Below are 57,167 nucleotides of genomic sequence, written 5' to 3'. Positions count from 1 at the left end.
CCGGCAGCGTGCTACGCGAGAGGAACGTGCCCTGATGCGCCGACCACGAACCTTGCGTCGAATGCACACCGCCGTTGTCCGCCACCGGGCCCGAGAACACCCACTGCGGCAGCGGCGCGTTCGACAGCGCCTTGCCGGCCTCGATGTCTTCCTTCACCCACTCGGCCACCTGCTTCCAGCCGGCCTCTTGCCAGTCTTCGAACGGGCCGCTGTTCCAGCCGAAGCCCCAGCGGATCGCCAGATCGACTTCCGCAGCCGAATCGGCAATCTGCTCCAGGTACACCGCGATGTAATGGAATACGTCGCGGAACACCGCCCACAGGAATTGCGCCTGCGGGTTGGTCGATTCACGCAGCAGCTTCAGGCGCTCAGCCGGCTCCTTCTTCAGGATGCGCACGACGATGTCATCGGCCTTCTTGCCGCTCGGGCCGTACTGGCCGCTTTGCGGATCCAGCACCTTGATTTCCTTGCCTTCCTTCTTGTAGAAACCGGCGCCGGTCTTCTGGCCCAGGGCGCCTGCTTCCACCAGCTTGGCCAGCACGGGCGGCGTGGCGTAGACCGGAGCGAACGGATCGTCCTTCAGGTTGTCCTGCATTGTCTTGATGACGTGCGCCATCGTATCCAGGCCCACCACGTCGGCCGTACGGAACGTCGCCGACTTCGCGCGGCCCAGCTTCGAACCCGTCAGGTCGTCCACCACGTCAAACGGAATGCCGTACTTGGCTGATTCTGCAAACACCGCCAGGATCGAGAAGATGCCGACGCGGTTGGCGATAAAGTTGGGCGTGTCCTTCGCACGCACCACGCCCTTGCCGAGCGCGGAGGTCAGGAACGTTTCCAGCTTGTCGAGGATGTCGCCGCGCGTATGTGCGGTCGGGATCAGCTCGACCAGGTGCATGTAGCGCGGCGGATTGAAGAAGTGCACGCCGCAGAAGCGCGACTTCAGCTCGGCATCAAAGCCGTCCGACAGTTCGGTGATCGACAGACCCGACGTATTCGACGCGAAGATCGCATGCGGGGCGATGTGCGGCGCGACCTTCTTGTACAGGTCGTGCTTCCAGTCCATGCGCTCGGCAATCGCTTCGATGACGAGATCGCAATCGCGCAGGCGCTCGATGTCGTCTTCGTAGTTGGCAGCCTGGATGAGGTTGGCGTCCTCTTTGATGCCCAGCGGCGCCGGCGACAGCTTCTTCAGGTTTTCAATGGCCTTGAGCGCGATGCCGCTCTTGGGGCCTTCCTTGGCCGGCAGGTCGAATAGCGTGACAGGAACCTTGGCGTTGATCAGGTGCGCGGCAATCTGCGCACCCATCACGCCGGCGCCCAGCACGGCAACGCGCCGGACGAGGAAGTTGGAACGCTGGCCGGCCTGCGGCTGCGCGCTGGTGGGGAGTTCAGTGCGGGTCATGGTGTCCTCGCGAAAGGTGAGGAAGAGACGAGCGAGGCGACGTTTGTGCACGTCGCCTCAAGAGGATGCGTCTGTTTAGAACAGATCGGCTTCGAGTGCCATCAGCGTCGCACCGCCGGCACGTGCCATGCGGATCTGCGAAGCCGTCTCAGGCAGCAGCTTGGCGAAGTAGAAGCGCGCCGTTGCGAGCTTGACCTTGTAGAAGGAGTCGCCGCTGTCTTGCTTTTCCAGGGCGATCTTGGCCATGCGGGCCCAGAAGTACGAAAACACCAAGTGGCCGACCACACGCAGATACGGCACAGCGGCGGCGCCGACTTCGTCCGGGTTGGCCATGGCCTTCATGCCGATTTCCATGGTCAGCTTCTGGACCTTGTCGCCAATGTCGGCCAGCGGGTTGATGAATTCCTGCATGGCTTCGTTGGTGCCTTCGGCTTCCACGAAGTCCTGGACCAGCTTGCCGAACTTCTTCATCTTGGCGCCCATGTCGCCCAGGATCTTGCGACCCAGCAGGTCCAGCGACTGTACGGTATTCGTACCTTCGTAGATCATGTTGATGCGGGCATCGCGCACGTATTGCTCCATGCCCCACTCGGCGATGTAGCCGTGGCCACCGAACACCTGCATGCCTTCGTTGGTGGCGATGAATGCGTTGTCGCTCAGGAAGGCCTTGGCGATCGGGGTGAGCAGCGCGACCAGATCCGCCGCGTCCTTGCGCACGGACTCGTCTTTGTGCGACAGCTCGCGGTCGATCTGCAGGGCAATCCAGTAGCTGAATGCTCGGCCGCCTTCGGCGAAGGCGCGCTGGGTCAGCAGCATGCGACGTACGTCCGGGTGCACGATGATCGGGTCGGCCGGCTTGTCCGGTGCCTTCGGGCCCGAGAGGCTACGCATCTGCAGGCGTTCCTTGGCGTAGGCAGCCGAGTTTTGGTAAGCGACTTCGGTCAGGCCCAGGCTCTGCATGCCGACGCCCAGGCGCGCAGCGTTCATCATCACGAACATGGCGTTCAGGCCCTTGTTCGGCTCGCCGACCATCCAGCCTTTTGCGCCATCCAGGTTGATCACACAGGTGGCGTTGCCGTGGATGCCCATCTTGTGTTCGATGGAACCGCATTTCACGCCGTTGCGCTCGCCCGGATTGCCGCTGGCATCGGGGATGAACTTCGGCACCACGAACAGCGAGATGCCCTTCGTGCCGCCCGGCGCGTCCGGCAGACGTGCCAGCACCAGGTGAATGATGTTCTCGGCCAGGTCGTGCTCGCCCGCCGAGATGAAGATCTTGGTGCCGGTGATGGCGTACGAGCCATCGGCCAGCGGTTCAGCCTTGGTGCGCAGAATGCCCAGGTCGGTGCCGCAATGCGGCTCGGTCAGACACATCGTGCCAGTCCACACGCCCGACACCAGCTTCGGCAGATAACGCTGCTTGAGCTCGTCGGTGCCGTGTGCGTGCAAGGCTTCGTAGGCGCCATGCGACAGGCCCGGATACATCGTCCAGGCCTGGTTGGCGGAGTTCAGCATCTCGTACAGCGCGTTGTTGATCAGGATGGGCAGACCCTGACCGCCGTACTCGGGATCGCAGCCCAGCGAGGGCCAGCCGGCCTCGACGTACTGTTGATAGGCTTCCTTGAAACCCTTGGGTGCAGTGACCACGCCGTCGCCGTGGTACGTGCAGCCCTCGCGATCGCCAGATTGATTGAGCGGGAAGATGACTTCAGAGCAGAACTTGCCAGCTTCTTCGATCACCTGGTTGATGGTGTCGGCATCGATCTCCGCGTGCTGCGGCATCTCCTTCAGGTGGTTCTCGACGCCGAGAAGCTCATGGAGAACAAACTGCATGTCACGCAGCGGTGCGGTGTATTGACCCATCTTGCAACTCCTTGGTGTGTACTGCGCGACCGCTAGGTGTGCGATGCCGCGTCAGGTTCGGTAAGACTGAATGAGTTTGTTGAGCGCCACCATGGCCAGTTCGGCGCTGTTCGGCAACCGCAGGAAACGCGCATCGTGATGCAGCCCTAACTCCAGGCTGTACATCTCGAAGAGCATCAATTGCGGGTCCGCTTCTGCACGCAGGTGGCCCTCTTCCTTTGCCTGAGCGATCGCACGGGCCAATGCCGCACGCCAGATCGTCACGCTCTTGACGAGTTCGTCACGCACCGGGCTTTCGGCACGATCGTCGTACTCCACCGCGCCGCTGATGTAGATGCAGCCCGTGGTCACTTCCTGAATGCGGCGCTCCATCCAGCGTCGCACCATGCTCCACAGGCGCGGCAGACCGCGCGGTTCCGTCAAGCTCGGGTAGAAGACTTCCTGCTCGAACCGTTTGTGATACTCGCGAACCACTTCCACCTGCAGATCCTCACGCGAGCCGAAGTGCGCAAACACCCCGCTCTTGCTCATCTGCATGCGCTCCGCGAGCACACCGATCGTCAATCCTTCCAGTCCGTCGCGCGAGGCCAGTTCCAGCGCGGCATCGAGAATCGCTGCACGTGTCAGCTCGCCCTTGCGCATCGGCGTAGCTGCTGCGTGATTCGATTCGAGACGAGCGGTCGGGTGACGCATGATGATTTCTCTCCGTTCTTTTCTGGGGCGTGACACGCGAGAAAATTGGCTTGCTGCAGGGCGCCTTTTGCGTGCCGGGCAGGACTGTAAACCAGCCTGCGCAAACACTCTAGCCCAAAATCGAACGGTCGTTCAATTATTTACAGGTGGCCTTTGAGCGGCAAGTGTTTTATTAGAAAGCGCCATCTAAATGGCGATATTGAATCGTCACCTTGCGCGGCGCAGCGCGAATCCTGCAAACCCTTTCAGGTAAAGGATCTGCGCGGTGTGCGCCGCACCCATATGAGGGGCTTGGCACAGCATTTCTGACGGATTTTCTAGTGCTACCCATCAGTAAATAAACAGCCAGAAAAATCAAACCGGCGTGATGCCGGTATGCATGGCGCCACGGCGAAAGATGCGTGCATCCATTTCACGCAGGTCCGCTGCCACGGCAACGTCTGCGGCGCATTGATCCAGTACGTCCCGCTGTAGGTCGATGCCGGGCGCGATTTCTGTGAGAGTGAGACGCCGGGCGCCGCGGCCATCGTCACGCATCTCAAAGACGGCGCGCTCGGTCACGTAGCGCACAGGAATGCCCGACCGGGCCGCATATTCCCCGTTGAAGGTGAGGTGCGATACCGCTGGCACGATCTTCTTGAGCCGCCCTTCGCGCACGATGCGCAGCTTGCCGTCTTCGGCTTCGACCTGGAGGCCGCCGGCGGTGAGTGTGCCCATGAACACGACGGAGCGCGCGCTCTGCGTGATGTTGATGAATCCCCCCACGCCCGCAACGATGGTGTCGCCGCCCTCGCCGAACAGGCTGACGTTGACGTTGCCGGCGCCGTCCAATTCCGCCAGTCCGAGGATGGCGAGATCGATGCCGCCCCCTTCGTAGAAGTCGAATTGCGCGGGCTGATCCACGACCGCTTCGGGATAGGCCGACGCGCCGAAACTGAGGCCATCTGCCGGTGTACCGCCGATGGGGCCGGCCTCCACAGTCAGTGTGAAACCGCGCGCCCCCTCCTGTTCAGCCAGGGCGCCGACGGCCGCGGGCATGCCCACGCCGAGGTTGACGACCCGAGGTTGCTGCGCGATCAGTTCCAGCACAGCGCGGCGTTGCACGAGCGTACGGGCATCCAGCGCGCCGTGCTGGCTCGCCTCCAGCGCCTCGCTCGCTTCGATGGCGTCTTCCTTGAGCTGGATTGCCTCGCCTTGCCAAGGGCGGATATAGGTCGGATTGAACGCTTCGCCGAAGGTCATCTGGTGTTCGGTTTCATCGTCAGCAACGACCACGTAGTCGACGAGGATGCCCGGCACGTGGATCGCCTGCAGGTTGTCATGCCGATCGACGAGCCGACGCACCTGCGCGATGACGATGCCGCCGGAGTTGCGCGCAGCTTGCGCCATGGCCAGCAGTTCGTGGTGAAAGGCTTCTTCGTGCGTGCTGATGTTGCCGCGTGGGTCGGCAGCCGTACCGCGCAGGAAGACGCAGTGCAACGGGAAGCTCGGGTAAAAGAGATAGTCTTCGCCCCGAAAGCGCTCGTACTCGACCCACGACGCCTTACCCGCAGCTCGCGCTGCCTTGGCGCGGTTGTTGATAGCTCCACCGTGATAGCGCGCGTCAAGCTCCGTGCGTGGGTCGACAAAGGTGTGCAGGCCCATCTTCGTCAGCACACCGGGCTTGCCGCCCGCGATGGCGCGGTAGAGATGCGTGAGCACGCCTTGAGGCAGGTTGAAAGCATCGCATTGCTCGGCGAGCGCCAGGTCCGCCAATCGTGTGGCGGAGCGCCAATGCCCGCCCACCACGCAGCGTGTCATTCCGGGATTGCCGAAGTGGTTGACGCCGCGCGTGGCGCGATCGCCCTGCCCGGCGGAGTAGACGAGCGTAAGGTCCCGCGGTTCGCCGGTGGTCAGGAACCGGCGCTCGAGCGCGTGCGTGACCGCCTCTGCATGGCCCGCGCCGACAAACCCCGCGCAGGCCACCGTCCACCCCGGCTCCACCAAGCGCGCGGCCGCATCCGTTGTGATGACTTGCATGTCTCCTCCGTCTTGTTGTGTTTTGTAGGTATGTGACTGCTAGTAGTGCGCCGCGCGCCCGCTGATGACCACGCCAAGGCGCACGAGCCGATAGGCGCACCAATCTGCGAAGCGCCACCACCAGCGGCGCGCGGCATGCTCATCCGCCAAGATGCGGCGTGCGTGACGGGCGATGGCATCTTCGAGTGCCGCGCGCAGTTCGTTGGCGACGGTCGCATCCCACACCACTACGTTCGCTTCGCGTGCAAGCAGCAGGCTGAATGGGTCGATGTTGCTGGAGCCCACCGTCGCCCAGCGGTCATCCACCACGGCCACCTTGGCGTGCAGGAAGCTCGCGGTGTATTCGTGGATCTCGACGTTATCGCGCAGCAGCATGTGATACAGCGAACGCGTTGCATAGTGCTGCAGCCGGTATTCGACCTGCCCTTGCAGCAACAGGCGCACGCGCACACCGCGCCGTCGGCATGCAGACAGCGCCCGCATGAAACGCACGCCCGGCAAGAAGTACGCGTTGGCGATGAGCACCTCTTGTCGTGCGGCGCCCAGCGCGCGCAGATATTCGCGTTCGATCGCCCGCCGGTTGCGGACGTTGTCGCGCAGCACCAGCGAGGCCAATACGTTGCCCGGTGCGCGCTCGCTTTCCTGGCCGGATGCGCCTCGATGCCGTGGCCGTGGCGTATCGGTGATCACCGGAAATTCTGCGGCGACGCCCGTGACGCCCACCTCGCGCATGCCGGCGCGCACGCCCATCTGCCACCAGAGCCGGTCAACGGTCAGCGCAATCTGCGCGACCAGTGGCCCCTGCACCCGCACCGCAAAGTCGTAACGCGGCCCCAGCGCGGTGTCGTTGAATGGCGCGTGGTTCAGGTCGTCGATGATGTTGATGCCGCCCACGAACGCCACGTCATCATCGATGACGGCGATCTTGCGATGCAGCCGTCGCAGGTGGCGGCGTTGCAGGCGGAAACCGCGCAGCGGTCGATAGATGCGCAACCGCACGCCCGCCTCTTTCAGCATCGTGGCGATGGTCGCGGGCAGCAGGCCGGTGCCGAAGCCGTCGAGGGTCAGGTGGACATCCACGCCGCGCCGCGCCGCGCGGGCGAGCGCCTCGGTCACGCTGTGGGCGGTGGCATCGTCGGTGTAGATGTAGGTCTCGAGTGCGACGCGGCGCTGCGCAGCATCGATGGCTTGGATCAGTGCGGGGAAGAATTCAGCGCCGCCGCGCAGGAGGTCGACGTGGTTGCCCGGCAGGGGCTTACCCCGCCGCCATTCGGAGCGCAGCGGACCCGCATCGCGCACGACCTTCATGGATGCGCCAGTTCAGCCAGCAGGGGCACGTGATCGGAGCGTTGTGCCCACTCGCGGCCCGTCAGCGCGTGCGCACGTTCAATATCGAAACCGCGCACATAGATGCGGTCCAGCCGCAGCCATGGCATCTGGCTGGGGAAGGTGCGGACCGGGCGCGCATCGGCGGCCTTGTCGGCCACTTCGGTCGCACCCAGCGCCTGGCAAATCATGCGATCGAGCCGGTTGTTCCAATCGTTGAAATCGCCCGCCACCACGAGCGGCGCATCGGGTGGCACGACCGAACGCACGCGATCGACCAGTGCCTCCGCCTGCCGCTGCCGGCTGCGGGCAAACAAGCCGAAGTGCGCGCACAGCAAATGCACCTCGCCGAAGCCGAGATCGGTGACGGCATGCAGCAGGCCGCGCTGCTCGAAACGGTGATCGGAGATATCCAGGTTTTCCGACAGCAGGATCGGAAATCGCGACAGGATGGCGTTGCCGTGATGCCCGTGCTCGTAGACAGCGTTGCGGCCATAGACCGTGTGCGGATAGACATCGGTCGCAAGGTAGCGCAGTTGCGTGTAGTTCGGGTCGAACAACTCGGCGGCGACCAGGCGGTCGTTGCGGTCCTGCACCTCTTGCAGAAAAACGATGTCGGCGTCCATGGTGTGCAGGCCCTGCCGAACGTCATGCACGCGCACGCGCCGCGCGATGCCCGTCACGCCCTTGTGGATGTTGTAGGTGGCAACGCGCAAACGCAGCATGTCAGGCTTGGTCCTTTGTCAGTGCCGCTTGACGGGCATGATAAGCAGCCAGGCGTTCGGGCAACTGCAAGATGGCTTCGGCATTGCTGCGCGAGAAGCACCGCGCGGCGGCATCTTCGTAAGGCAGCCATTCGGCCTGCACATGCTCGCGCGGCGACATGCGCACGGGCACCTTGCCGCTTACCAGCAGGCCGAACCAATGCTCGGTGTTGCGCGTCACGCCTGGCGCGTACCGGTGCCGCCAGCGCGGGTAGATTTCGTATTCGATCTGGTGACCCCAGTCGACCAGATGATGCTGGGCCGCATCGATGCCGGTTTCTTCGAGCACCTCCCGACGGGCGGTGTCGGCCAGCGGTTCGTCGAGGGCGTCGCAGCTGCCTGTCACGGATTGCCAGAAGCCCGGATGATCTGCCCGCTCCATCACCAACACATGCAAGTCGGGCGTGTGAATGACGACCAGAACGGAGACGGGGATCTTGTGCGGCATGGGGGCGTGCTTCGATGGAGGGCGCGATCGCGCTGCAAGGCAATAGCTTACCGCAGCCAGAAGCGTGCCACCGTGACGTTCGGCGGGCCGCCATGCCGCGGCAGCCATCAGACCGCGCGCAGGGGCCCTTGGCCGGTACGCGTGCGGGCGAGCCACAGTGCCGTCTCGTCCGTCGAAGTTTCGTGACCAAGCTCCCGGCGCGCGACGGCCAGCAGCGGATCGAGCATCGCAGCATAGTCATCGGCCGCGCGCTGCGATTGCGCCCACAACGCCTCTGTACGCTCGGCGAGTTGTTGGCGCAGCGCTGCGAGCTGCGTGGTCAACTCGCGTTCGCGATTGCCAAGCGTATTGAATTTCTGAATGAGAAAGCGCTGTACATCGGTCTGCTCGGATTGCGCGTTGGCCTGGTCGAAGCGCTCAACAATGGCCGAGGTCTCACGCTCGATGCGATGCAATTCGCTGGTGCCCTCCCGCTCGGCAGTTTCCAGCGCTTGGAGCGCGCGGCGTTCCGCCTGCAGAACGCGCGCGTGATCGGCGAACCGGCGTTCTGCCGCCAAATGGGCTTCGGCCAACGGGCGCGGCGTGTCGTAGACGAGCGGATGCACCGGCATGCCCGGTGCGGCTGGCGGCAGCGCCGCTTCGGGCAGACGCAGGTTCGCGACGGCGTGAAGCCAGTGCATCCGTTCCGCAGCAAGGTCGCCCAGTGCGCGCATCGCCTCGGCCAAGCAGGGTGACGTTGCCGATGCAGGCACGCCAGGATGTGCACTCTGCGCCGCTGCGGCAATTTCTGGCACGCAGGCCGCAACCGTGGTGGCCACGGCCTCGGTCATGGCGATGGCGGCACGCCGCGTGGCACGGCGAATCTCGATCCACGCCAGCAGTATCACCACCAGCGCGGCAATCAACCACGTCAACAGGAACTCGGCGTGTGCGACGACCCATGTGCGCGCAAAGTCGATGTAGTCCATCTAAGCACTCCTCCTTCGTTGTCACCCAACGTGACAGAAACGAAAGATTCGGTTTAGCACGCAATGTTCCCAATGCAAGCGCCCAAAAACAAGCCGCGCCGCCCTTATCAGGCGGCGCGGTTTGTCGTGGAGCGCGATGACGGGCGTTTAGGCGGTCGTTGCAGCCGTGGGTGCAGCGACCTTTGCCTCGGCAGCGCGCAGACGGATATGCAGTTCGCGCAACTGCTTTTCGTCGACCGGGCTCGGTGCCTGCGTCAGCAGATCCTGCGCACGCTGCGTCTTCGGGAAAGCGATCACGTCGCGGATCGAATCGGCACCGGCCATCATCGTGACGACGCGGTCAAGACCGAACGCGATACCGCCGTGCGGGGGCGCGCCGTACTGCAGTGCGTCGAGCAGGAAGCCGAACTTGGCACGCGCTTCCTCATCGTTGATTTTCAACGCGCGGAACACCTTGCTCTGCACTTCTTCGCGGTAGATCCGCACCGAGCCGCCGCCGATTTCCCAGCCGTTGAGCACCATGTCGTAAGCCTTGGCGATGCACTTGCCCGGATCGGTTTCCAGGTATTCCAGGTGCTCGTCCTTCGGGCTCGTGAACGGGTGGTGCATGGCCACCCAGCGCGCGTCTTCCTCGTCGTACTCGAACATCGGGAAGTCGATCACCCACAGCGGCTTCCAGGCGTCTTCGAACAGGCCGGTGCTCTTGGCGAAGTCCGAGTGGCCGACCTTCAGACGCAGCGCGCCCATCGCATCGTTGACGACCTTGGCACGGTCGGCACCGAAGAACAGGATGTCGCCATCCTGCGCGCCGCTGCGCTTCAAGATCTCGGCGATAGCCGCGTCGTGCAGGTTCTTCACGATCGGCGATTGCAGGCCGTCGCGGCCCTTGGCCACTTCGTTGACCTTGATCCAGGCCAGGCCCTTGGCACCGTAGATTTCGACGAACTTTGTGTAGGCGTCGATATCCCCACGCGACAGGGACGCCCCGCCCGGCACGCGCAGTGCCACGACACGGCCGCCCTCTGCGTTGGCCGGGCCCGAGAACACCTTGAAGTCGACGTCCTTCATGGCATCGGTCAGCTCGGTGAACTCCAGCTTGACGCGCAGGTCCGGCTTGTCCGAACCGAAGCGGGCCATCGCCTCGCGGAACTCCATCACCGGGAACTTAGCGTCCAGCTCGACCGACATGGTGTTCTTGAACACCGTGCGGATCATTTCTTCAAACAGGTCGCGGATTTCCTGCTCGCTCAGGAACGACGTTTCGCAGTCGATCTGGGTGAATTCGGGCTGGCGGTCAGCACGCAGGTCTTCGTCGCGGAAGCACTTGGTGATCTGGTAGTAACGGTCGAAGCCCGACACCATCAGCATCTGCTTGAAGAGCTGCGGCGACTGCGGCAGCGCGAAGAACTGGCCGGCGTTCACGCGTGACGGCACCAGGTAGTCGCGCGCGCCTTCCGGCGTGCTCTTGGTGAGCATCGGCGTTTCGATGTCGATGAAGCCCTTGTCGTCCAGGTACTTGCGCACCTCCATCGCGACCTTGTAGCGCAGGCGCAGGTTGTACTGCATCTGCGGGCGGCGCAGGTCCAGCACGCGGTGCGTCAGGCGCGTGGTTTCCGACAGGTTGTCATCGTCCAGCTGGAACGGCGGCGTGACCGAAGCGTTGAGCACCGTCAGCTCGTGGCACAGCACTTCAACCTTGCCGCTGGTGAGATTGGCGTTGGTCGTGCCTTCCGGGCGGGCGCGCACGACGCCCTTCACCTGCAGGCAGAACTCGTTACGCACACCTTCGGCCACCTTGAACATCTCCGGGCGGTCCGGGTCACACACCACCTGTACCAGACCTTCACGGTCGCGCAGGTCGATGAAGATCACGCCACCGTGGTCACGACGGCGATGGGCCCAGCCCGACAGCGTGACGCTCTGGCCGAGCAGTTGTTCGGTGACCTGACCGCAGTATTGAGTACGCATTTGCATGTTGTGGTTTTCCGCGAAGCGCGCCGCCACTACAGCGTCGCGCGTGAAAGTTGATTGGGGAGCCTGCGTCGATTCGACTTCGTTCTGTCGCCGGCTCAGGGTGCCGCGATGGCGCCGCCTTCTGCAGGCAGCGCGGTCGGATTCGAAGAGTCGCGCGGCCCTTGAGCCGGCGACCGGTCCTCCGTCTGTTGAGAGGCATCGGGCGGGTCCATGCGGCGCGGCAGCGCTTCAGGCGCCACCACACCCATCGACACGATGTACTTGAGCGCCGCGTCCACCGTCATGTCCAGCTCGATGGTGTCGGCCTTGGGCATCATGAGGAAGAAGCCCGACGTCGGGTTGGGCGTGGTCGGCACGTAAACGCTGACGTACTCGCCCTGCAGGTGGTTCTCGACATCACCACCGGGGCGGCCGGTCAGGAAGGCGATCGTCCAGGAGCCCTCACGCGGGTACTGCACCAGCAGCGCCTTGCGGAATGCATTGCCGTTGGACGACAGCAGCGTGTCCGACACCTGCTTCACGCTCGAATAGATCGGGCCGACCACGGGAATGCGGCCGACAAGCGCTTCCCACCAGAGCACCAGCTTCTGGCCGATGAAGTTGTGCGCCAGCACGCCCACGATCAGGATGAACGCCAGCGTGAGAATCGCGCCTACGCCAGGAATGCGCCGCCCGAACAGCTGATCCGGCTGCCATGCCGACGGCAGCAGCGCCAGGCTCTGGTCCATCGTGCCGATGATGAGCGACAGCACCCACAGCGTGATCGCGAGCGGGACAAGCACCAGAAGACCGGTCAGGAACCATGTCTTGAGTGCGCTGGTTTTCTGTTTCATGGGCGATGGACCAAAAGGTAAGCGATGCAATCAGTGGCAAGCGCAGGACGTGCCGCAGCCACCGGACGCAGCCGGCGCGCTGGCACTGGACGACACGCTGTCCGACGAGGCAGCCGGTGCGGCGGCGGTCGGCGCTGCGGCATCCGTCTGGGCCGCCGTACCGCTGCCACCTGCGGCAGCCGATGCACCACCGGAACCGCCGCGGAAGTCCGTCACGTACCAACCCGATCCCTTGAGCTGGAAGCCTGCAGCGGTGAGCTGCTTCTTGAACGCCGGCGCGCCGCATGCGGGGCAATCCGTCAGCGGAGCGTCGCTCATCTTCTGCAGCACATCTTTGGCGTGGCCGCAGGCGTCGCATCGATAAGCATAGATCGGCATGGTGTCCTCACCCAGGAGCAAACAAATGACAAGAAAGCGATTGGATTGCCCGCGCACACCAGGGACGCGATGCGGGAACTAACGCACACGCACGGGCTTACGCAAGATTGGGGCAACTGCACGCCATACAAGTGCTGGCGCGCAAAGCCTTGAATTATAAACCCTTTTGAGGGAATTCCAGACCGCAGATTCGGCGCGGGCGAAGGCGACGTGCGACAAAGTGGCACACCGCGCACGCACGCGACAACACGCTCAGGCTTGTGTGGCGGCCTTGGTCGTTGGCGCACGGTTCGCGATCCATTGCGGCCCGAGCGAGCCAGCGACCATTGCACCGAAGCTGGCCAGGAGGCCAACCAATTGTGGCGGAAGCATCGCATTGGGCAGGAACACTTCGCACCAGATCCATGCCGCGAGGCCCAGGGTAATCGCCAGCAGACCGCCCTGCTTCGTCGCGCGCTTCCAGAACAGGCCAAAGGCCAGCGGCACGAAGGCAGCCACCAACGTTACCTTGTAAGCACTTTCGACCATGTGGAAGATCGACAGGTGCGAGTTCAGCGCAAACAGCGTCACCAGCACCGTGAAGGTCAGCACCACGGCCTGCATGACGCGCAGGAAGCGCTTGTCGTCCATGTTCGGCAACAACGGGCGCAGCACGTTTTCGGCAAACGTCACGGACGGCGCGAGCAGCGTCGCGCTGGCGCAGCTCTTGATAGCCGAAAGCAGCGCGCCGAAGAACATCACCTGCGCAAAGATCGGCGCATGCTGCAGCACCAGGTTCGGCAAGATCATCTGCGAATCGGTATCGATGTACTTTGCCACCATCTGCGGGTCGATAAGCGTGGCGGAATACGCCAGGAACATCGGCACGAACGCGAACATGAAGTACAGCACGCCGCCCAGCACCGAAGCTGTGCCGGCGATGCGCTCGGTGCGCGACGACGTCACCCGCTGGAACACGTCCTGCTGCGGGATCGAGCCGAGCATCATGGTGATCCACGCCGTCACGAAGCCGATGATTTCGATCGGATTGAACGCCGGCCAGAACGAAAACTTGCCCGAAGCCGCCGCGTGCGCCACCACCGTGCCGACGCCACCGGCCTGACCCGACACTTCCCAGCCGATGTACAGCATGCCGATCACGATGATGATCATCTGGATGAAGTCGGTCACCGCCACCGACCACATGCCGCCGAACAGCGTGTAGACGAGGACGCTGCCCGCGCCGATCATCATCCCGAGGTCTTGCGAAACCGCGCCGTCAGACACGGTGTAGAACACCAGCCCCAGCGCCTTGATCTGCGCTGCCACCCAGCCCAGGTACGACACGACGATGCACAGGGTGGTCAGCGTTTCTGCGACGCGGCCGAAGCGGTTGCGATAGAAGTCACCAATGGTGAGCAGGTTCATCCGGTACAGCGGCTTGGCGAAGAACAGACCCACCAACACCAGGCACAACGACGAACCGAACGGATCGGCCACCACACCGTGCAGGCCGTCCTTGAGAAATTCTGCGGGAATCCCGAGCACCGCCTCGGAGCCAAACCAGGTGGCGAACACCGTGGCGGTCACGACGTAGAACGGCAGGCTGCGGCCAGCCACGGCGAAATCGGCGGTATTGCGCACGCGCAGCGCCGCCCAGAGGCCGATCCCGACCGAAATCACCCAGTAAACAATGACAAACCAGATCAGCATGGCAGCGCGGAAAGAAGCGGGAAGACCCCAGGGCGTCCCGGCTTGGGGCCGCTGGGCGCCGGGCAAAGTGGCCGGATTATAGCGATGGGACCGCGCGGCGGGGCATCGGTGCGACCACGAATGCCGCCCCGTTTGCCAGTTTTTTGTGCGACGGCCCGCAACGGGCGCGGGCAGGCTTTTCGCTGACCATGGCCCATGTTGCTTCGCACCAACACTGGCCCGGACGACGGGTCAATCGGCGCGGCGGCGCCAGACTTGCCAGCGCTCGCGCCCAGCGAACACGGGAATGGAATCGGCCTCGGCGATAGGCATATCGCTGACGCGCTCGAACGCAGGCAGCAGCAGCCCATCCAGCTCGGATTGCGTAATCTCGAACGGCGGCCCCTTCAACACCGCTTCACGGCCTTCCACCACGGCAAAGAAACCGGCCAGCAATCCGCCAGGCGGAAGCAGTTTCGCCACGCGGACGGCGTAGTCGGACCAGAGGCGCCGCGGCATCGCGCACAGGAAAGCGCGTTCATAAATCCATTGCACCGAGCGAGCCGGCGAAAAGCCGAAGAAATCCGCCAGTTCCACCACGTCGGCGTGCGGGCCCAACACAGCCTTGGCCGATGCCACGGCGCTCGGCGCAAAGTCGATGGCCGTGACGGGCCAGCCACGCTCGGCCAGCCAGCCGGCTTCGTAGGCGTTCCCGCATCCGGGGATCAATGTGGAAAGCGGCGCAGGCTGCGCTTCGCAGAATTGCCGGAAGGCGGCGGGCACACCGGCCGCGTCCCACGGAGTGTGCTCACGCGTGAAACGTTCGTCCCAGAAGGCGGGATCGGCTGCGTCACGGGATTGGAAGACGGGCGGTTCGGCCATGGCGCTCAAGAGTTCAACACGGGTCAGTAGCGGGACATCCAGGCCAGCACATGCGTCGCAATGATGCCGACCGCGAAGCCGCCGACGAACAGCAGCGCGGCGGACAGCAGCCGGTTGGTACGCTTTTGCTCGGCAAGCAGCGCGGTGAGCGCGGCGGTCTGCGCGTTTCCATCTTCCCGGGAGTGGCGATCCAGAATCTGATGCACCAGGCGCGGGAAGTCCGGCAGCTTGTTGGCCCATTGCGGCGCCTCGACCTTCAGCCGCTCGACAAAACCGCGCCAGCCGATCTGCTCGTGCATCCAGCGTTCGAGGAACGGCTTGGCCGTCTTCCACAAGTCCAGATCCGGATCGAGCTGGCGGCCCAGCCCTTCGACGTTCAGCAGCGTCTTCTGGAGCAGCACAAGCTGCGGCTGGACTTCCACATTGAAGCGGCGCGAAGTCTGGAACAGCCGCATCAACACCAGACCCAGCGAGATCTCGCCCAGCGGCCGATCGAAATACGGCTCGCAGCAGGCGCGAATGGCACCTTCCAGCTCTTCCACGCGTGTTTCTTCCGGCGCCCAGCCGGACTCGATATGCAACACCGCTACGCGGTGGTAGTCGCGCTGGAAAAACGCCAGGAAGTTCTGCGCGAGGTAGTTCTTGTCGAACTCCGACAGCGCCCCGACGATGCCGAAGTCCAGCGCGATGTAGCGGCCCAGCGTCTCAGGCGCCACGCTCACGAGAATGTTGCCGGGGTGCATGTCGGCGTGGAAAAAGCCATCGCGGAAGACCTGCGTGAAGAAAATCTCCACGCCGTCGCGCGCGAGCTTGTGCATGTCGACGCCGGCCGCACGCAGCTCTTCCGTGTGCGATATCCGCATGCCGTGCATGCGCTCCATCACAAACACTTCGGACGTGCACCAATCCCAGAAAACCTCGGGCACCAACAGCAGGTCGGACTTGGCAAAATTGCGGCGCAGCTGACTGGCGTTGGCCGCCTCGCGCATCAGGTCCAGCTCGTCGTGCAGGTACTTGTCGAATTCGGCGACCACCTCGCGCGGCTTCAGGCGCTTGGCGTCGGCCCACAGCTTTTCCATCCAGGTCGCGAGATCCCGCATCAGCGCGAGGTCGCTGTCGATCACCGGCAGCATGCCCGGGCGCAGGACCTTGACCGCCACCTCGCGACCATCGAAGGGGCCGCCGCGCAATGTGGCGAAATGCACCTGGGCAATCGACGCGCTCGCCACGGGGTGATGATCGAAACGATGGAACAGCGCCGAGAGCGGCTTGCCGAGCGATTTCTCCACGATGGCGGCGGCCACCTTCGGGTCGAACGGCGGCACACGATCCTGCAGCTTGGCGAGTTCGTCGGCCACATCTGGCGGCAGCAGATCGCGCCGCGTCGACAGCACCTGCCCGAACTTCACGAAGATGGGCCCAAGCTGCTCCAGCGCCAGGCGCAGGCGCTCGCCGCGGGGCAGCTTCGGCTTGCGGCCCAGCGTCAGCAACCAGACCAGCGCGCGAATGCGGCGGCTCTTGAAGCCCGACAACGCCAGCTGATCCAGCCCGTAATAGAGAATGACGAAAACAATCTTGCCCAACCGGAAGAAGCGCGTCATGCCGATTCACCCTGACGTGCGATCCGGGTGGCCGGTCGTGGAAGTTTTTCGAGCCGCTCCAGCCGCTTGACCAGACGCGCCTCGGCATCTCGCAGCGCCGCCACGTCGGCGGCGAAGTGCGCAAGGCGCGCGTGGCGCACGAGCGTCGGTTGCTCATCAGTCAGGTAAGACGCCACCGATTCCGCCAGCGAACGGCCCACGCGCGTGGCTTCGGTACGGGCAGCCTGCGCGCCGCTCACCATGCGCTGCGCGATGACATCGCCAAACACGCGCGAAAGATCTTCCGCCGCATCCCAGCGCAGGTTGCGCAGCAGCGTCGACAGCACGTTGGCAAACTCGGCTTCGCCCTCGATGCGCACGTGCTTGAGCACGGCGGCCTGCCCGCCTGCGGCGTAGTCGGCTGCAGCGGCCGCGAGCGGCACGACAACCGTCACCGCCGGTTCGACATCAGGCTCGGGAGCCGTCACCAGGCCGGCGGCGTCCACCTGCAACGTCATCGACAGGGGCGCCAGATCAAAGCGTGCGACGCGGCCCGCGAACGGCTGCAGCGTCTCCTGCGCCCAGGGCTCCTGGCGCAGCAGATGGTTGAGCGCGAGCAGCAGCGGCTGCATCAGCACAAGCGGAAACGGAGACGAAGTGGCTGTCGAGGACATGCGGTGATGGTGCGCAAAAACAGCAGGAAAGCAGCAAGAAGCGGGCTCGCGGCGGGCAGCAAAAAGGCCCGAACCAGAAGGTCGGGCCCTATTTTACGGGGAATGTTGAAACGACCGTTTTGCGGCGCTTCGAGTTGTTACAGCATCATTGCAACTGCTGAATGCCCGCCAAGACCCACCCCCCCGCACCCTGCGTCGGCTTGGTCAGATTCCACACCTCAGCAAACGGCTGTGCGGGCGCGTTGGCTTCTTCGCGGATCATGCCCGAGAAGCGCACGCTCGCGAGGTATTCGGCGGCCTGAGTTTCGATACCCAGCATTTCGGCTTCAACCGAGACCACGTCGGTCTTGTTGGGCGAAGTGCCGCGGTCAGCCAGGTCCATCTTGATCTCGGCGAACATCTCGGGCGTGGTGAACTCGCGGATGTCGTTGAGATTGCCCGCATCCCAAGCGGCCTGCAGGCGGATGAAGTACACCTTGGCGTTGCGCAGGAAGGCTTGCGTGTCGAAATCTGCCGGCACGCCCCACGGCTGCTGCGGCGCGGCTGCAGCCGGTTGAGCGTTGACAGCCTGCGCGGTCGAGGCGGCCGGACCGCCCAGGTTCCACGACTGTGCTGCGGTTGCGGCGCCAGCGCCCAAACCCGACGCATTGCCGGTGTTGAGCGAGGAGGCCGCCGGCGTAGGCGCCTGCGGAGCCGGCGCTGCAGGTTGCGGCACGTACGGCTCGCGGTCGCCACCCAAGGAGGGGCCGCCCGTCGCGTAGGCGGGACCTTGCGGACGGCTGCCACGCACCTTGCGAATGATCCACATCACCACGAAGGCGACGAGCGCAATCAGGATCAGGTTCGATAGCAACGAGGCGAGGCCCGCCCCGAGACCAAACTTCGACAGCAGGTATCCAATACCCAGACCGGCTGCCAGGCCACCGAGCATGCCGCCCCAGTTACGTCCGGGCTTTGCCGCCGGTGCGGTCGGGGCCGGAGCGGCCGGCGAAGGTTGCGCAGCCGGTGCGGCCTGCTGTGTCGGCGAAGGCGTTGTGGCCGGCGGCGTCTGTTGGCGTTGCGTCACGGTGGACGACTGCTTGCCGATGCTGCGGCTGCCACCCATGCGCTTGGCGTTGGCATCGATTGCCGTGCCCAGTGCGAGCGTCGCGACCAGCGCGCCCGCCATCAATTTTCCACCCCAATGCAAACTCATCGCTGTCTTCTCTCCAGTGGCAGTGACGCCACTAGATGAAGACGTCAACGCCGAAATTCAATGGGAAGGATCGTGGCATATCGCCGCAACGCGCTACATCGCCCATCCGGTGGAACGACGGCACACTTAAAGGCGACGGCCGACGTGCAGAGCCACGACACCCGCTGTCAGATTGAAATATTCGACCGAGTCGAATCCGGCCTGTTCCATCATCTGCTTGAGCGTTTCCTGATCCGGATGCATGCGGATGGACTCGGCCAGGTAGCGGTAGCTCTCGGGGTCGCCCGCCACTTTGCTGCCCAACCAGGGCAGTACCTTGAACGAGTACAGGTCATAGGCCTTCTCCAGCGGCTGCCACACCTTGGAAAACTCCAACACCATGACTTTGCCGCCCGGCTTCACCACACGGCGCATTTCAGCAAGCGCGCGATCCTTGTGCGTCATGTTGCGCAAGCCGAATGCCACTGTCACCACATCGAAGTAAGCATTCGGAAAGGGAATGTGCTCGGCGTCGCACAGGGCGGTGGGGGTGAGCACGCCAGCATCGAGCAGCCGGTCACGGCCGACGCGCAGCATCGACTCGTTGATGTCGGTCAGCCAGACCTCGCCGGTCGGACCTGCCTGGCGCGCGAAGGCCTTCGCCAGATCACCCGTGCCGCCAGCGATATCGAGCACCTTGTAGCCAGGCCGCACTGCTGCCTGGGCAATGGTGAACATTTTCCACACGCGGTGCAGGCCGCCGGACATCAGGTCGTTCATCACGTCGTACTTGCTCGCGACGGAATGGAACACGCCGGCAACCTTGCCGGCCTTTTCCTGCTCATCGACCTGCTGGAATCCGAAGTGGGTTTGGCTCATGACAGAAAGGGATACGGACGCAGCGCAACGGCGCCGCAAAGTGAATCGGGAATCAGTGGCTGTGACCACAGGCGTGGCCGGCGTTGGCTGCCATCGGGGCGTCACGGTCGACACCGGCGGCGGCCAGACGATCGAGATACGCTTGCCAGAGTGCGTCGTGTTCGACGCCGAGGCGGTACAGATAAGCCCAATCGTAGATGCCGGAATCGTGACCGTCGGAGAACAGTGGCCGGATCGCGTAATTGCCGACCGGTTCCACGCCGACGATGCCCACCTCGCGCTTGCCGGTCTGCAGAACCTCCTGTCCGGGCCCATGCCCCTGCACTTCTGCCGACGGCGACAGCACGCGCAAGTATTCGAAAGGCAGGCTGAACTGCTTGCCATCGGCGAAGGCAATTTCCAGCACGCGCGATTGCGTGTGGACGGTAATACCGGTCGGGTGTGGGGTGTCGGCGGAAAGTCCGGCCATGAAAAACGTCTCGTCGAGTCGGAAAACGGTGCTTCAGGAAGCCGCCAGCGCCATGTGCGCGGGTTCTTCCACCACCCGATAGCTTACCGCAGTCAACGGATTGCCCTCGGGGACGTAGCGCAGGCGGCGATGATGGAAACGTGCCACGGTGCTGCGGTGCGCCACGCTGACAATCGTCACATCGGGCATCGATTCGAGCATCAGGCTGTACATGAACGCCTCGGTGTCTTCGTCGAGTGCGCTGGTGGCCTCGTCGAGGAAGAGGTAATCGGGGCGTTGCAGCAACGCACGAGCAAAAGCCAGGCGCTGCTGCTCGCCAGGCGACAGGCGCAGGCTCCAGTTGCTGACCTCGTCCAGCAGATTGACCAGTGTCGGCAACCGGCATGCGTTCAGCACCTGGGTCAGACGCTCAGCGGTGTACTGGGTGGCCAAATCCGGATACGACAGCGCATCGGCCAGCGTGCCCGACGGCAGGTAGCTGCGCTGTGGCAGGAACAGCACGCGAGCATCGTCCGGCACCTCGATGCGACCGCTGCCGTACGGCCAGATGCCGGCCACGGCGCGCACCAGCGTGCTTTTGCCGCAGCCCGACGGGCCGTTGATGAGCACACGCTCACCGCGCGCGAGCGTCATGTCGAAGGGTTCGACCAGCAAGTCTTCGGGCTTGCGGTTCGGCAGGTTCAGTGCGAGGCCGCGGGCTTCGATGGCGGGTACGGCGGCGGCTTCGACCTCGACATCCCGCACGCCGGCGCGGCGCTCTTCTTCGCGCTCGGCGGCGCGGATGGCGCGCTGGAATTCAATCAGACGGTTGGTGGAAGCTTTCCAGGTGACGAGCGTGCGGTAGTTCGTGACAAACCACGACATCGCGTCCTGCACCTGCCCGAACGCGGTGGCAACCTGCATCATTCCGCCCAGCGTGAGCGTGCCGCCAAAGTAGCGCGGCGCCGACACCAGAAACGGAAAGATGATGGCGAACTGTGCATAGCCGGAACTGGCAAAGGTCAGGCGCCGTGTGTACTCCATCAACTGGTTCCAGTTGGTGCGGATGCGTTCGAAACGGCCGCGCAGGATGGCTTTTTCGGTCGGCTCGCCGCGGTACAGGGCGATGCTCTCGCTGTTCTCGCGCACGCGCACGAGCAGAAAACGGAAGTACGCCTCGTAACGCTCCTGCTGGAACGACAGCCCGATCAGCGGCCGCCCCACGAAGTGGATGATGACCGAGCCCACGATCGAGTACAGCAGCGCAAACCACACCATGTAGCCGGGAATCACGAAGTCGTGGCCGCCCAGGCTGAACGCCAGCGGCCCCGACACCGCCCACAGGATGCCGAAGAACGACACCAGCGTGACAGCGGAATTCAGGAAACCCAGCGCCAAGGTGAGCGTCGCATCGGTGAAGTTGCGCAGGTCGTCGGCGATCCGTTGGTCGGGGTTGTCGGCGCTGTGCGTCTGCTCCAGGCGGTAGAACGCCTGCTTGCTGAGCCAGTCGTCGAGGAAGCTACCGGTGATCCACGTCCGCCATCGCATCTGCAGCATCATCGAGTAATACAAACGCATGATCGAGCCAAAGATCAGCAACGCGGCAATCCAGGAAAAGCGGCCCAGCTGCGTCCAGAATTCGCCGTAGTTCTTCTGCTCGAGCGCATTGTAGAAAAGCCGGTTCCAGTCCGTGAACAGCACGTTCATGTAGACCAGAAACAGGTTCAGGGCGACCACCAATGCAAGCAGCCCCCAGGCCTTGTGGCGGTCTTCCGAAAACCAGTATGGGCGGATCAGGTGCCAGGTCTCCGAGAGGTTCAGCCGTCCATGGTGAACGGTCAACTCGGAGATGGAATCCTTGTGGGAATCTGGCGTGGCGGCGGTGCGCGGTGTCGTCATGGCGAGGGCGTTGGCGCAACAGAAAGAGAATCAGACGTCGTGCGCGCCACGGGGGTTCCGCGCACGACGGGGCGATGCGTTACCAGGCGCTAGGCAGCCTACCGTCAACAGATCTCAAGCGTCGGCCAGCGCCGCGTGCAGCGCGTACGACAACGCCGGCAACTTGGCCGTGATCTCGGCCATGCGCGCGGTATCAGGGGCGCGCTGCTCGGGGCCCCAGACGGCCTCTGGAAAATGCGTGTCCCAACGATAGCGCGGAATGACGTGCCAATGCAGATGCGGCACGAAATTGCCGAAGCTGGCGAGGTTGATCTTGTCGGGCGCCAGTTCGGCCCGCAGCACGCGCTCGACCCGGCTGACGACGTCCATCAGCCAGTGGCGATCTGCGTCGGACAAGTCGGTCTGTTCGGCCACGTGATCGTTCCAGATGACGCGGCAGAAGCCGGGGAAGCGCGCGTGCTCGACCAGGACCACCCGTGCCTTGGCATTACGCCAGACGGGCTCGCCGCCGTCCGCCTCGCACAGGGCGCAGCCGGGCGCGCGCTCGCCGGTCGTCGCAGACGTCACACCAGAACCCGCTCGATGCCGCCGGCGTTGGCCTGCGCCACATAGTCCTGCAGCCAGGTCTCGCCGAGCACGTGACGCGCCATCTCGACCACGATGTAGTCGGCCTGTACCGAAACGTCTTCGGTGTAGCGCGACAAGCCCTGCAGACATGCCGGGCAGCTCGTGAGAATCTTCACGTCGCCGTTGAACGCCTCGCCGCCCTGGCCGCTGGTCTGACCAAGGCTGCGCAGCTTGTCGGCACCTTTCTGCATCTCCTCTTCCTTGCGGAAGCGGACCTGCGTGGAGATGTCCGGGCGCGAGATCGCCAGCGTCCCGGACTCGCCGCAGCAGCGGTCGTTCTTCTCGATTGCGCGGGTCTGGCCGTCCGCGCCGATGTTGCCGCCCATCAGCTGGTTGACCAGCTTGGTCGGGTCCATCGTCTTGATCGGGGTGTGGCAAGGGTCGTGGTACATGTACCGCGTACCCTGCACACCGTCGATCTTCACGCCCTTCTCCAGCAGGTATTCGTGAATGTCGATGATGCGGCAGCCCGGGAAGATCTTGTCGAATTCGTACCCCGCGAGCTGGTCGTAGCAGGTCCCGCAGCTCACCACCACCGTCTTGATGTCGAGGTAGTTGAGCGTGTTGGCCACGCGATGGAACAGCACGCGGTTGTCGGTGACGATCTTCTCGGCCTTGTCGAACTGGCCCGTGCCGCGCTGGGGGTAGCCGCAGCACAGGTAGCCCGGCGGCAGCACCGTTTGCACGCCGGCGTGCCACAGCATTGCCTGTGTAGCGAGACCCACCTGCGAGAACAGCCGCTCCGAGCCGCAGCCCGGGAAGTAGAACACCGCTTCGCTATCGGGCGTGGTCGCCTTCGGGTTGCGGATGATCGGGACGATCTCGTTGTCTTCGATGTCCAGCAACGCACGCGCGGTCTTCTTGGGCAGGTTGCCCGGCATCTTCTTGTTGATGAAGTGAATCACCTGCTCGCGCACCGGCGGCCTGCCCACCGTTGCCGGGGGATGAGCGGTCTGCTTCTTGGCGAACTTCTTCAGGATGTCGTTGCCCAGACGCTGCGCCTTGTAACCCCAGTCGAACATCACCTTGCGCGTGAGGTTGATGGTCTCGGGGTTGGTCGCGTTCAGGTAGAACATCGCCGCTGCGGTGCCGGGGTTGAACTTCTTCTGCCCCATCTTGCGCAGGAGGTTGCGCATGTTCATCGACACATCGCCGAAGTCGATCTTGACCGGGCACGGCGTCACGCACTTGTGGCAGACCGTGCAGTGATCGCCCACGTCGGCAAACTCTTCCCAGTGCTTGACCGATACGCCGCGGCGCGTCTGTTCTTCGTACAGGAAGGCCTCGATGAGCAGCGACGTGGCCAGGATCTTGTTGCGCGGGCTGTACAGCAGGTTGGCGCGCGGCACGTGCGTGGCACACACCGGCTTGCACTTGCCGCAGCGCAAGCAGTCCTTGATCGACTCCGAGATGGCGCCGATGTCGCTCTGCTGCATGATGATCGACTCGTGCCCCATCAGGCCGAACGACGGCGTGTAGGCGTTGCGAAGGTCGGCGGCCAGGCCTTGCGGGTCATTGATGTCGCGCAGCAGCTTGCCCTTGTTGAAGCGGCCGTTCGGGTCGACGCGGCGCTTGTAGGCAGCAAAGTCGGCGATCTCTTCGTCGGTCAGGAATTCCAGCTTGGTGATGCCGATGCCGTGCTCGCCTGAAATCACGCCGTCCAGCGAACGCGCCAGCGTCATGATGCGGGCCACCGCCTTGTGGGCGTCCTGCAGCATGTCGTAATCATCCGAGTTGACGGGGATGTTGGTGTGCACGTTGCCGTCGCCGGCGTGCATGTGCAGCGCCACGAACACACGGCCGCGCAGCACCTTCTTGTGGATCGCCTGGGCCTCGTCGAGGATCGGCTTGAACTCGCCGCCGTTGAAGATCTTGCGCAGCTCGGCGCGAATCTCCGCCTTCCACGACACGCGGATCGTCCGATCCTGCAGCAGGTGGAACAGGTTCGCGTCGGGCTGGTTCACCAGACGGTCGTCGATGGTCTGCGCAAGGTAGCCCAGGCCGAGGCCGATGAGGCTCGCGCGCGCCGTGGTGACCGGCGTGTCGAGATGGTCCAGCAGATATTGCCAACGTGCGCGCGTGGCACGCAGCAGTTGCTGCGCCTGTTGCACGCGGTCTTCCAGCAGTTCAGCGCTGGGGATTTCGTTGGCGTCGTCGGTGCGGCCCAGCGGCAGGTTGCTGCCGGCAAAGAAATCGAGCAGCGCGTCGGTCAGCTTGAGCTTGCTCTTGATCGACAGTTCGATGTTGATGCGCTCGATGCCGTCGGTGTACTCGCCCATGCGATTGAGCGGGATCACCACGTCTTCGTTGATCTTGAAGGCGTTGGTGTGCTTGGCGATCGCGGCTGTGCGCGAGCGGTCCAGCCAGAATTTCTTGCGCGCTTCGGGGCTCACGGCCACGAAGCCCTCGCCGCTCTTGCCGTTGGCCAGGCGGATCACTTCCGAGGTGGCGCGCGCCACGGCGTCATCGTCATCCCCGACGATGTCACCGATCAGCACCATCTTCGGAAACGCGTTGCGCTTGCTCTTGGTGGCGTAGCCGACCGCGCGCAGGTAGCGCTCATCAAGGTGTTCCAGGCCCGCGAGGATCGCGCCGCCGGGCTTCTTGGTTTCGGCGTCGAGGTAATCCTTGATCTCGACGATGCTGGGGATCGCGTCGCGTGCCTGGCCGAAGAACTCCAGGCACACGGTGCGGATCGACTTGGGCATGCGGTGCAGAATCCAGCGCGCGCTGGTGATGATGCCGTCGCAGCCTTCCTTCTGCACGCCGGGCAGGCCGGCCAGGAACTTGTCGGTGACGTCCTTGCCGAGGCCTTCCTTGCGGAACTTGCGGCCTTCGATGGTCAGGGTCTCGGTGCGCAGCAGCTTGGCGCCGACCGGCGCATTGCCGTCGAACCACTTCAGCTCGAAGGTGACGACCGGCGCATCGTGGATCTTGCCCAGGTTGTGATTGAGGCGCGTGACTTCGAGCCAGTTGCCGTCCGGGTCGACCAAGCGCCACCAGGCGAGGTTATCCAGCGCGGTGCCCCACAGCACCGCCTTTTTGCCGCCCGCGTTCATGGCGACGTTGCCGCCGATGCACGACGCGTCGATCGAGGTCGGGTCCACGGCGAAGACGAGGCCGGCCTTTTCCGCCGCATCGGCCACGCGTCGCGTCACCACGCCGGCGCCCGAATAGATGGTCGCCACAGGGTGGTCAACGCCCGGCAGGTCGGTCATCTCGACCGCATCCAGGCGTTCCAGCTTTTCGGTATTGATGACCGCCGAGAACGGCGTGAGCGGCACGGCGCCGCCGGTATAGCCGGTGCCGCCTCCGCGCGGGATGATGGTCAGGCCCAGCTCGAAGCAGCCCTTCACGATGCCGGCAATCTCTTCTTCCGTATCGGGCGTGAGCACGACGAACGGATATTCGACACGCCAGTCGGTGGCGTCTGTCACGTGCGACACGCGCGACAGGCCGTCGAACTTGATGTTGTCCTTCGCGGTGACGCGGCCGAGCACTTTCTGGGCGCGGCGGCGCAGGTCGTACACCTGGGCGAATTCTTCCTGGAACGCCTTGACGGCACGGCGGGCATGCACGACGAGTTGCTGCACCTTGCTGGCGCGCTCGTCGCCCACGGGGTCGTGATGCGAATCGTGGTCGGCCACGCGGCGCTTCTCGATCTCCGCCAGGCGGTGATTGAGTGCGTCGATCAGCATCTGCCGGCGCTTCGGGTTGTCGAGCAGGTCGTCCTGCAGATACGGGTTGCGGCGCACCACCCAGATGTCGCCCAGCACTTCGTACAGCATGCGTGCCGATCGGCCGGTGCGGCGCTCAGCGCGCAGTTCGTCCAGGATCTGCCACGCAGACTCGCCCAGCAGACGGATGACGATTTCCCGATCCGAGAACGAGGTGTAGTTGTAGGGAATCTCGCGCAGCCGGGGCGCAGCGTCCTGCGCCGTGAGTTTGGCGTCGATCAGAAGTGGGGCATTCATGGCGTGCCGCTGGGGAGGAGGTCGCGGCAAAGAGGGCTTGAGCCGCGCGGTCTTTAAAGGGCGATTGTACTGCAACGCACGCAGTTGATGCGTTGCAACAACGGTATCCCTGCGACCGATATGGGCGGGAAAACCGTCACGTTTTCAATGGCTTGCGAAAAGCGCAGGGGCGTCAGGGTGCGCCAAACGCCACGCAAACGTCACATCATCACGGACTTGATCCACCCGAAGATGCCATGCCAGAAGCCGTCGGGCAGGGTCATGAGGGCCGCGGTCATCGCCAGATAGCGCAGGAATTTGCCGATGGCCATGTACATGACGCTGGGCCAGAACTTCAGGCGTAGCCAGCCGGCCAGCGTACAGAGCGGGTCGCCGATGCCCGGCAGCCACGATACGAGCAGCGACACCGGCCCGATGCGGCGCATCCAGCGGAAGTATTTCTTGTCGAGCGGAGGCTCGCGATGGCGCTTGGGGTGCGGCACGTGCTGGGCGTGCTCGACGTTGTGCTGCCGGCGGCGGCGCGCCAGGTGATAGCGCACTAGCGCCAGCTTGGCCGCGTAACCCATCCACCAATCGACCACGCCCCCCAGCGTATTGCCGAGCGTGGCCACCACGATGGCCGGCCAAAACATGTCCGGATTGAGCTTGATGTACGCAAAAACCGCAGGCTCGGAACCGAGCGGCAAGAGTGTCGCCGAAATGAAACTGACGACGAAGACGGCGGGCAGCCCGACCTTGGGCAGGGCGAGCGTGGCAAAAAGCGTGTCGATCCACTGTTCCATGCGGTCGATTGTAGAGGGCGGGCGGCCGCGGCGTCGCTTGGGGGCGGCCCTAGCCCCTCAGGCGAAGAACAGGTAGGCGACAAGCACGGCGCCAATCAGCCCGATCAAGTCCGCCCACAGGCCACACGCCAGCGCGTAGCGCGTGTCCTTGATGCCAACGCTGCCGAAATACACGGCCAGCACGTAAAACGTGGTCTCGGTCGAACCCTGGATGATGGCGGCCAGCTTGCCCTGGAAGGAATCGACGCCGTAAGTGGTCATCACATCGACCATCAGGCCGCGCGCGCCTGCGCCCGACAACGTCTTCATCAGTCCCACCGGCAGCGCCGGCACAAAGCGCGTATCGATGCCCACGTGCGTGAACAGCGCAGAAAGCCCCTGCATCAGAAAATCCATGCAGCCCGCTGCGCGAAACACGGCGATGCCCACCAACACCGCCACCAGATACGGGACGATGCCGATCGCCACCTGGAAGCCATCCTTGGCGCCATCGACGAAGGTTTCGTACACGTTGATGCGACGAATTGCCCCACAGACCAGGAACGCCACGACGATGGTGAGGATGGCGCCCGCGCCGATCAGGCCAATCCATGCCGCCATCTGCTGCGGCGGAAACTGCCGCAGCCACGCAAAAAGCAGCCCCATCGTCGCGACAAAGCCGCCGAAATACGCAAGCAGCGCAGGCTTGAACAGGTTGATGCGCTGATACCACGCCACCGCCGCAATGCCTGCGCAGAAGCCGATGAACGTGGACAACAAGGTCGGCAGGAAAATGTCTGCCGCATTGAAACCGACCAGGCCCTGCTTGACCGCCATGGCCTGGCGGATGGCGATGACGGACGTCGGCACCAGCGTCACGCCCGCCGTGTTCAAGACCACGAACATCAACTGCGCATCGCTGGCGCGCTGCGGCTGTGGATTGATCTGCTGCAGCTCGCGCATGGCTTGGAGGCCGAGCGGCGTGGCGGCGTTGTCCAGCCCGAGCACGTTGGCCGACACGTTCATCATCATCGCGCCGTTGGCAGGATGTCCGGCGGGCACAGAGGGAAACAGATGCCGCATCAGCGGGTTTACAAGACGCGCGAACAGATCCACCACGCCGGCGCGCTCGCCCACGCGCATGATGCCCAGCCAGAGCGCCATCATGCCGGTCAGGCCGATCGCGATTTCAAAGCCGGTGCGGGCGGCATCGAACATGCCGGTCAGCATGCGGGAGAAAACCTCCATGTCGCCCTGCAGCACCTGCACACATGCGGTAACGAAGGCAACAAGAAAGAAAGCGAGCCAGACGAGGTTCAGGGCCACGACGCGTCCATGCTGAACAAAAGCGTATTGTGCCGGAGCCCCGCGCCGGACCGGCCCGCAGGCGTGAGTCGGCTGCCTATACTGCCTGGATCGCGATGTCACCCGCGCCACACCATGGAGGCCATATGACCCGACTGCTCACAGCCGGACTGGCCGGGGGCCTGACCCTCAACATCGTCATGCTGCTGACGTTCCGACTCATCGGCTTCGGCTGGAATGGTGGCGGCTTTCTCCTCACCGCGCCAATCCAAAGCCCCAAGCTGATTGCGGTATGGACACAGATCGAGCCGCTGCCGCTGATCGTCGTCAACCCCGTGCCCATGATCGCGGGCTTGCTGTTGTTCGGGGTGGTCCACGCGGTCGTCTATCGCTGGTTGGCGCCGGCGTGGCCGGCCAATGCCCCCCCGCGTGCGCTGCGCCTTGCCGGGCTGAATTTCGTGTTGTCGTACCTGTTCTTCGAGTTCTTCACGCCGATCAATCTGTTCGGCGAGCCGCTGGTGCTGGTGCTGGCCGAACTCGGCTTCTGGGCCGTCATCGCGCTTGCGGAAGCGTATGTCATTGCGGCGATCATGGAACGCCCACAGGCCGATCGCCGCGTTGCGTGAGGCACGCTCAGGATGGGTGGGTGGGCGATTCGATCGGGTGGATCAGGTGGAAGTTGTCGTAGTCGACCGATGTGACGCCGCCCTCGTCGTGAATCAGGTCGGCATAGCGATAGTTCCAGCGGATCTCGTCGTGCCGCCAGCAATAGCGCGCCTGCACAGTCTGCGCGGCGGTCTCGTCGGCGCCCTCGATGGTGAGCAGCAGCAAGGCATCCCGTGCGGCGAGCGACTCCGCGGTCGCGCCATGCAGCGGGCTGGTTTCATCAATGACGTGCATCATCACCCAGCCCAGCAGGAAGATCGGGTGCTCGCTGCGCTCAAGCTTCAGGTCGTGGATCTTGTAGATCGAGTAGCCCTCCGGCGAGACCTCGTCCTGCATCAGGCGCAGCCGGGCGGTGGCCTCTGCGATGACGTTCTGGCGGGCATTGGCGGCACGCAGCATCAGCGTGGATCTGCCGTTGAGCGGCCGTACGACAACGTTGCGGGCAAACATGATCTTGGCGCGCGGGCGCGAGAACCGCGCAAAGACGAGCCCGGTCGCCATGGCGATGCCGGACATGCCGATAAAGATCTCCAGCGTGGCGATGACGTGGGCGTAGAGCGTTTGCGGGTGCATGTCGCCGTAACCGACCGTGGCCAGCGTCTCGACACTGAAGAAGAATGCCCCGACAAAGCCTGGCGGCGACTGGTTTGCGATCGCGCCGTCGCCCAGCGAATACAGCCCTGCGAATACTGCATTCAGTGCCAGGAACATCGTCGCCAGCAGCGCGAAGAAGGTCGGCCAGTTGACCTCCAGCGCGTGGTGGTAAACGTCGCGCCAGCCCAGCGGCGGCATGCCGTAGGCGATGACGTGCTGCGTGCCGGACCAGACTGTGCGGCCCCGGCGCGCGGGCCGGGAAGGCTGGGAGGAAGACGACGGGGTGTTCATGGAGGCCTCTCGCCGATGATGCGCCGCGCCCGCCCGGACACGGCCGGGGCAGTGTACCGACCGGCACGCCAGTCCGGCAAGGCGGGCAAGACGCCGCGTGATAGGCTTACGGGCTCTGCTCACGTCCAACCCCGGTCCGCACCATGGCCATCGATTACCTCAAGAAAATCCTGACTGCGAAGGTCTATGACGTCGCGGTCGAAACCGAGCTGAAGTTCGCGCCCAACCTGTCGGCGCGCACCGGCAACCGCGTGTACCTCAAGCGCGAGGATGACCAGCCGGTGTTCTCGTTCAAGCTGCGCGGCGCCTACAACAAGATGGCCTCGCTCACGCCGGCCGAGCGCAAGCGCGGGGTAATCACGGCATCGGCGGGCAACCACGCGCAGGGCGTGGCGTTCAGCGCGGCGCGCATGGAATGCAAGGCCGTGATCTGCATGCCGGTGACGACGCCGCAGCTGAAGATTGACGGCGTGCGCTCGCGCGGCGGCGATTGGGTCGAGGTCGTGCTGCACGGTGAAAGCTATTCGGACGCGTACAACCACGCCGCCCAGCTGCAGGAAAAACACGGCTACACCTTCGTGCACCCGTTCGACGACCCGGAAGTGATTGCCGGCCAAGGCACGATCGCCATGGAAATCCTGCGCCAGCATCCACAGCCGATCCATGCAATCTTTTGCTCGATCGGCGGGGGCGGGCTGATCTCGGGCATTGCGGCCTACGTGAAGGCCGTACGGCCGGACGTCAAGGTCATCGGTGTGCAAAGCGTGGATTCCGACGCGATGGCGCGCTCGGTGGCCGCCGGCAAGCGCGTCGAACTGAAGGAAGTCGGCCTGTTTGCGGACGGCACGGCGGTCAAGCTGGTCGGCAAGGAGACGTTCCGCCTCACGCGTGAACTCGTCGACGAGATCATCACCGTGGATACGGATGCCATCTGCGCGGCGCTCAAGGACGTGTTCCAGGACACGCGCAGCCTGCTGGAGCCGTCGGGCGCGCTGGCGCTGGCCGGGCTCAAGCAGTATGCGGAGACGCACAAGCTGAAGAACGAGTCGCTGGTAGCCGTGGCCAGTGGTGCGAACATGAACTTCGACCGCCTGCGCTTCGTGGCCGAGCGCGCTGAAGTGGGCGAGGCGCGCGAAGCCGTGTTTGCCGTGACGATTCCCGAAGAGCGCGGCAGCTTCAAGCGCTTCTGCGAACTGGTCGGCTGGTCGCGCAACGTGACGGAGTTCAACTACCGCATTGCCAGCAAAGACGCTGCGCATATCTTCGTGGGCGTGCAGATTGCATCGCGCGCAGAGGGCGACAAGATTGCCGAGAACTTCCGCAAGCACGGTTTCCCCACGCTGGACCTGTCGAACGACGAACTGGCCAAGCAGCACATCCGCTACATGGTGGGCGGCCGCTCGCCCCTGGCGGAAAACGAGCATCTCTATCGCTTCGAGTTTCCCGAGCGGCCCGGCGCGCTGATGAAGTTTCTCTCGAGCATGAGCCCGAACTGGAACATCAGCCTGTTCCACTACCGTAACCAGGGCGCGGATTCGAGCAACATCCTCGTCGGCATCCAGGTGCCGAAGAACGAGAAACGCGAGTTCAAGGCGTTCCTCGCCACGCTGGGCTATACCTATTGGGACGAAAGCGAGAACCCCGTCTACAGTCTGTTTTTGTGATGAGCAACCAACCCGAACATTCGCCGCTGGGCAAAACGTCCGCCTACAAGACGGAATACGACCCGAGCCTGCTGTTTCCGATTCCGCGCCAGGGCAAGCGCGACGAAATCGGCCTCGCGGCCGGCACGCCGCTGCCCTTCTTCGGCGTGGACCTCTGGAACCTGTACGAGCTGTCGTGGCTGAACCTGCGGGGCAAGCCGCAGGTGGCGCTGGGCACTGTGATCGTGCCGGCGGATTCGCCCAACATCGTTGAATCGAAGTCGTTCAAGCTGTACCTGAATTCGTTCAACCAGACGAAGGTGGCGTCGCACGAAGCGCTGCAGCAGTTGATCCACCACGATCTGTCGGAAGCGTGCGGAGCGCCGGTGCAGGTGCGCATCGTCACGCACGAAGAGTTTGCCCGGCAACGCATGGGCGAACTCGATGGCCTGCTGCTCGATCGCCTGGACATCGAAACGGACATCTACCAGCCCACGCCCGAGCTGCTGCATGCCGATGAGGAAGAAAGCCCTGTCGAAGAAACGCTGGTGTCGCACCTGCTGAAGTCCAATTGCCTCGTCACGGGTCAGCCGGACTGGGGCAGCGTGCAGATCCGCTACGTGGGCGCGCCGATCAATCAGGAAGGGTTGCTCAAGTACCTGATCTCGTTCCGCGAGCACAACGAGTTCCACGAGCAATGCGTGGAGCGGATCTTTACGGACATCCTGCGTCAGTGCCGGCCGGTCAAACTGGCCGTCTATGCGCGCTACACGCGGCGCGGCGGGCTGGACATCAACCCGTTCCGCACAAACTTCAACACGCCGTGGCCGGATAACCTGCGCAACGCGCGTCAGTAAGCGCTGACATTACGCAAGACACGCGAGGCGCCTTCGGGCGCCTTTTTTCTTGCCCGGGCGATCCGCCAAACGGGCATTGCGGCCTCGTCCGTTTTGTGGACGCCAATGCCCTATCGTTTCACGCCCACTCGCCTATAGTGGTATCCGCAGTACGCCACCCGGGGGAAATCGTGAAGGGCCCATCCGCTTTTCGTGGACAGGGCACTCTCGACGGGGATATCGCCATGAAGAACGCACCATGGGGGCCGCTTCGTGCGGTTGCGTGCGCATGCCTGCTGCTATGCGGCAGGTCGGCACTAGCACAGACCAACGAGCCGGTGGACGACAAGCCACCCAGCCTGGAATCGCTGCAGCGCGAGCTTGCCGATACGCAGGCGCGCCTGCAGGAGCTCAAGCGCTCGATCCAGCAACAGGAAGCGCATCTGCGGCACATGCGGCGGGCACTCGGCATGAGCGAGGGGCGCCTCGACACGGTGCGCGGAGCCGGCGCTCCCGGCGTGGCGGGCGAGGCATCGCAAATTGCACAGAACGACGAGACCGGCACCACGCCGGTCGGCAAACCGCCGGAGCCTCCTGACAGGCCACCACGCATTGCGCAGATCTTCGACGAGCCCAGCGCCCTGACTCCGCCGGGCAAGGTGGTCGTCGAGCCGTCTTTGCAGATGGCCTATTCGTCGTCGGACCGCGTGGCGCTCGTGGGCTACACCATCATCCCCGCGCTGCTGATCGGGCTGATCGACGTACGGCAGGTCAAGACCACCACGCTGACCGGCACAGTAGCGGTGCGCTACGGCCTGGCGCGACGCTGGGAACTGGAAGCGCGCGTGCCCTATGTCTACAGCTCGAGCGACACCGTCAGCCGCGAATTGTTTACCGGCACGGCGACCGACCGTGCCTTCAGCTCGCACGGGCACGGCATCGGCGATGTGGAGCTGACCGCGCGCTACCAACTCAATGCGGGCGGCGTCGACAAGCCGTTCTACATCGGCTGGCTGCGCTTCAAGACACGCACCGGCAAGGATCCGTTTGAGGTCACCACCGATTGCGTGACGCGCTGCGTGAGCAATACCACGGGCACCGGCCTGCCCTTGCAGCAACCGACGGGCTCGGGCTTCTTCGCCGTGCAGCCGGGGCTGACGTGGTTGTTCCCGACGGATCCGGCGGTGTTCTTCGGCAGCATCAGCTACCTGCACAACTTCGAGCGCAAGGACGTGAGCCTGAACCTGGTGGACGGCTCGAAGCAGTTCCTGGGCAACGTGAAGGCCGGCGACATCATTGGCCTGAACTTCGGCATGGGCCTGGCGCTGAATGAGAAGGCGTCGTTCTCCATCGGCTACGACCAGAGCATCATCGCGCCGACCAAGCAGAACGGTGAGCGCGTACCGGGCTCGGTGCGAACCATTCTCGGCACGCTGCTGGTCGGCTATTCGTACCGGATCTCGCCCAAGATGACGCTGAACCTGTCTGTGGGCGCAGGCCTGACGCGCGACACGCCGGACCTGACCGTCACGCTTCGACTGCCGATCCAGTTCTAGCTAGCTCAGTGCAGCAGGGTGGCGACGTTGGCCAGCGCGCCCTGCAGCACGTTGGAGAGATTCAGCTGACGAAACTGCGGCAGGCTATTGACCGCTGCATTGATGGTCGTCACTGCCTGCAGCGTCTGGTTGTTCAGGCTGTTCTGGATGACCGTAGCCGCCGCTGCCGCACCCGCGGTGACTTCGGGTGGCGCAACATTGTTGGGCCCGTTCTGCACGAGGTTCACCGTGTTGACCACGGAGGCCAGTTGCTGCGCCTGCGTGGCGGTCATGCGCGCTACATCGGGGATATTGACTGATGCGCTCGCCACCAGATCGCCGTTGATGAAGACCGCACGGTCGATACCGAACGAAATGTGCAACCCCGCGAGCGAGGGCACATCAAACCCGCCGCGCATGTCGTCGAGCTTGTCTTCGGACACGGCCTTCCAGGCATGGACGGGGTTGTTGTCCGTGCCGTCAATGCTGGACGCGCAGGCATGCCCGGCCGCAGCCAGCACGAACCACCCGGCCCACGCTACCTTGCCAAACCGCTTCATGATGCCCTCCTGCCGGACGACCGCACCATCGCGCACACGACGCTCAAAAGTCGGACGGACCATGCTTGGGAACGACGATGTTTCCAAGGCCACTGCGGTCCATGCCTTCTTCCAGCGGCGCACGCGGTGCCACGCGCCAGTCCGATGAAGCGTTGAACGTCGCCCCCGCCTCGCGGTTGTGGACGACGAACAGCAAATGGTTGTCCCACATGCTCTCGAAATTTGCACGCGGTATCGCGCGCGTGCCCATGGCCGGATCGCCCACCAGCACACGCCCTTCCTGCACCCCCTTGACCACCACGAAGTGGTGATAGCCGTTCTCGGTCAACAGCACGATGGCCGGCAAGTGGGCGTCCTTCAATGCATCCAGCGGCTGCTCGAAACCATCCGCCTCGAAACCAAGCGATGCTAGATAGCGTTTGATATCGAGCAGCGAAAAGCCTTCTCGCCGGATCTTCTCCTGGTTGCCATGCTCGTACATGGCCTGGAACACGGTCTGCTCGGTCACCGGATAACCGTACTGATACGTGAGCAGCGTCGCCACCGCGGCCGACCCGCAACTGAAGTCGAAACGCTGATGCACGGTACGCAGGTAGCGCGCGGCCTTCATGCTCGTCACCGGCACGGCATAGGTACCGCCGCCCGTGCCGAGCATGTCGATCGCGCCCGCCCACGCAGGCCCGCACGCCAGCGCCATCAGCACTGCACCCAACGTCTTGCGCATCATTCCGCCCCTCGCAAACTCAAGGCCGGAACTGCACGTTGACGATGGTGGCGTTCTGGATCAACACGTTCGCTCCGCTGTTCTGGATGACCGTGGGGATCCCGCTTGCGTTAGCGAACGAGCCGTCGCGCACAATGTTCGACCCCGTCGCCACGTTTATGGCGGCGTTCTCGCTCACAGTGCCCGACAAGCGTGCGTCATTGACGGTCTGGTAGAGGTCCTGCGTGCCGCCGCGATAGCTGTCGAGCCGATCCGCACCCACCGCATGACCGAACCCAGGCACCGACACGGCCGCGGCGACCGGGGGACGCACCGCTTCCGTGTTGGCGACCTGCGCACCGTCTGCGATCGGCACGTCGTCCGCCGCCATCGCTGCTGCCGCTGGCCACACTGCCAGGCCGCATGCCAACCACCATGCCGCCCATCCTGCTGTGGTTCTTCTGTCGGATCGCATCGAATGTCTCCTACACGCTCCAACTGCAGGCCGGACCGCCGAAGCAGTCCGGCCCCATCCACCGTCATGCGCGAAGCTTCATCGCTCGCGCCGCGGCGCTTCCCCGCTCATGCCCGTACCGGGCTATTTGCCCACATTCAGGTTGGCCTGCACGTTGATGCTTTGCTGGATGAGAGAGGCGAAGCCGCTGTTCTGGTTCGCCACCATCACGCCTGCTGCAGACTGGCCGACGCTGGTCATGGCGTTGGACATGTTGAACGTGCCTGCGTCCACCACAACCGTGCCACCTGCACCGCCCGTGCCACCCACCGCACCATTGCCGACGCCACCATTACCAACACCACCTGCGCCGCCGGCCGCGCCGACTGCGCCCACAGCGCCATTGCCGGCCGTGGACGATGCTGCTCCATTGGTCGCGCTGCCATTCGTGGAAGTACCGCCTGCGCCGCCAGTGCCGGCCACGTTGGTAGACGCCCCGCCGGCCGCGCCTGCGCCACCCGTGCTGGTGCCAGTGGCCGTGCTCGTGCCAGTGCCAGCGCCACCCGAGGCGGTAGCGGTGCCACTGGTGCCGGTGCCGCCCGCCGCGCCGTTTCCGCCGGCTGCGGCTGCAGCGCCGCCCGTTGCCGAGCCTGAGCCGTTATGGCGGTTGGCGTCACCGCCATCGGAGCCACCGGCACCGCCGCCGCTGCCTCCAGCGCCGCCGCCGGCCGCACTGGTGCTGCCTGCCAGGCCGCCCAGCCCTGCGCCCAGGCTCGCTGACAGCGTGCCGGAGCTGCCGCCGTTACCGCCACCGCCGGCGTTCCCGCCGGCATTGCCGCCATTGCCGCCATTGCCGGCCGTCGCGCCACCGTTGGTTGCGCTGCCATGCGTGACGCTGCCCGAGCTGCCGCCTGCGCCGCCGCCACCGCCGGCACCGCCTGCGCCGCCGTTGCCGCCAGAGCCTGTGCCGCCGTAGCCGTAGCCGCCACGCCCACCGGCGCCGCCATTGGCGGTGCCGCCATTGTTGGTAGCGACATTGCCGATGCCAGATACGCTGATGTTAGTGACGGTGCCTTCCAGCTTGGAGACGGCAATCGCCTTGCTGGTGTTGAAGGAGTTGGTGAATGTTGCGGTCGCTACGCCACCGTTGTTGGCGGCAGCGGTGCCATAGCCTTCAGCGCTGGCCCAGCCGCTGTTGTCGCGGTTGCTGCCCTGGCTTTGGTTGTTGTGCTGATTCGAGTTGTCGGTTGCCGTGGTCGTCGTGGTCGTTGCGGTGCTTGTCGTCGTCTCCGTGCTGGTTCTGTTGATGGTCGACGTGTTGGTCTGGGTCTTGTTACCCGAGCCGGACGCCGTATTCCCGATATCGGCCAATGCAACGCCAGAGACCCCTAATCCCATGGCGATCGCGGTGGCCAGTAAGGTCTTCTTCATAACGCACTCCATAAAGGTAAGAGGGACGGCTGGAAACGCAGCCAGTAAGGCCGGCGCGCTCTGCCTGTGGGAAAAACATGACCCACCCCGGGGCGGCTCGTTTGCATAATCGGTGCCAACTTCCGGGCACGCTTTACGCGGCTGTTCTAAGTGATTGAAAACGCGGAAGATTCAGCGAGACCGGCGTCTAGAGGTGCACGCAGCGCCGCGCGATCGTGTCGAGACGTCCATTTTCGGCAGCGGGTTTTGGCCCTTTCTGTTGCAGCGCTGATACATCGCCGTGGAACGCCTGGCAGCCACGCCTTGCATGACGTCCGCCCCAAGACGCAATCCCCGCGAGCGCATACGCACGGCAAAGGCGTTTCAGACAAGCGATCGGATGGATGTTTCAGGCGTGATACATCGGGGCATCGTCGCTCACATTGCGTGGGCGGTGGGTTCCGGCGGTCGAGCATCCCGTGGCGCACGTCGCGTCGCGTGGCGCACCTCGATGATGTGCGGACCGCAAACATGGCGTCTTGCGTGGAGGCTTGACTGCGAGCGCCCCCTATCGGCAAGACGCATGCGGGAAACGTGTCTCGGTTTTTTCCTTGCGGCCTGCCCGGGCAGGAGAACGAAACGGCGCGCGGCACGCACCTTCATGGCAACGAAAAGCCGCGCGCAACCCGATCGCATTTCAACCGCGAAACTGCAAGCTCGATTCAGGCAGTGGCGGCCACTGTCAGCTTGAGTTCTTCGATCATGCGATCGCGCATGACGAACTTCTGCACCTTGCCCGTCACCGTCATCGGCATCTCGGTAACGAAGCGGATGTAGCGCGGAATCTTGTAGTGCGCGATCTGGCCCTGGCAGAACGCGCGGATCTCGTCTTCCGTGGCCTGCTGGCCGGGCTTGAGCACGATCCACGCACAGACCTCTTCACCGTACTTCGGGTCGGGCACGCCAAATACGTTGACTGCCTGCACCTTCGGGTGCCGGAAGAGAAACTCTTCGATTTCGCGCGGGTAAACGTTCTCGCCGCCGCGGATCAGCATGTCCTTCACGCGACCGACGATGTTGCAGTAGCCCTCGGCATCGAACGTTGCCAGATCGCCTGTGCGCATCCAGCCGTCCTGGATCGATTCGGCGGTCTTGGCCTCGTCGTCCCAATAGCCAAGCATGACCGAATAGCCCTTGGTGCACAGTTCGCCCTTCTCACCCACCGGGACCACCTCTCCCGCGCCATCCACGAGCTTGACCTGGAGATGCGGCTGGATGCGGCCAACGGTTGTGACGCGCTTGTCGAGCGGATCGGTCACGGCGCTCTGGAAGGACACGGGGCTCGTCTCGGTCATGCCATACGCGATGGTGACTTCGCGCAGATTCAGTTCCGACACCACGCGCTTCATCACCTCGATCGGGCACGGCGATCCGGCCATGATGCCGCCGCGCAGCGTCGATACGTCAAAGCGCTTGAAGTCCGGATGATCGAGCTGCGCAATGAACATCGTCGGCACGCCGTGCAGCTGCGTGCAGCGCTCCTCCGCCACCGTGCGCAGCGTGGCCAGCGGGTCGAACGCTTCGCCCGGAAACACCATGCATGCGCCGGTCGCCGTGCAGGTCAGCACCGACATGACCATGCCGAAGCAGTGATACAGCGGCACCGGAATACACAGTCGATCGCCCTCTTGCAGGTTCATCGCCATGGCAACGAAGCGCGCGTTGTTGACGACGTTGACGTGCGTGAGCGTGGCGCCCTTGGGTGCGCCCGTCGTGCCGCTGGTGAATTGGATGTTGATGGCATCGTCGGGCGACAGCGTGGCCGTGATGGCATCCAGCGCATCAACGGGTACGCTTTTTCCACGCGCAATCACGTCGGCAAAGTTGAGCATGCCCGGCGTATGGGCCTCGCCCATCCGGATGACCCAGCGCAAGGCCGGCAGCTTGGCCGCGTTCAGAGCGCCGGGCTGCGCAGACGCCAGTTCAGGCGCCAGCGTCTGCAGCATGTCCAGGTAGCGCGAGGTCTTGAACGCCTCGGCCGCCACAATGGCCTTGCAGCCGACCTTGTTGAGGGCGTATTCCAGCTCCGACAGCCGATACGCCGGATTGATGTTGACGAGGATAAGCCCCAGGCGCGCCGTCGCGAACTGTGTAAGCACCCATTCCACGCGGTTGGGCGACCAGATGCCGATGCGGTCGCCCCGCTCCAGCCCGAGCGCGTATAACCCGGCGGCAAGCGCATCGACCTGCTCGGCAAAGGCACGCCACGTCCAGCGCACGTTCTGTTCGCGGAACACGACGGCCTCGTCGTCGGGGCAGCGTCGCACGGTATCCGCCAGCAACGCCGAGACCGTGAGATGCGCCAGCGGCACGGCCGTATCGCCCACCACATACGACGCACCGTTGCGCGGGCGCGCGTCGAAAACCTCACCAGCCATGGATATCTCCTCCAATCAACGTTGGCCTTTTTGGGGCCTTGTTCTGAATGATTTGTCACCACTGCGTCGGTCGCAATTTGACGCAGCTTGACGCATTTGGCAATCCGTTCCCAGACGAACAATGACGCGGAACAATTGCTGCGCTGCAGCAGCAAAAATCGGCGGGCGCGCTCGCCAACGCGCTAACATGCCGGCCTGACGTTTTGGGCTTTCTTGCACGTAGGGATCGACGATGATCGTAGTAGTGATGGGTGTTTCGGGTTGCGGCAAATCCACGGTGGGCCAGAAGATCGCCGAGCGACTGGGCTGCGCGTTCCGGGATGGCGACGAGTTTCACTCCGAAGCCAACCGCGCCAAGATGCACGCCGGCATCCCCCTGAACGATGACGATCGCAAACCCTGGCTCGAATCCATCCGCGCCTACATGGACGACAAGACGAGCAACGGGCAATCGCTGGTGGTTGCCTGCTCCGCTCTCAAGCAGCGTTACCGCGATGTGCTGCGCGGCCCCGGCGGCAACGCTGAATTCGTCTACCTGAAGGGCGATTTCGATCTGCTGCAAGGCCGCCTTGCCGCCCGAAAAGATCACTTCTTCAACCCGAACCTGCTGCGGAGCCAGTTCGAGACGCTCGAAGAGCCCGCCGACGCCATCGTCGTCGACATTGCCCTGCCGCCCGAGGCCATCGTCGACCAAGCTGTCGCCCAACTGCAGGCCCGCGCCGCGCACCGCCCGGCCGCGTGAACTCGCACGCGGTCACGCGCTAGCCGCGCGTGAGTTGCTGCAACACAGCCTGCACCTCGCCGTTGCACACGCGGCTCATGCGGTCCTGTTCACGCGGCGTATCGATCTGCTCGTGCGCCTGCAAGCCCAGCTCGATCAGTGATTGCGCGCGCGGCAGCCAATGGCGCGTGAGCGCTGCCTGCAAATCTGCGGCAATGCGGTCCGGATCGCCAAAGTAAAGGCGGCCGCCGTATTCGCTCTCGATTTCCTTGCGAATCACCTCGGCGGCGTGCGGCAGCACCGCGCGGTTCACAGCGACGTGCCGCAGCTCATGCTCGCGGATCGCGTTGTAGGCGCAAGTGCCCGGCGCAAATTCACGCGCCACCGTCACCCTGAAGTTGCTCAGCACCAGTTCCACCGAAATGGACGGCCGCAGGCAGGTCGTGGCCGGCTGCGTCGCGATGGCCATGTAGCGGCTGTTGACGTCGAATCGCGCCACGAGCGTCGCATAGGTTTTGCCGAGCACGCGCGCTGAGCGGTCGTACGGCGGCGCCTCGGCTGTCAGTTGCTCGACCGAGCGGTCGTTGGAAAAGGACAGCGGCGTTTCAGTGGCGCGCACCTCCACGCGCATCGGGCCGAGTGCCTGGTCGCAGGCCTTGAGCCAGTGGGATTTGTTGGCATTGCGCGCAGGGGCGCCCGCGACCCCGGGCGCGGCAAGAACATTTTCGATCGGAGCAAAACGCACATCGGCCAGCCTCAGCCGATGCAGCCGGATCCACTGCCAGGTACCGGCCGCCACGGCCAGCACCACACCCAATACCACCACCCGACGCATGCTGGGCTCCCCGTTTGCGCATCCCGACCGGGCTACGCAAGGGGCGCCGCCGGTCCGGTCATGCCGGCGTCAGTGCCACCGGTTCTCGGTTCTCGTGCCGGGCGGCAACCAGTCGCCTGATCTGCTCGCCCGATCGTTTGAGCGCTACACGCGCCTCTGGAAGGAAAGGATAGAAGATCGGCCACACGTGCGGAAGCCGCCGCCCCATTTCTACCGAAACGGATACCCCGGCCGCCCGCGCACGCTCGGCCATTCGGAGGGTGTCGTCGCGCAGCACTTCGCTGGTGCTGACATAGCAGTGCAGCGTCGGCAACCCCGTGAAATCGGCATACAGCGGCGAGGCGAGCGGATGGTCCGTCGGCGCCCCAGAGTCGCCCAGGTACAACGCCGCACCGTGCGCCATCCAAGCTCCGCGAAACATCACGTCGGATTCATCGTTTTCGATCAGGCTTTGGCCGGTGGCGGCAAGATCCGTCCACGGCGAATACAGCACGGCGCCCGCCGGCAGCGGATCGGCCGCATCGCGTAAGGCCACCAGCAGCGCCAATGCCAGCCCGCCGCCCGCGGAGTCGCCCGCCACCACGATGCGCGATGGCGCCACGCCCTGTGCCAGCAGCGTGCGGTACGTCAACAGTGCATCTTCGACCGGCGCGGGAAACGGGTGCTCGGGCGCCAGCCGGTAGTCCGGGACGCACACGCGGGCACGCGCATGTGTGGCGAGCCCAATGGTGATCGGGCGGTGCGTGCGGGGGCTGCAGAAAAAATAGCCGCCGCCATGCAGATACAGGACAACGGGCGCGTCGTCATGCAGGTCTGGATCAGCGGGTTCGATCCATTCGCCGGTAAGGGGGCCGCCGTTGGCCCCAAAGGCCGGCACGATGCGCCAATCCGGCGGCAATTCCACCGGCGAAGGCATCTTGCGCTTCTCGGCATGCAGGCGCGTAGCGATAGGGTCGAACGGCTCCCGCTCGGTCGGCTTCTTGACTTGGTTGCGCACCATCCTCGAGACAACCCAGTTCTGCCAACTCATCGCAGTCCTCCCTGCAAAGTCTCAGCCTAGCGAGGATGCGCTGCCCAAACAATCGGTCCACACCCTGCCTTCACGCGTGTGTCCCCATCGGGCAACACCCCTCCGAAACCCCGGCATCAAGGCGCGTCAGGTCTTGCACCCAGGGCGAGCAGGCACAGCCGCTCCATCTCGCCGATCCACACCGGGGTCGGCAGCGCCCGCTCCTGCAGCAACAGGCGATAGCGACGTGCGCCCCAGATGGCTTGTAGCAGCGTTTGTACCAGCGCGTCGTCGGGCCGGACAGGCAGATCGGAACAGGCATCCAGCGCGCGGCGCCAAGCGGCGCCGAGCTCTTCGAAGAAGCGCGCATGGTGCTTGGCTTCGGCGATGCGGTCTTCGCGCATCAGCATGGCGTGATCAAAGTACGGCGGATCGAGCGCCGGATCGCCGCAACTCAGCCTCACGAGGTGACGCACGCGGTCAGGCCAGGGTGTACCGACACGGTCGGTCACCTCGCTCTGAATGCGCGCCAGCAGTACCTCGATGGTGTGTCGCACGTAGCCCGAGAGCAGCGCCTCCTTGTTCGGGAAGTACTCGTACAGCGTGCCGACCGAACAACCGGCTTCCAAGGCCACCGCCCGCGTGGTCGCGGCCTGCGCGCCGCCGCGCTGCCAAATCCGAACAAACGCCTCGTAGATAGCCTGCACCGTGAACTTGGCGCGGCGCTGCGACGGCCGCTTCAGCGGTTTGGCGCGGGCGGTTTCGGCCGGCTCGTTTCCGAACCCGGTGCCCGCCTGCCGACGATAGAGTGAAGCCATCCGCCCAACAATCCCGAGAATGGAGAAGACACCATGAACGCCCCTTACCAGCGGCTCCTTACGCGCAAGAATGCCCTAAACGAAAGCCGCCTGGAAACCGCCGACACCGCGCCCGCCGCGGCGCCAGGCGAAGTCGTGCTGCGCCTGGACCGTTTTGCCCTCACCACCAACAACATCACCTACGCGGCCTTTGGCGACGCGATGCAGTACTGGGCGTTTTTTCCCACCGGCCACGATGGCTGGGGCCACATGCCCGTGTGGGGCTTTGCCGATGTGGTCAGCTCGACAGTGGAAGGCGTCGACGTCGGCGAGCGCTTCTACGGCTACTTCCCGATCGCCACGCATCTGCGCATGCAGCCCGAACGCGTCACGCCGCGCGGCTTCTACGACGGCGCCGCACATCGCCAGGCGCTCGTCTCCGCCTACAACCAATACACGCGCGTGTCGCAAGACGCCGCCTATGACGCCGCGCTGGAGAACTACCAGATGCTCTACCGCCCGTTGTTCATCACGTCGTTCATGCTGGCGGATTTTCTCGCGGACAACGCCTTCTTTGGCGCGCGGCGTCTGGTCTTTTCCAGCGCATCGAGCAAAACAGCGTACGGCACCGCGTTCTGCCTGCAAGACACGCCGGGGCTCACGCTCACCGCGCTCACGTCGGGCGGCAATCGCGCCTTTGTCGATGGCCTGGGCTGCTACCACGACAGCGTCACGTACGACGCACTCGACACGCTGGCCACCGACGTTCCCACGCTCTACGTCGATTTCTCCGGCGATGCGGCACTGCGCCGGCGCGTACACGAACACTTTGGCGAGGCGCTCGTCTATGACTGCTTTGCCGGATCGGCACAAAACACGGATTTCATCGAGGCTGCCGACTTGCCCGGCCCCGCGCCGCAGTTCTATTTCGCGCCTGTGCAAATCCGCAAGCGCAATACAGACTGGGGCCCTGCGGTCGTCACCGAAAAATTCAACGCGGCACAGCGACGCTTCATCGATCACGTACGCGAGCCGGGGCACGGCTGGCTGACGCTGATCGAGGAACACGGCATGGCCGCCGCCCAGGCGCGCATTGCTGCGCTGCATGCGGGCCGCACCCACCCGCGCGAGGGCTATGTCGTCCGACTTTGAGGCTGCCGTTCCGTCGCGCCAAGCCCGGGCTTGGCTTCCTTGCCTCGGCACATGACAAACAATCTATAAATTTATATATTATTCGGATCTAGATTGTTATCTGCGCCACCCTTTCCCATGTCGATCGATTTCGCTCATTTCGCCCCGGGCGCGGCCCTCGTCGGCGGGCTCATCATCGGGCTGGCGGCGGCCGTGCTGGTGCTGGGCAGCGGCCGTATTGCCGGCATCAGCGGCATCGTTGGCGGCCTGCTGCAGGGCCCGCATGGGGATATGGGTTGGCGCGTCGCATTTCTGATCGGCCTGATAGGCGCGCCGATGATTGGCGCACTGCTGGGCCACCCCGTCGTGCCGGACATCGCCGCCGGTTGGGGCGAGGTGCTGGCGGCTGGGTTTCTCGTCGGCGTCGGCACCCGCTACGCAGGCGGCTGCACGAGCGGCCACGGCGTCTGCGGTTTGTCGCGCGGCTCGGTGCGCTCGCTGGTGGCAACGCTCACCTTCATGACCGCTGGCATCGCCACCGTATTCGTGGTGCGCCACGTGGTGGGAGGCTGACATGGCCATCGTGATTGCACTCGTTGCGGGCCTGCTGTTTGGGACGGGGCTCATCGTGTCGGGCATGGCTAATCCGGCCAAGGTGCTCGGCTTTCTCGATCTGTTCGGCCGATGGGACCCTTCATTGGCCTTCGTGATGGCCGGAGCGATTGCCGTTGGTGGGGTCGGCTTCTTCGTGGCACGCCGGCGCGGGCGCTCGTGGCTGGGCACGCTGATCCAGTTGCCGTCGGCCACGGGCGTGACCGCCCGCCTCGTGCTGGGCAGCGCTGTGTTTGGCATCGGCTGGGGACTGGCGGGTTTCTGCCCAGGCCCGGCACTCGTGGCGCTGGGCGCGGGTGTGCCGAAGGCTGTCGGTTTTGTCGCCGCCATGGTGGCGGGCATGGCCGTCTTCAGCATGCTGGAACGCAAGCGCTAGCCAGTCGGCGCCCGTGCATACAACCGATACCAACCCACGAGAGACAACATGACGCTGTGCAAACTCGGTGCCGCATCGGCGCTCGCCATCGGCACATCCGCATTCGCATTCGCATTCGCACAAACAACGCCGACCACGTTGCCAGTTCCGGACGAAGCCACCATCCCCGCCGGGCCTGTGGGCGACGCCATCAAGCGCGGCAAGCTGATCCTCACCGACACCAAGCGCCAGCTGCCGCACAACGTCGGCAACGGCCTGAACTGCACGAGCTGCCACCTCAATGGCGGAACGACGCCCTACGCTTCGCCGTGGGTCGGGCTGACCGCTGCGTTTCCGGAGTACCGCTCGCGCAGCGGCGCGGTCATCTCGCTGCAGCAGCGCGTGAATGATTGCTTCCAGCGCTCGATGAACGGCAAGCCGATCGCCTTCGCTGGCGAAGACATGAATGCCATCCTCGCCTACATGAAATGGCTCTCCAGCGGCGTGCCCGTGGGCACCAACGTCACGGGCCGGGGTTTCGAGAAGATCGACACCACGCTCGCACCCAACCGCGAGAACGGCAAAGCGATCTATGCGCAGCGCTGCGCCGCCTGCCATGGCGCTGAAGGCCAGGGGCTGCCAAACCCGCAAGGCGGTTACCTGATGCCGCCGCTATGGGGCAACGATTCGTTCAACGTGGGCGCGGGCATGGCGCGCATGTACACCGCTGCTGCGTTTGTGAAGCACAACATGCCCCTGGGCCAGGGCGGCACGCTGACCGCGCAGGAGGCCGTAGACGTGGCAGCTTTCTTTACCCATCAGCCCCGCCCCGACTATGCCGCGCGCGCCAAGGACTGGCCCAAGGGCGACAAGCCGAAAGACGCGCGCTGAGCGCCGCCCGATTCAAAAACAAAAAGCCTGCGACGCAACCGCCGCAGGCTTTTTGCTTTCGCACTTCGGGGCGCTGAATGCCCTCGCAGCGCTTTCCCCGTTCAATCCTGATCAGTTGACCTTGAGCTGACCGCCGCGGCCCAGGCCACCCTTGACGTCTTGCGCCTTGTAGCTGCGCAGCGCGACGACCATCTTGTTCCACGCATCGATAAACGCGACCACCGTGGCCTTGCCTTCCGGGGTCGCCGAGAAGCCGGCGAGACCGCCGCCCACGCCACCGCCAAAACCGGCCAGCACGGCGCCGTAGTTCGTCGCGGTCGAGCTGCCCTCCGCAGCCGCGATCTGCACGGCCGAGCGCACGTCGAACAGCGTCAGCGTCACGACCGAAGCCTTCGACTTCACGCTGCCGGCCAGCGCGGCGATGGCGCTGTTGCCCAGCAGGCCGCCCACCGCACCGGCAACACCGCCGACCGGCGAGTCGTTGATGATGATCTGCGGCTCCATGTAGTAGTCAGCCGCCACGCGCTGGCCCTTCTGCTGTTTGGAGCCGGCACGGTATTCGCCGGAGTTGCGCTGCAGATCGGTGATGCGGGACAGACGTGCGTCGGTCTTCTGGTTGCCGATCGACGTGATCACAAAGCAGTTCGATTGCTGCACGGCCATGCGCAGCAGCGGGTCGATGGTCGTCACCTTGGTGGCGCTGCCGAACTGGCCGTACCAGTCTGCGTTACGACCATCATCCATGGCGATGGTGCCCAGCGGCGAGGCGCAGCGCTCGAGCGTCGGGTCTGCGCCCACGCTGGAGCCACCGGCCGCAGCGCCGCTCACGCCCGCGTTCTGGCCACCCGGGGTCACCATGCCGCCACCTGCGCACGCGGCCAGGGAAGCGGTGATCAGTGCCACGCCTGCGGCCTTGGCAGTGCGGCTGAGTAGATTGGTTTTCATATTGTTGTGTGGCTCACATTGAGTCGATGTTTGGCTTATGCGTCCTGCGACTCAATAAGCCCCCCTTGATCAGGCGTGCGCGGTGTGCAACAGGCTTTCCCCCCTCCCCGCACTGCCTTGAAACGCTTTGAAACGGCTGGCTGCCGAGCGTGCTCAGTACCAGTACCAGCCCGTCTGGCGCCAGACGCCAAGGTACGGATAACCGGAATACCAATAGCCGTAGTACGTGCTGCGCCATTGCGCGCGCCACTTATAGTCGTCTTCGTCGGATTTCTTGGCGGCGCGGGCCTGATCGAGCAGCTTCTTCGATTCCTTGTCGCCACGGCTGACGGCAATCGAGAGCCATTTTTCGGCTTCGCGCGGATCGGAGCCCATCTCTTCCAGCCCGAACAGGTAGAACGCACCAAGCGCCTTTTGCGCCTGCAGGTTGCCGTGCTCGGCCGCCTCGCGCATCCAGTTCAATGCCTGGTAGCTGTCCTGGCGGACGCCATCGCCGCGGAAATATCGCAAGCCCAAGTCGTAGGCGGCCTTCGGTTCTCGCTTGGCAACATCCTTGAGGGCGACGATGCGCGGGTCTTCGTCAGGGATATTCGCCTGGTCAAACGCCACCTGGGCCTTCGGCCGATCGGCACAGCCGCGGTCGTCGCACACCCGCACCACATCGCTGGGTGGCTGCGGCTGGGCGCACGCGGCCAGCAGCGACACGACTCCCAACATCAGCAAACGATTCCGCATTCGCCTGACCCCTGTTTTTTTATTGTTGCTGTTGATCGAGAGAAATTCCGCTGACAACCTGGCAAGGGCCGGTCATTTTTTTGCGATCCCGTTCGCAAAACCGGCACCGCCGGAGCGGCTTCACAACGCTTTCTCTTCCCCGCGCCCGTAGGTGGCGCGGGCTGATGATATAGATCGGTCTACTCTAGCGTGAAGCGTGTGCTGTTGTGTTAACAAAGCGTAAAGCTGACATGGCAACACACGCGGCGGGCAGCGGCTTCCGACGGCCCAATCCACAGGCCGCGAAAAGAGGCCGATGCTAAGATGCGGCACCGCAAACAGGAGGGGTGGCAATGCGCGCAAGCAAGCGCCAACAGGTGGTGGACAAGGCCGGCGAACTGTTTTCCAGGCACGGCTTTCACCCCGTGGGCGTCGATTGGATCATCGACGAGTCCGGCGTCGCTCGCATGACGTTGTACCGGCACTTTGCCGGCAAGGACGATCTGATCAAGGAAGTGCTGGAGCAGCGCTACACCTACGTCATGGGCAGCATTGCGGAGAAACTCAGCCCCATGCCTGACACCATTGCCCGCCTGAGGGGCATCTTCGAGTGGTACGGCACGTGGTTCCGCACCCCCGACTTTGCAGGCTGCCTGTTCGAGCGTGCGCTGGCGGAGTTCGGCGCGACCTGCCCCAAGGTGACCGACGTGGCAGTGCGCTACCGCGACGACCTGCTCGCCATGATGGAAACGCTGCTCAAGGATGTGGTGCCCGCCAATTCCGCGCGGCAGCTTGCGGGGGTGTACGTGATGCTGCTGTCGGGCGCCACGGCCGACGCCCGCGCGATCGGCGATCCATCCTCCGCGTCGCGCGCCTGGGACGCTGCACACACCCTGCTGAACCACGCCACGGCCGCTGCGGAAGCGGTCTGAATTGTCCCGCTGCAGGCTACCAGCCGCGCTGCACCCGCCGCGCAATCATCGACGGCAACCGCAACATGCCCTCGGCCGTCAGGCGCAGATGCATCGCGAACAGCAGGATGTTGTCACGCAGATACCGGAAATGCGACACGCCGCCCTCGTGGGCGCGGAAGTAGCGCACCGGGGCTGCCAGCCGAATCGGACGCACGCCAGCCCAGCACAGGCGCACAGCCGCTTCCGGATCGAAATCGAAACCGCGCATCCATGCCTGGCGGCGCATGATCTCAGCCAGCGGCGCAATCGGATAGACGCGAAAACCGAACAACGTATCGCCAATGCCGGCCCACAGCGTTTCGATGTCCGCACAGCCGTTGGACAGGCGCCGCCCTTGCACGCGCACCTGCGGCGCTGTCGCGTCGAACACCGGCTGACCGAGGATCATCGCGTCGGGCGCAGCTTGCGAGGCGGCCATGAATTCGGGGATGAGGTCTGCAGGATGTTGGCCATCGGCGTCCATGGTCAGCACGTAGGAAAAGCCTGCCGCAGCAGCGGCCTCCAGCCCCGCCAGCACGGCGACGCCTTTGCCGCGATTGCGCGGCAGCACGATCACCCGCAGCCCCGGGTCTTGCGCGGCCATGGCCTGCAGGCGTTCCGTGCTGCCGTCGGTGCTGCCGTCTGCCACCACCCAGACCGGGTTCCACTGCGCACGCGCGCTGCGTACGGTGTCGTCAACCTTGGGGCCAGGGTTGTAGCTCGGAATCAGGACGAGGTGCGTCGTGGAGGCGCCGGTCATCGGCATGGCGTCGGTCCGGCGAAACATTGAAAGCGGAGTGCGTCGGGCGCTGGCGCGGGCCTATCGCGTGCGGTGCTCTGCCACGTAGGCGGCGAGTGAGCCCAGCGAGGCGAAGATCTTCTGGTTGTCGGGATTGCCCGAGCGCAGCTCAAAACCGAATTTCTTGGAGATCAGCAGCGCAACTTCGAGGATATCGATGGAATCGAGACCGAACCCTTCGCCATACAGCGGTGTGTCCGCCGTCAGGGCATCGAGTTGCATGTCTTCGAGATTCAGTTCGCCGATCATGAGTGCGGCGAGCTCTTTTTCCAGGTCGTTCATCGGTCTTGCAACCACAGGCGGCATGGGGCGGGAATTGCGGCCAGAGCCAACGACGTTCTCCTTGCGCGAAGCCCCTGCCTTGTCCAGCCCAGCCTGTGAAGGGGGGTCGTTTAAGCTACGCGGATTCTAGACGAAGGGTTACACCCCGTATAGCGCGAAACCGTGACAAAGACCGCATATCGCGCCCTGTGCACGAAGTGACGCAAACGATTCAACGGCTGGTGTGGCGCGGTAAACCGGGAAGGCGTGGCACAGCGGGGCCATGCGGGCGCGTACATCCGGTTACAAACACGCGGCCGCGGGCGCGGGTGAGACACGCCCGGGGCCCTAGAATGTGGCCGCCCTATGATGAAACTGCCCGCCCTACGAACACAATGCACCGCGGCTCCTTCCAACTTGTTCTGCCATGAATCGACTGACCGCCTTTGCGCGCGGCGCTGCGGGCGTGTGCGCCGTGGTGGCGTATCAGGTCGGCGCGCATTACGCAGCGGCCACGCCAGGTGCGCACGGCTTGGGCCTGGCGATGGCCTTGTTGCCGCCGTTGGCAATTGCGCTGGTGGCGGCCATGCGGTCCAGGCATCGTGCAAGGCTGTTGCCGCTGTGGCTGCTCGTGTGCGGCGCGCTGTGGATGGCGCGCGCACCGTTGGCCGCGCATTTTGACTGGGGCCTGTACCTCGAACATGCAAGCTTCAACCTGATGATGGCCTATGTATTCGGTCGGACGCTGATGGCCGGGCGGGAGCCCCTGTGCACGCGCTTTGCCCGCATGGTGCACGGCACCCTGACGCCGGGTATTGCGCGTTACGCGCGGCGTATCACCCTGGCGTGGACGCTGTTTTTCCTTGCGACCACCGCCGTATCTACGCTGCTGTTTGCCACGGCATCGACTGTCGCGTGGTCGACGTTTGCGAACTACATGTCGCTGCCGCTGGTGGGCGTGATGTTCGTGGCGGAATATCTATGCCGCCGCGTCGTGCTGCGCGGAGAACCACACTCCAGCCTGTTCGATGCGGTGCGCGCTTATCGACAATCGGAGCAATCCAGGCACGCAACGCCCATCGCCACAGAGCGCCCCCGCTGAACCCGCACGCTTCAAGATTCGCTTCATGCCGACTTACCCGCTGGTCTCCCACTCAACGCTGGACAACACGCTTGCCTGGCGTGACGGTACGCCCGTCTCCGCACGCGCGTTCCTGGCCGATGTGATGGCGCTGGCTCCGATGCTGCCGTCTGGCGGCCACGTATTCAATGCCTGCGCAGACCGTTACCGCTTTGCCGTCGGGCTGTGCGCAACGCTGGTGGCCGGAAAGATCAGCCTGCTGCCGCCTATGCAGACGCCGCAGATGGTGCGTCAGTTGTGCGCTTTCGCGCCGGATGTGTTCTGTTTGCACGATGCGGCTGCCTGCCCCGTCGACCTGCCGGGCTTTCGTTATCCCGATGCGCTGGCGACCGAGCCAACGCCCATCGACGTGCCGTTGATCGACGACTCGCAAGTCATGGCGGTGCTGTTCACGTCTGGCTCGACGGGCACGCCGGTGCCGCATCGCAAGACGTGGGGCGCGCTGGTGCGCTGCATGCGCACGGCGGTCGCGCACCTGGGCCTGGACGACGGGCGCGCCTTTGCGCTGGTCGGCACCGTGCCGGCGCAGCACATGTACGGCTTTGAAGTGACGGTGCTGCTGGCCCTGCAAGGGGGGCTTGCGTTCAGCAACCGGCAGCCGTTCTATCCGGCGGACATTCGCGAGGCGCTGGAGGCCGTGCCGCAGCCGCGCGTGCTGGTGACCTCGCCGGTGCATCTGCGAGCGCTGCTGGCATCGGAGGCCCCCGTGCCGAGCGCATCGCTCGTGCTGTCGGCCACTGCGCCGCTCTCGGAGGCGCTGGCGCGCGAGGCCGAGACGCGCCTGTCCGCGCCGCTCCTGGAGATTTACGGCAGCACCGAAACCGGCCAGATTGCAACGCGCCGCACCGCGCAGCAAACCGCGTGGCGCCTGTACCCCGACGTCCGCATGGAGTCGCGCCCCGGCACCTCGGAAGACGACGGCCCGACGGTATGGGTCTACGGCGGACACGTCGAAGCTGCAGTGCCGATGGGAGATGTGATCGAGCTGATCGATGAGACACATTTTCTGCTGCACGGGCGCAAGGCCGACCTCGTCAACATTGCCGGCAAGCGGTCGTCGCTGGCGTATCTGAACCATCAGCTCAATGCAATTGCGGGCGTCGAGGACGGCGTGTTTTACATGCCGGACGATGCGCCCACCGCCCCGCACACGCACGGCAGCGCCGCAGTCACGCGCCTCGCGGCACTTGTGGTGGCGCCGGGGCTGAGCGCGGCGGACGTGCTGCACGCCCTGCACGACCGCATCGATGCAGCATTTCTGCCGCGCCCGCTGCTGCTGGTGGACGCGCTGCCGCGCAACGAAACCGGCAAGCTGGCGCGCGATGTGCTGGCCGCACTGGTCGCGCAACATTCGCTTCGCAACGCAGACAGGGCCGCCATGCGTTTCACCATTCCCGCTGATCACCCGGCGCTGCCGGGGCACTTTCCCGGCCATCCGATCGTGCCGGGTGTGGTGCTGCTCGACCATACGCTTCACGCGATCGGTGCGGCGCTGGGCCGCCCGCTCGATGCCTGCAGGATCAGCTCGGCCAAGTTTCTCAGTCCCGCGGCGCCGGGCGAATTGCTTGACCTCGCGTTCGAAACGACGGCCAGCAACGCCGTGCGCTTCACCATCCGCGCGGGCGTGCGTGAAGTGGCCAGCGGTGTGCTGTCTGCGTCCGCGCCGGAGGGTGTGGCTGCATGAAGCGCACCGACTGGGCCGAGCGTCCGGAGCGCAGCAACCTCGCGCTGCTGCGCGTGATGACGTGGCTGTCCCTGCGGCTGGGGCGGCCGTTCGGACGGGTCCTGCTGCGGCTGATAGCGGTGTATTTCGTGGCGGCCTCGCCGGCAGCGCGACGTGCTTCGCGTGACTATCTGCAGCGCGCACTCGGCCGCCCCGCAACGCTGCGTGAGGTGTTCGGCCACATGTTCACGTTCGCCACGACCATTCATGACCGCATCTACCTGATCAGCGGTCGCTTAGATCTGTTCGACATCCGGTTGCAGGGCCAACACCACGTGCACGACGTGCTGGCGCAGGGGCGCGGTGCGTTCCTGTTCGGCGCGCACCTGGGCAGCTTCGAGGTGGTGCGCGCGCTCGGCCGCACGGTGCCGGACCTGCGCGTGGCCGTCGCCATGTACGAAGAGAACGCACGAAACATCAACGCGGCCGTTGCTGCAATCAACCCGGCGGCGGCGCCCGAGGTCATTTCGCTCGGGCGAGTCGACGCCATGCTGCAGGTGCGCGAGGCCCTGGACAACAACCGGCTTGTCGGCATGCTGGCCGACCGCACGCTGCTGCGCGATGCAGGGCCATCCGTCCAGCCGATGAGTTTTCTCGGCAGCCCTGCAGCGTTTCCACTCGGCCCGCTGCACATGGCGGCCATGCTGAAGCGCCCGGTGCTGTTCATGACGGGGCTGCACCTGGGCGGCAATCGCTACGCTGTGCATTTCGATCTGTTGGCGGATTTCACCGAGGTGCGCCGCGAAGATCGTGCCGCCGCCGTGCAAGCCGCACTCGGCCGCTATGTGGAACGGGTGGAACTTTACTGCCGCATCGCACCGTACAACTGGTTCAATTACTTCGACTTCTGGCAGGATGCCGACGCGTCCGGCGCGAAGGATCACGCCCCGGCCGAGCGCCAGACCACCCCAACGCCATGACTGCAGCACGCCCATTCCTTCGCGCCCTTCTGGCCATGGTCGCGGCCAGCATGTTGGCAACGGTCACCCATGCGGCGGATACCGCCTGGACGCTCGACCGCCTGATGTCGACGCTCGCACGCAACAAATCGGGGCGCGCGACGTTCACGGAAACAAAGACGTTGTCGATCGCGGCCCAGCCCATCGAATCGTCCGGCGAGTTGGTGTTCGTCGCGCCCGATCATCTGGAAAAGCACACGCTGGCCCCAAAGCCCGAGCACCTCGTCATCGACGGTGACAAGCTCACCGTGGAGCGCAACCAGCGCACGTTCACGATGCCGCTGTCGCAATACCCCGAGCTCGGCGCCTTCATCGAAAGCATTCGCGCCACGCTGGCCGGTAACCGCTACGCACTTGAAGCGGTCTACAAGGTCGCCATCGCAGGCCACGGCGATGACTGGACGCTCACCCTCTCGCCGATCGACGCACGCATGCAGAAGGTCGTCAGCACCATCACGCTGGAAGGCACGCGCGATGTGCTGCGCAGCGTCGCCATCCGCCAGGCCGACGGCGATCATTCGCTGATGCGCCTGCAACGTGTACCCGGCAACTGAGGGCGCCGCGCACATGAAACGCTTGCACGCCCTGCGTCGCCCTGCGGTACTGGTCTGGTTGACTGGCCTGCTGCTTTGCGCGGTCGTGGTCGGGCGAACGCACTTTACGGCGGACTTGTCGGCGTTTCTGCCGCGCTCGCCGAGCGCTGAGCAGCGTGTGCTGGTCGACCAGCTGCGCGACGGGCTTGTGTCGAGGCTCATCCTCGTGGGCATCGAGGGCGGTGACGCGGCCACGCGCGCAGCGCTGTCGAAGCAGCTCGCTGCCACCCTGAGAAACGACGCACAGTTCAGTGCCGTCAACAACGGCGAGCCCGTGAGCGAGGCACGCGACCGCCAGTTCGTCTTCGATCACCGCTACGTACTGAGCCCGGCCATCACGCCGCAGCGCTTTTCCGCAGAAGGTCTGCACGCCGCGCTGGACGAGAGTCTGGATCTGCTCAGTTCGTCGGCCGGGCTCGTCGCCAAGAACATGCTGCCGCGCGATCCGACCGGCGAGGTGGCGACGCTCGTCAGTCAGCTCGACAACACGGCGCTGCCGTCGTCGATGCATGGGGTGTGGGCATCGCGCGATGGCCAGCGCGCCGTGCTGGTCGTGCAGACAACGGTTGCCGGCTCCGATACCGATGCACAAGCGCACGCTATCGATACCGTGCGCCGCGCATTCGAGACGGCTGCCCGCACCGTGCCGAACGCTGCGTCGACGCGCATCCTGATGACCGGCCCGGGCGTGTTTTCCGTTGAATCGCGCGACACCATCAAGCACGACGTCGAGCGGCTTTCCACCGTCAGCCTCGTGCTCGTGGTGGCACTGCTGCTGGCGGTATACCGCTCGCCGCGCACCGTGGTGCTGGGGTTGCTGCCGGTGCTGTCGGGCGTGGCAGCGGGCGTGGCAGCGGTCAGCCTGACGTTTGGCGCGGTACACGGGCTCACGCTCGGCTTCGGCACTACGCTCATCGGCGAGGCGGTCGACTATTCGATCTACCTCTTCGTGCAATCCGCCCGCCTGCGTGGTGCCACTTCCAACGACGGCCTGCGCGCATGGATTGCCACGTACTGGCCGACCATCCGCCTGGGTGTGCTGACCTCCGTATGCGGTTTTGCGTCGATGTTGTTCTCGGGCTTTCCGGGGCTCGTGCAGTTGGGGCTGTATTCAATTGTCGGATTGGTCACGGCAGCGCTCGTGACCCGGTACGTGCTACCGCATCTGCGTGGCGAAGAAGTGGCGTTGCGCGATGTCTCGCGCGTGGGAGCGTGGCTGGCCCGGGCAACGTCGGCTGCACCGCGCCTGCGCTGGCTGTTGGCCGCAGCGCTCGTCGGTGCGTGTGTGGCCCTTGCGATGCATCGTGATGGCCTGTGGAACCGCGAGCTGTCGGCACTGAGCCCCGTGCCCGCGAAGGGCCAGGCGCTGGATGCGAGCCTCCGCGCAGATGTCGGCGCGCCTGACGTGCGCTATCTGGTGGTGATCCCGGCCGCAACGGAGCAGGCCGCCCTTGAAGGCGCTGAAAAGATCGCCAGGCAACTGCAACCGCTCGTGGACAACGGCGGGCTCGCCGGCTTCGAGAATCCCGCGCGCTACCTGCCGAGCGATGCCACACAGCGCGCGCGCCTCGCAAGCCTGCCGGCGGCCGATGCACTGGCCACAAACATGCGCAGCGCGGTGGAAGACCAGCCGATCCGCGTAAAAGCCGATCTCTTTGCCCCGTTTTTCGCCGATGTGGAGGCGGCACGCGGGCAGCCCCTTTTGCAGCGCGAAGACCTGAAGGGTACGTCGATGGCATTGGCGGTGGACGCTCTGCTGACTGAACGCGCCGGCCAATGGAGTGCCATGCTGCCATTGCGCGCGCCAACAATCGCCCCGGCCGCCATGAAGAACGCGTCCAACCCGGCCAGCCTCGATGCCGCGCCGATTCGCGCCGCCGTCGATCGTGCGGACGTGCCCGGCGCGCTTTTCGTCGACATGAAGGTGGAAGCGGATCGGCTATATGTCAACTACGTGCGCGAAGACCTTCGCCTGTCGCTCGCGGGTTTTGCGGCGATCGCGTTGCTGCTGCTTGTGGCGCTGCGCTCACCGCAGCGGACCTTGCGGGCGTTGGCGCCCCTGGTGGCGGCGGTGCTGGTGGTGACGGCCGGCTTTGCACTGGCGCGCGTGCCGCTGACCATCCTGCATCTGGTCGGCATGCTGCTGATCGTGGCGGTGGGATCAAACTACGCGCTGTTCTTCAATCAGCGCACCCAGGCCATTGCGCCGCAGACGCTGGTGTCACTACTGGTGGCCAACCTGGCAACGGTGGCCGGCTTCGGGCTGCTGGCCTTCTCCCGCGTGCCGATGCTTGAGACGTTCGGATTGACCGTCGGCCCGGGCGCCATGCTTGCGCTCGTGTTTTCCGCCATCCTGGCGCCACGCGCCCATCACGATCAGCACGCCGCCGCATGAACTCACCGACCACCTCACCGCTTGGCACGGCTCGCCGCTGGAAGCCGAGCCCGCTGATCAACGGCGCACTGGCGCTGCACGCCGGTGCGGCCGTTGCCGTTGCGGCCGATCCGTCGACGTGGCCGTGGGCTGGCGGCAGCGTCATCGCCTCGCACCTTGTGCTAATGGCGGGCGGTCTGTGGCCGCGCAGCAATTGGCTCGGCCCGAACTGGACACGTCTGCCCGTCACGGCGGAGCGGCACATTGCGTTGACCATCGACGACGGCCCTGACCCCGAAGTCACGCCGCGCGTGCTTGACATGCTTGACCAGTACGGTGCCAAGGCCACCTTCTTCTGCATTGGCGAGTTGGCGCTGAGGCACCCACGCTGCGTCGAGGCCATCGTCGCGCGCGGGCATGCGGTGGAAAACCACAGTCAGCGCCATCGACATACGTTCTCGCTACAGGGGCCGGGCGCGCTGCGGCGCGAGATTGCCGCCGCACAGGACACGCTCACGCAGCTCACCGGCACGCGCCCGCTGTTCTTCCGCGCGCCGGCCGGCCTGCGCAACCCCTTTCTGGAGCCCGTGCTGTGTCAGCTGGGCCTGCAACTGGCGAGCTGGACGCGCCGCGGCTTCGATACCCGCTCACGCGACGCCCGGGCCATCACCCACCGCCT

General features: G+C 64.7%; 52 protein-coding genes (2 of these 52 cut by a window edge). 16 read left to right on the top strand and 36 right to left on the bottom strand.

Going from position 1 to position 57,167, the window contains the following annotated elements; translation table 11 throughout:
* The 23 genes from N5B55_RS01850 to N5B55_RS01740 all read right to left on the bottom strand — a co-directional run.
* On the bottom strand, window positions 1–1,405 hold the 5' portion of the coding sequence (locus N5B55_RS01850) for a 3-hydroxyacyl-CoA dehydrogenase/enoyl-CoA hydratase family protein (RefSeq protein ID WP_304538957.1). The gene continues 1,076 nt to the left of window position 1, outside the view; only the first 1,405 of its 2,481 coding nucleotides appear in the window; it begins with the start codon at window positions 1,403–1,405; the stop codon falls past the left edge of the window.
* A 75-nt stretch (window positions 1,406–1,480) separates the two neighbouring features.
* Complete coding sequence (locus N5B55_RS01845) at window positions 1,481–3,268, bottom strand: acyl-CoA dehydrogenase C-terminal domain-containing protein (protein WP_012761164.1); 1,788 nt, start codon at window positions 3,266–3,268, stop codon at window positions 1,481–1,483.
* Between the two features lie 51 nt (window positions 3,269–3,319).
* The gene (locus N5B55_RS01840) at window positions 3,320–3,910 is read right to left on the bottom strand and encodes a TetR/AcrR family transcriptional regulator (protein WP_021196492.1); all 591 of its coding nucleotides are present in this window, start codon (window positions 3,908–3,910) and stop codon (window positions 3,320–3,322) included.
* A gap of 405 nt (window positions 3,911–4,315) precedes the next feature.
* Entirely contained in the window at window positions 4,316–5,980 is a 1,665-nt protein-coding gene (locus tag N5B55_RS01835; protein WP_304538956.1) for an acyl CoA:acetate/3-ketoacid CoA transferase, read from the bottom strand.
* Window positions 5,981–6,019: 39 nt separating this feature from the next.
* On the bottom strand, window positions 6,020–7,288 hold the full coding sequence (gene clsB / locus N5B55_RS01830; RefSeq protein WP_304538955.1) for a cardiolipin synthase ClsB: 1,269 nt from the start codon (window positions 7,286–7,288) through the stop codon (window positions 6,020–6,022).
* Entirely contained in the window at window positions 7,285–8,031 is a 747-nt protein-coding gene (locus N5B55_RS01825; RefSeq protein ID WP_012761161.1) for an endonuclease/exonuclease/phosphatase family protein, read from the bottom strand. The genes clsB and N5B55_RS01825 overlap by 4 nt, the downstream gene beginning before the upstream one ends.
* A 1-nt stretch (window position 8,032) precedes the next feature.
* Window positions 8,033–8,518, bottom strand: coding sequence for a dihydroneopterin triphosphate diphosphatase (nudB, locus tag N5B55_RS01820; protein ID WP_304538954.1), 486 nt, complete (start codon window positions 8,516–8,518; stop codon window positions 8,033–8,035).
* Window positions 8,519–8,625: 107 nt separating this feature from the next.
* Window positions 8,626–9,486: a hypothetical protein gene (locus N5B55_RS01815; protein WP_304538953.1), complete on the bottom strand. Its 861-nt coding sequence runs from the start codon at window positions 9,484–9,486 to the stop codon at window positions 8,626–8,628.
* Between the two features lie 147 nt (window positions 9,487–9,633).
* Window positions 9,634–11,460, bottom strand: coding sequence for an aspartate--tRNA ligase (gene aspS, locus N5B55_RS01810; protein ID WP_051530849.1), 1,827 nt, complete (start codon window positions 11,458–11,460; stop codon window positions 9,634–9,636).
* Between the two features lie 95 nt (window positions 11,461–11,555).
* Window positions 11,556–12,293: a DUF502 domain-containing protein gene (locus tag N5B55_RS01805; protein ID WP_304538952.1), complete on the bottom strand. Its 738-nt coding sequence runs from the start codon at window positions 12,291–12,293 to the stop codon at window positions 11,556–11,558.
* Between the two features lie 30 nt (window positions 12,294–12,323).
* On the bottom strand, window positions 12,324–12,671 hold the full coding sequence (locus tag N5B55_RS01800) for an FmdB family zinc ribbon protein (RefSeq protein ID WP_154206322.1): 348 nt from the start codon (window positions 12,669–12,671) through the stop codon (window positions 12,324–12,326).
* A 252-nt stretch (window positions 12,672–12,923) separates the two neighbouring features.
* Window positions 12,924–14,363 carry a sodium:solute symporter family protein gene (locus N5B55_RS01795; RefSeq protein WP_178959291.1) on the bottom strand — a complete coding sequence of 480 codons (1,440 nt, stop codon included), beginning with the start codon at window positions 14,361–14,363 and terminating at the stop codon, window positions 12,924–12,926.
* A gap of 231 nt (window positions 14,364–14,594) precedes the next feature.
* Complete coding sequence (locus N5B55_RS01790) at window positions 14,595–15,224, bottom strand: methyltransferase domain-containing protein (RefSeq protein ID WP_304538951.1); 630 nt, start codon at window positions 15,222–15,224, stop codon at window positions 14,595–14,597.
* Window positions 15,225–15,247: 23 nt separating this feature from the next.
* The gene (gene ubiB, locus N5B55_RS01785; protein WP_065859123.1) at window positions 15,248–16,825 is read right to left on the bottom strand and encodes a ubiquinone biosynthesis regulatory protein kinase UbiB; all 1,578 of its coding nucleotides are present in this window, start codon (window positions 16,823–16,825) and stop codon (window positions 15,248–15,250) included.
* Window positions 16,822–17,478 (bottom strand): ubiquinone biosynthesis accessory factor UbiJ, encoded by a 657-nt coding sequence (locus N5B55_RS01780; protein WP_304538950.1) that lies wholly within the window; start codon window positions 17,476–17,478, stop codon window positions 16,822–16,824. Before N5B55_RS01780 ends, ubiB begins: the two co-directional genes overlap by 4 nt.
* Window positions 17,479–17,623: 145 nt before the next feature.
* Window positions 17,624–18,673, bottom strand: coding sequence for a Tim44 domain-containing protein (locus N5B55_RS01775; protein WP_175402390.1), 1,050 nt, complete (start codon window positions 18,671–18,673; stop codon window positions 17,624–17,626).
* A gap of 126 nt (window positions 18,674–18,799) precedes the next feature.
* Entirely contained in the window at window positions 18,800–19,531 is a 732-nt protein-coding gene (gene ubiE / locus N5B55_RS01770) for a bifunctional demethylmenaquinone methyltransferase/2-methoxy-6-polyprenyl-1,4-benzoquinol methylase UbiE (protein WP_065859117.1), read from the bottom strand.
* A gap of 52 nt (window positions 19,532–19,583) precedes the next feature.
* Window positions 19,584–20,000, bottom strand: coding sequence for a gamma-butyrobetaine hydroxylase-like domain-containing protein (locus tag N5B55_RS01765; protein ID WP_178959287.1), 417 nt, complete (start codon window positions 19,998–20,000; stop codon window positions 19,584–19,586).
* A 33-nt stretch (window positions 20,001–20,033) separates the two neighbouring features.
* Window positions 20,034–21,878, bottom strand: a complete 1,845-nt coding sequence (locus N5B55_RS01760) for an ABC transporter ATP-binding protein/permease (protein ID WP_304538948.1) — start codon at window positions 21,876–21,878, stop codon at window positions 20,034–20,036.
* A 114-nt stretch (window positions 21,879–21,992) separates the two neighbouring features.
* Complete coding sequence (locus N5B55_RS01755) at window positions 21,993–22,445, bottom strand: HIT family protein (protein WP_304538947.1); 453 nt, start codon at window positions 22,443–22,445, stop codon at window positions 21,993–21,995.
* Window positions 22,442–26,479: an FAD/FMN-binding oxidoreductase gene (locus N5B55_RS01750; RefSeq protein WP_304538946.1), complete on the bottom strand. Its 4,038-nt coding sequence runs from the start codon at window positions 26,477–26,479 to the stop codon at window positions 22,442–22,444. Before N5B55_RS01750 ends, N5B55_RS01755 begins: the two co-directional genes overlap by 4 nt.
* A 200-nt stretch (window positions 26,480–26,679) precedes the next feature.
* Window positions 26,680–27,261, bottom strand: a complete 582-nt coding sequence (locus N5B55_RS01745; RefSeq protein WP_065859107.1) for a YqaA family protein — start codon at window positions 27,259–27,261, stop codon at window positions 26,680–26,682.
* 57 nt (window positions 27,262–27,318) lie between these two features.
* Window positions 27,319–28,566: a nucleoside recognition domain-containing protein gene (locus N5B55_RS01740; protein WP_304538945.1), complete on the bottom strand. Its 1,248-nt coding sequence runs from the start codon at window positions 28,564–28,566 to the stop codon at window positions 27,319–27,321.
* Between the two features lie 125 nt (window positions 28,567–28,691).
* Between N5B55_RS01740 and N5B55_RS01735 the strand changes: the two genes are divergently transcribed.
* Window positions 28,692–29,171: a hypothetical protein gene (locus N5B55_RS01735; protein WP_304538943.1), complete on the top strand. Its 480-nt coding sequence runs from the start codon at window positions 28,692–28,694 to the stop codon at window positions 29,169–29,171.
* Between the two features lie 7 nt (window positions 29,172–29,178).
* On the opposite strand, the gene N5B55_RS01730 is transcribed toward N5B55_RS01735, so the two are convergent.
* On the bottom strand, window positions 29,179–30,096 hold the full coding sequence (locus tag N5B55_RS01730; protein ID WP_304538942.1) for an ion channel: 918 nt from the start codon (window positions 30,094–30,096) through the stop codon (window positions 29,179–29,181).
* A 143-nt stretch (window positions 30,097–30,239) separates the two neighbouring features.
* Between N5B55_RS01730 and ilvA the strand changes: the two genes are divergently transcribed.
* The 3 genes from ilvA (at window position 30,240) to N5B55_RS01715 (ending at window position 34,131) form a co-directional block, all read left to right on the top strand.
* The gene (gene ilvA / locus N5B55_RS01725) at window positions 30,240–31,760 is read left to right on the top strand and encodes a threonine ammonia-lyase, biosynthetic (RefSeq protein ID WP_065859099.1); all 1,521 of its coding nucleotides are present in this window, start codon (window positions 30,240–30,242) and stop codon (window positions 31,758–31,760) included.
* The gene (gene queF / locus N5B55_RS01720; protein ID WP_065859097.1) at window positions 31,760–32,596 is read left to right on the top strand and encodes an NADPH-dependent 7-cyano-7-deazaguanine reductase QueF; all 837 of its coding nucleotides are present in this window, start codon (window positions 31,760–31,762) and stop codon (window positions 32,594–32,596) included. Before ilvA ends, queF begins: the two co-directional genes overlap by 1 nt.
* 224 nt (window positions 32,597–32,820) lie before the next feature.
* Window positions 32,821–34,131 carry an acetate kinase gene (locus N5B55_RS01715; protein WP_065859095.1) on the top strand — a complete coding sequence of 437 codons (1,311 nt, stop codon included), beginning with the start codon at window positions 32,821–32,823 and terminating at the stop codon, window positions 34,129–34,131.
* 5 nt (window positions 34,132–34,136) lie between these two features.
* Here the strand turns inward: N5B55_RS01715 and N5B55_RS01710 are convergent, their stop codons facing one another.
* From N5B55_RS01710 to N5B55_RS01690, 5 genes are all read right to left on the bottom strand, one after another.
* Window positions 34,137–34,670, bottom strand: coding sequence for a hypothetical protein (locus N5B55_RS01710; RefSeq protein WP_065859093.1), 534 nt, complete (start codon window positions 34,668–34,670; stop codon window positions 34,137–34,139).
* A 43-nt stretch (window positions 34,671–34,713) separates the two neighbouring features.
* The gene (locus tag N5B55_RS01705) at window positions 34,714–35,397 is read right to left on the bottom strand and encodes a C39 family peptidase (protein WP_154206313.1); all 684 of its coding nucleotides are present in this window, start codon (window positions 35,395–35,397) and stop codon (window positions 34,714–34,716) included.
* A gap of 16 nt (window positions 35,398–35,413) precedes the next feature.
* On the bottom strand, window positions 35,414–35,848 hold the full coding sequence (locus tag N5B55_RS01700) for a hypothetical protein (RefSeq protein ID WP_065859091.1): 435 nt from the start codon (window positions 35,846–35,848) through the stop codon (window positions 35,414–35,416).
* Window positions 35,849–35,971: 123 nt separating this feature from the next.
* The gene (locus tag N5B55_RS01695) at window positions 35,972–37,258 is read right to left on the bottom strand and encodes a hypothetical protein (protein WP_116575853.1); all 1,287 of its coding nucleotides are present in this window, start codon (window positions 37,256–37,258) and stop codon (window positions 35,972–35,974) included.
* 701 nt (window positions 37,259–37,959) lie between these two features.
* Window positions 37,960–39,675 (bottom strand): AMP-binding protein, encoded by a 1,716-nt coding sequence (locus N5B55_RS01690; RefSeq protein WP_304538941.1) that lies wholly within the window; start codon window positions 39,673–39,675, stop codon window positions 37,960–37,962.
* A 232-nt stretch (window positions 39,676–39,907) separates the two neighbouring features.
* On the opposite strand from N5B55_RS01690, the gene N5B55_RS01685 reads away from it, so the two are divergent.
* Window positions 39,908–40,417: a gluconokinase gene (locus tag N5B55_RS01685; RefSeq protein WP_304538940.1), complete on the top strand. Its 510-nt coding sequence runs from the start codon at window positions 39,908–39,910 to the stop codon at window positions 40,415–40,417.
* Window positions 40,418–40,436: 19 nt separating this feature from the next.
* Here the strand turns inward: N5B55_RS01685 and N5B55_RS01680 are convergent, their stop codons facing one another.
* From N5B55_RS01680 to N5B55_RS01670, 3 genes are all read right to left on the bottom strand, one after another.
* A complete protein-coding gene (locus N5B55_RS01680) occupies window positions 40,437–41,231 on the bottom strand; it encodes a hypothetical protein (RefSeq protein WP_304538938.1) in 795 nt (264 codons plus the stop codon).
* Between the two features lie 58 nt (window positions 41,232–41,289).
* On the bottom strand, window positions 41,290–42,261 hold the full coding sequence (locus tag N5B55_RS01675; RefSeq protein ID WP_304538937.1) for an alpha/beta hydrolase: 972 nt from the start codon (window positions 42,259–42,261) through the stop codon (window positions 41,290–41,292).
* A 116-nt stretch (window positions 42,262–42,377) separates the two neighbouring features.
* Entirely contained in the window at window positions 42,378–43,058 is a 681-nt protein-coding gene (locus tag N5B55_RS01670) for a TetR/AcrR family transcriptional regulator (protein ID WP_304538936.1), read from the bottom strand.
* Between the two features lie 33 nt (window positions 43,059–43,091).
* Here N5B55_RS01670 and N5B55_RS01665 point away from each other — a divergent pair, with 33 nt between their 5' ends.
* The 4 genes from N5B55_RS01665 (at window position 43,092) to N5B55_RS01650 (ending at window position 46,026) form a co-directional block, all read left to right on the top strand.
* Window positions 43,092–44,189, top strand: a complete 1,098-nt coding sequence (locus N5B55_RS01665) for a DUF2855 family protein (protein WP_304538935.1) — start codon at window positions 43,092–43,094, stop codon at window positions 44,187–44,189.
* Window positions 44,190–44,306: 117 nt separating this feature from the next.
* Window positions 44,307–44,741 (top strand): YeeE/YedE family protein, encoded by a 435-nt coding sequence (locus N5B55_RS01660; protein WP_304538934.1) that lies wholly within the window; start codon window positions 44,307–44,309, stop codon window positions 44,739–44,741.
* Between the two features lies 1 nt (window position 44,742).
* The gene (locus N5B55_RS01655) at window positions 44,743–45,156 is read left to right on the top strand and encodes a DUF6691 family protein (RefSeq protein WP_304538933.1); all 414 of its coding nucleotides are present in this window, start codon (window positions 44,743–44,745) and stop codon (window positions 45,154–45,156) included.
* A gap of 48 nt (window positions 45,157–45,204) precedes the next feature.
* A complete protein-coding gene (locus tag N5B55_RS01650; protein WP_304538932.1) occupies window positions 45,205–46,026 on the top strand; it encodes a c-type cytochrome in 822 nt (273 codons plus the stop codon).
* A gap of 111 nt (window positions 46,027–46,137) precedes the next feature.
* Here the strand turns inward: N5B55_RS01650 and N5B55_RS01645 are convergent, their stop codons facing one another.
* Both N5B55_RS01645 and N5B55_RS01640 read right to left on the bottom strand, forming a co-directional pair.
* On the bottom strand, window positions 46,138–46,971 hold the full coding sequence (locus N5B55_RS01645) for a hypothetical protein (RefSeq protein ID WP_012761130.1): 834 nt from the start codon (window positions 46,969–46,971) through the stop codon (window positions 46,138–46,140).
* 153 nt (window positions 46,972–47,124) lie between these two features.
* Window positions 47,125–47,706 (bottom strand): tetratricopeptide repeat protein, encoded by a 582-nt coding sequence (locus tag N5B55_RS01640; RefSeq protein ID WP_065859641.1) that lies wholly within the window; start codon window positions 47,704–47,706, stop codon window positions 47,125–47,127.
* A 332-nt stretch (window positions 47,707–48,038) separates the two neighbouring features.
* Between N5B55_RS01640 and N5B55_RS01635 the strand changes: the two genes are divergently transcribed.
* Window positions 48,039–48,617, top strand: coding sequence for a TetR/AcrR family transcriptional regulator (locus N5B55_RS01635; RefSeq protein ID WP_065859640.1), 579 nt, complete (start codon window positions 48,039–48,041; stop codon window positions 48,615–48,617).
* 16 nt (window positions 48,618–48,633) lie between these two features.
* Here N5B55_RS01635 and N5B55_RS01630 read toward each other — a convergent pair whose 3' ends face one another.
* Together N5B55_RS01630 and N5B55_RS01625 are read right to left on the bottom strand one after the other, a co-directional pair.
* Entirely contained in the window at window positions 48,634–49,404 is a 771-nt protein-coding gene (locus tag N5B55_RS01630) for a glycosyltransferase family 2 protein (RefSeq protein WP_304538931.1), read from the bottom strand.
* 54 nt (window positions 49,405–49,458) lie between these two features.
* Complete coding sequence (locus N5B55_RS01625) at window positions 49,459–49,719, bottom strand: phosphopantetheine-binding protein (RefSeq protein WP_065859639.1); 261 nt, start codon at window positions 49,717–49,719, stop codon at window positions 49,459–49,461.
* Between the two features lie 406 nt (window positions 49,720–50,125).
* Here N5B55_RS01625 and N5B55_RS01620 point away from each other — a divergent pair, with 406 nt between their 5' ends.
* The 6 genes in view from N5B55_RS01620 to N5B55_RS01595 are tightly spaced (at most 25 nt apart) and all read left to right on the top strand, a layout consistent with a single transcriptional unit that may run on beyond the window.
* Window positions 50,126–50,800, top strand: coding sequence for a hypothetical protein (locus N5B55_RS01620; protein ID WP_304538930.1), 675 nt, complete (start codon window positions 50,126–50,128; stop codon window positions 50,798–50,800).
* A 25-nt stretch (window positions 50,801–50,825) separates the two neighbouring features.
* On the top strand, window positions 50,826–52,523 hold the full coding sequence (locus tag N5B55_RS01615) for an AMP-binding protein (RefSeq protein ID WP_304538929.1): 1,698 nt from the start codon (window positions 50,826–50,828) through the stop codon (window positions 52,521–52,523).
* The gene (locus N5B55_RS01610) at window positions 52,520–53,482 is read left to right on the top strand and encodes an LpxL/LpxP family acyltransferase (protein WP_304538928.1); all 963 of its coding nucleotides are present in this window, start codon (window positions 52,520–52,522) and stop codon (window positions 53,480–53,482) included. The genes N5B55_RS01615 and N5B55_RS01610 overlap by 4 nt, the downstream gene beginning before the upstream one ends.
* Window positions 53,479–54,075, top strand: coding sequence for a LolA family protein (locus tag N5B55_RS01605; RefSeq protein WP_304538927.1), 597 nt, complete (start codon window positions 53,479–53,481; stop codon window positions 54,073–54,075). Before N5B55_RS01610 ends, N5B55_RS01605 begins: the two co-directional genes overlap by 4 nt.
* A gap of 13 nt (window positions 54,076–54,088) precedes the next feature.
* On the top strand, window positions 54,089–56,509 hold the full coding sequence (locus tag N5B55_RS01600; protein WP_304538926.1) for an MMPL family transporter: 2,421 nt from the start codon (window positions 54,089–54,091) through the stop codon (window positions 56,507–56,509).
* Window positions 56,506–57,167 carry the 5' portion of a polysaccharide deacetylase family protein gene (locus N5B55_RS01595; protein WP_304538925.1) on the top strand. 190 nt of this gene lie beyond the right edge of the window, so the window shows 662 of its 852 coding nt (coding positions 1–662); its start codon is at window positions 56,506–56,508; its stop codon lies off the right edge, out of view. The genes N5B55_RS01600 and N5B55_RS01595 overlap by 4 nt, the downstream gene beginning before the upstream one ends.

The organism is Ralstonia pickettii (genome assembly GCF_030582395.1).
GTDB lineage: Bacteria > Pseudomonadota > Gammaproteobacteria > Burkholderiales > Burkholderiaceae > Ralstonia > Ralstonia pickettii_D.
Note: the sequence above shows the minus strand (reverse complement) of the source record. Positions and strands in the feature narration are given on the sequence as shown.

Coding starts and splice junctions, on each gene's coding strand:
- N5B55_RS01845 (WP_012761164.1), bottom strand. CDS start 3,268: ATGGGTCAATACACCGCACCGCTGCGTGACATGCAGTTTGTTCTCCAT.
- N5B55_RS01840 (WP_021196492.1), bottom strand. CDS start 3,910: ATGCGCAAGGGCGAGCTGACACGTGCAGCGATTCTCGATGCCGCGCTG.
- N5B55_RS01835 (WP_304538956.1), bottom strand. CDS start 5,980: ATGCAAGTCATCACAACGGATGCGGCCGCGCGCTTGGTGGAGCCGGGG.
- clsB (WP_304538955.1), bottom strand. CDS start 7,288: ATGAAGGTCGTGCGCGATGCGGGTCCGCTGCGCTCCGAATGGCGGCGG.
- N5B55_RS01825 (WP_012761161.1), bottom strand. CDS start 8,031: ATGCTGCGTTTGCGCGTTGCCACCTACAACATCCACAAGGGCGTGACG.
- nudB (WP_304538954.1), bottom strand. CDS start 8,518: ATGCCGCACAAGATCCCCGTCTCCGTTCTGGTCGTCATTCACACGCCC.
- N5B55_RS01815 (WP_304538953.1), bottom strand. CDS start 9,486: ATGGACTACATCGACTTTGCGCGCACATGGGTCGTCGCACACGCCGAG.
- aspS (WP_051530849.1), bottom strand. CDS start 11,460: ATGCAAATGCGTACTCAATACTGCGGTCAGGTCACCGAACAACTGCTC.
- N5B55_RS01805 (WP_304538952.1), bottom strand. CDS start 12,293: ATGAAACAGAAAACCAGCGCACTCAAGACATGGTTCCTGACCGGTCTT.
- N5B55_RS01800 (WP_154206322.1), bottom strand. CDS start 12,671: ATGCCGATCTATGCTTATCGATGCGACGCCTGCGGCCACGCCAAAGAT.
- N5B55_RS01795 (WP_178959291.1), bottom strand. CDS start 14,363: ATGCTGATCTGGTTTGTCATTGTTTACTGGGTGATTTCGGTCGGGATC.
- N5B55_RS01790 (WP_304538951.1), bottom strand. CDS start 15,224: ATGGCCGAACCGCCCGTCTTCCAATCCCGTGACGCAGCCGATCCCGCC.
- ubiB (WP_065859123.1), bottom strand. CDS start 16,825: ATGACGCGCTTCTTCCGGTTGGGCAAGATTGTTTTCGTCATTCTCTAT.
- N5B55_RS01780 (WP_304538950.1), bottom strand. CDS start 17,478: ATGTCCTCGACAGCCACTTCGTCTCCGTTTCCGCTTGTGCTGATGCAG.
- N5B55_RS01775 (WP_175402390.1), bottom strand. CDS start 18,673: ATGAGTTTGCATTGGGGTGGAAAATTGATGGCGGGCGCGCTGGTCGCG.
- ubiE (WP_065859117.1), bottom strand. CDS start 19,531: ATGAGCCAAACCCACTTCGGATTCCAGCAGGTCGATGAGCAGGAAAAG.
- N5B55_RS01765 (WP_178959287.1), bottom strand. CDS start 20,000: ATGGCCGGACTTTCCGCCGACACCCCACACCCGACCGGTATTACCGTC.
- N5B55_RS01760 (WP_304538948.1), bottom strand. CDS start 21,878: ATGACGACACCGCGCACCGCCGCCACGCCAGATTCCCACAAGGATTCC.
- N5B55_RS01750 (WP_304538946.1), bottom strand. CDS start 26,479: ATGAATGCCCCACTTCTGATCGACGCCAAACTCACGGCGCAGGACGCT.
- N5B55_RS01745 (WP_065859107.1), bottom strand. CDS start 27,261: ATGGAACAGTGGATCGACACGCTTTTTGCCACGCTCGCCCTGCCCAAG.
- N5B55_RS01735 (WP_304538943.1), top strand. CDS start 28,692: ATGACCCGACTGCTCACAGCCGGACTGGCCGGGGGCCTGACCCTCAAC.
- N5B55_RS01730 (WP_304538942.1), bottom strand. CDS start 30,096: ATGAACACCCCGTCGTCTTCCTCCCAGCCTTCCCGGCCCGCGCGCCGG.
- ilvA (WP_065859099.1), top strand. CDS start 30,240: ATGGCCATCGATTACCTCAAGAAAATCCTGACTGCGAAGGTCTATGAC.
- queF (WP_065859097.1), top strand. CDS start 31,760: ATGAGCAACCAACCCGAACATTCGCCGCTGGGCAAAACGTCCGCCTAC.
- N5B55_RS01715 (WP_065859095.1), top strand. CDS start 32,821: ATGAAGAACGCACCATGGGGGCCGCTTCGTGCGGTTGCGTGCGCATGC.
- N5B55_RS01710 (WP_065859093.1), bottom strand. CDS start 34,670: ATGAAGCGGTTTGGCAAGGTAGCGTGGGCCGGGTGGTTCGTGCTGGCT.
- N5B55_RS01705 (WP_154206313.1), bottom strand. CDS start 35,397: ATGATGCGCAAGACGTTGGGTGCAGTGCTGATGGCGCTGGCGTGCGGG.
- N5B55_RS01700 (WP_065859091.1), bottom strand. CDS start 35,848: ATGCGATCCGACAGAAGAACCACAGCAGGATGGGCGGCATGGTGGTTG.
- N5B55_RS01695 (WP_116575853.1), bottom strand. CDS start 37,258: ATGAAGAAGACCTTACTGGCCACCGCGATCGCCATGGGATTAGGGGTC.
- N5B55_RS01690 (WP_304538941.1), bottom strand. CDS start 39,675: ATGGCTGGTGAGGTTTTCGACGCGCGCCCGCGCAACGGTGCGTCGTAT.
- N5B55_RS01685 (WP_304538940.1), top strand. CDS start 39,908: ATGATCGTAGTAGTGATGGGTGTTTCGGGTTGCGGCAAATCCACGGTG.
- N5B55_RS01680 (WP_304538938.1), bottom strand. CDS start 41,231: ATGCGTCGGGTGGTGGTATTGGGTGTGGTGCTGGCCGTGGCGGCCGGT.
- N5B55_RS01675 (WP_304538937.1), bottom strand. CDS start 42,261: ATGAGTTGGCAGAACTGGGTTGTCTCGAGGATGGTGCGCAACCAAGTC.
- N5B55_RS01670 (WP_304538936.1), bottom strand. CDS start 43,058: ATGGCTTCACTCTATCGTCGGCAGGCGGGCACCGGGTTCGGAAACGAG.
- N5B55_RS01665 (WP_304538935.1), top strand. CDS start 43,092: ATGAACGCCCCTTACCAGCGGCTCCTTACGCGCAAGAATGCCCTAAAC.
- N5B55_RS01660 (WP_304538934.1), top strand. CDS start 44,307: ATGTCGATCGATTTCGCTCATTTCGCCCCGGGCGCGGCCCTCGTCGGC.
- N5B55_RS01655 (WP_304538933.1), top strand. CDS start 44,743: ATGGCCATCGTGATTGCACTCGTTGCGGGCCTGCTGTTTGGGACGGGG.
- N5B55_RS01650 (WP_304538932.1), top strand. CDS start 45,205: ATGACGCTGTGCAAACTCGGTGCCGCATCGGCGCTCGCCATCGGCACA.
- N5B55_RS01645 (WP_012761130.1), bottom strand. CDS start 46,971: ATGAAAACCAATCTACTCAGCCGCACTGCCAAGGCCGCAGGCGTGGCA.
- N5B55_RS01640 (WP_065859641.1), bottom strand. CDS start 47,706: ATGCGGAATCGTTTGCTGATGTTGGGAGTCGTGTCGCTGCTGGCCGCG.
- N5B55_RS01635 (WP_065859640.1), top strand. CDS start 48,039: ATGCGCGCAAGCAAGCGCCAACAGGTGGTGGACAAGGCCGGCGAACTG.
- N5B55_RS01630 (WP_304538931.1), bottom strand. CDS start 49,404: ATGCCGATGACCGGCGCCTCCACGACGCACCTCGTCCTGATTCCGAGC.
- N5B55_RS01625 (WP_065859639.1), bottom strand. CDS start 49,719: ATGAACGACCTGGAAAAAGAGCTCGCCGCACTCATGATCGGCGAACTG.
- N5B55_RS01620 (WP_304538930.1), top strand. CDS start 50,126: ATGAATCGACTGACCGCCTTTGCGCGCGGCGCTGCGGGCGTGTGCGCC.
- N5B55_RS01615 (WP_304538929.1), top strand. CDS start 50,826: ATGCCGACTTACCCGCTGGTCTCCCACTCAACGCTGGACAACACGCTT.
- N5B55_RS01610 (WP_304538928.1), top strand. CDS start 52,520: ATGAAGCGCACCGACTGGGCCGAGCGTCCGGAGCGCAGCAACCTCGCG.
- N5B55_RS01605 (WP_304538927.1), top strand. CDS start 53,479: ATGACTGCAGCACGCCCATTCCTTCGCGCCCTTCTGGCCATGGTCGCG.
- N5B55_RS01600 (WP_304538926.1), top strand. CDS start 54,089: ATGAAACGCTTGCACGCCCTGCGTCGCCCTGCGGTACTGGTCTGGTTG.